The organism is Williamsia sp., assembly GCF_036566845.1.
In the GTDB taxonomy this organism is placed as follows: Bacteria; Actinomycetota; Actinomycetes; order Mycobacteriales; family Mycobacteriaceae; genus Williamsia.
The window spans coordinates 1-43,385 of the sequence record NZ_DATCVM010000159.1; the positions used below are offsets into that span (position 1 = coordinate 1).

Genomic DNA, 43,385 nt, shown 5'->3' on the forward strand with positions numbered 1-43,385 from the left:
GAATGACCCGGACTCACCGTCCGGCAACGCCGATACAGCCGACAAAGACACACTGCGGGCCGCTGCCCAGCGCGACACCCGCAGTCCGGGGCAGCGCAACCATGATGCGTTCACACGGTTGATGGAGATGGCGGTGGGGCAAGGCACACTCGGCCGTCATCGCGGGTTGCCGGCCCAGGTGATCGTGACGATGACGCTCGCTGAACTCGAGGCCGAAGCCGGGTTGGCGACCACGGCGTCGGGTGGGGTGGTCTCGGTCCAGGATGCGTTGAAGCTCGCGGGTGTGAGCCGCAAGTTTTTGGCGTTACTCGACGACAAGCATCGCCCACTGCATCTGGGGCGGGAAGAACGGTTGGCGACCGCCGATCAGCGACTGGCGTTGATCGCTGCCGAACGCGGTTGTTCACGGCCGGGCTGTGATGCACCGGCCACCGAATGCGCGGTGCACCACATACGGGAGTATTCCAAGGGCGGTCGCACCGACATCACGGTGCTGACATTGGTGTGCGATCCCGATCACGCGCAGATTCATGATGGTGAGACCGGGTGGATCACCGAGATCATCAACGCCGGCACCGGTCCACCGGGCTGGCATGGCCGGGTCGGGTGGCGTCAACGCGGGACGTTGGATCCGCTGCTGCCCAACAACGCTCATTTCCCGGAGAAATACTTCACCGATCCGGACATGTGGAACCCCGACAGCAGGGCCGATGCCGAGTGGTTCCAGGCACGTGCCCGAGAAGTGTTCGACAACAAGCACGAAACATCGCTCGCACCGGTCTATGCAGTCGACTTCGGCTGGAAGAAAGCCACCTACAACGCCGCCTGACTCCCCGGGTCGCTTGTCTACGGATGTGCCTCGTCTACGGATGTGGCAGTAGGCCGGCGGTGATGGCCGCAGTGAGCGCCGCCCGTTCCGCCGCAGTTGATGTGTCGCCGATCAACTGGTGGACTTGGCCGTCGACCGATGCGATCAGCAACCGCGCCCGCAACGGTGCATCCGAGGGTGGTGTGCCGGTTCGGATCAGGTGCGGGATGATCCGGTGGACAACAACTTCGGTGAATGCGGTGTACTCCGCAGTCAGCTCCTTGGTGCGCGGTGCGTGCTCACGCATCGCAGCATGTGCTCGGGGATGGTGCCCGTTGAGTTCCACAACGGTCTCGACGATCTCCGCGGCCATCGCCTCGCGGCTCGGACACCCGGCGTCGAAACGATCGAGCAGCTCGATCAGCGCAGCCTCCGATGTCCGGAGGTGTTGCAGGGCAAGCTGCGCCAGGATCGACTCCTTGTTCGGGAAGTACTGGTACAGCGAACCGATGGAGATCCCGGCCAGTTCGGCGATGCGGTTGGTGGTGCCGGTGATGCCCTCGTCGTCGAAAACGCGAGTAGCCGATTCCAGGATCGTGTCGACCATGAACCGGGACCGGTCTTGAACTGGCTTCTTCCGGGCCCTGCTCCCGCTGCTCATGAGGACCAAAAGCGAGTTGTCACGACTGCCCCCGTCGTCGAGGCTCGAGTGTATGAACGAGATCGAATATACCGAGGTCGAACGGTACGCGAGTTTCCTGCCCTCCGAACGTCGTCTGTCGATGCGCCCGCCGACGCCAACCTGGTGGGCGTGGCGCGATCATCGCGTTCATGTGGCCCGTGCGATCGCTCCCGAGGCATCGGTCCGGGCTCTGATCGTCCATGGAGCCGGAGGGCACGCGGGAGCACTCTGGCCGCTGGCCGGCGTTGCCGCCGCCGAGGATGTGGAGGTGATGGTGCCGGACCTGCCTCTGTACGGCAGAACCCTATGCCCAGACCGGTCGGCGGTTCGCTACCGCGATTGGGTGGACCTGCTGTGTGATCTGGTGATCGCGGAAAAGGCCGCGGACCCGCGCCCGCTGATCCTGTTCGGCGCCAGTATGGGTGGGCTCCTGGCCTATGAGACCGCCACCCGGACAGGGGTTGTCGATGCCGTGATGGCCACCTGTCTGCTCGATCCCGGTGACCGGTCGGCGCGTGAGAACGCCGCCCGCTGGTCGGTTCTGGGACGCTTCGCACCCCGGACCCTGCCGGCGCTGTCCCGCATCGCCGGAGATGTGCGGGTGCCCATTCGCTGGTTGACGCCGATGTCTGCGATGAGCAACAACTCCGGGTTGGCGAAGTTGTGTGCCACCGATCCGCTGGGTGGCGGAGGCCGGGTGCCACTGGGATTCCTGGCCGACTGGTTCACGTTCGAGCACACGCCGCCCGATCACTACCGCGGTCCGGCGTTGACGCTGGTACATCCCGGTGCCGACCGGTGGACCCCACCTGAGGTCAGCGAGAGATTCTCCGCACGCATCGCCGGACCGACCCGGGTGGTGAGGCTGGAGAACTGCGGGCACTACCCGGTGGAGGAACCCGGTCTGGCACAACTCGAGACGACTGCCCGGTCTGTCTTTGATGCACTGGTGGGGTAGACCAGATCTCCGCAGGTAGGCGGCCGACATGCGTCGATACAACCTGGCTATCGAACGTGGCGATATTTGACTTGGACAGGAATCAATAGCCGTCCTACGGTCGCTGTATGACCCGGGTCACGCCTTGACGAAGCCCCAGGTGTGACCCGGGTTGTCCACGTCCCCCGCAGCGACGGGCGCGAACGAACCCCACGAGGCAAGGAATCGACATGACAGCAACGGTTGACCGGATCGACGCGCTGACCGGCCAGATGATCATCGCGGGTCGATTCGTGACCGGCGCCGGCACGGTTGTGCGCGGTCTGGACCCGTCGACCGACACCGCGCTCGAGCCCGGGTACGCGCATGGCAGCGAAGACGACGTCGAGGCCGCCTGCGCCGCGGCCGCAGCAGCGTTCGACGCGTACCGCTCCACGTCGTCGGAGGTGCGGGCCGCATTCCTCGAATTGATCGCGGAGAACATCGAAGGACTCGGCGAAACGCTGATCAACCGGGCCTGCGCGGAATCGGGCCTGCCGCAGGGCCGGATCACCGGAGAGGTCGGCCGTACCGCCGGCCAGCTGCGCCTCTTTGCCGGAGTGCTCCGCGACGGCGGCTGGAACGGTGCGCGCATCGATCCGGCGCAACCCGACCGCACCCCACTGCCCCGCGCCGACATCCGGCAGCGCAAGGTGCCCCTCGGCCCCGTTGCGGTGTTCGGCGCCAGCAACTTTCCGCTCGCGTTCTCGGTGGCCGGCGGCGACACCGCCTCGGCTCTGGCGGCGGGCTGCCCGGTGGTGGTGAAGGCGCACGACGCCCACCCCGGAACCTCTGAACTGGTCGGACGTGCGATCACCGATGCGATCAGTCGCTCCGGGATGCCGGCCGGCACCTTCTCGCTGTTGTACGGATCCGGCCCCGGATTGGGAACCCGGCTTGTCACCGATCCCCGGATCAAGGCGGTCGGATTCACCGGATCACGCTCGGGCGGAACCGCTCTTGTTGCCGCGGCCGCGTCCCGGCCCGAGCCCATCCCGGTTTACGCCGAGATGAGCTCGATCAATCCCGTCTTCATCCTCGGCGAGGCATTGTCCACCCGTGGTGCTGAGCTGGGCAAGGCCTTTGTCGGTTCGCTGACCCTGGGATCGGGCCAGTTCTGCACCAATCCGGGTCTGGTCATCGCCGTCGACGGCCCTGGTCTCGACGCGTTCGTCGAGGCGGCCGGAGCCGCGGTCGCCGCGAGCAGCCCGACCCCGATGCTCACCCCCAACATCGCCAACTCGTACTCCGAAGGTGTCCAGGCGCTGGCGAATGCATCGACGGTCGAGGCCCGGGCCGCGGCCACCGATGCACCCAACACCTGCGGCGCCGCGGTGTTCAGCACCGACGCCGAGACGTTCCTCGCGTCGGATGTGTTGCAGCAAGAGGTATTCGGCTCGGCGAGTCTGATCGTGCGGTGCGCCGATGCGCAGCAGGTCCGCCACGTCGCCTCCGCACTCGAAGGTCAGCTGACCGCCACCGTCCACGCCGATGATGCCGATCTCGACGACGCGGGCCGACTGCTCGGTGTCCTCGAACTCAAGGTCGGCCGAATCCTGTTCGACGGCTGGCCAACCGGGGTCGAGGTCGGTCACGCGATGGTCCACGGCGGACCGTATCCGTCGACGTCCGACGCCCGCAGTACATCGGTCGGATCACTCGCCATCGAACGGTTCCTGCGTCCCGTGGCCTATCAGGATGTCCCGGCCGCACTCCTGCCCCCGGCCATCGCCGACGGCAACCCCGACAACCTCTGGCGCCGCATCGACGGCCGACTCATCCAAGACTGACACCCATTCCCACACAAGGAGACAATCCCATGCTCGACGGAGTCCTGTTCTTTCCCGTCACCCCGTTCACCGAGTCCGATGAGGTGGACTATGCGAACCTCGCCGAACACCTCGAAAAGGGTGTCGCGGCCGGACCGGGTGGCGTGTTCATCGCCTGTGGCACAGGGGAATTCCATGCCCTCGGCCTCGAGGAGTTCGGCCGGATCGTCGCGACCGCAGTCGACGTCGTCGCCGGTCGGGTTCCCGTTTTCGCGGGCGCCGGTGGCTCCCTGGTTCAGGCCAAGGAGTTCGCCGCGAGCGCCAAGGCCGCCGGCGCCGACGGCATCCTGCTCCTGCCGCCGTACCTCGTCACGATGCCGCCGGCCGGTCTTGTCGAGTACACCCGTGCGGTGGCGGCCACCACCGACCTCCCGCTCATCGTCTACAACCGCGGCACCGCGGTCTACGACGAGGCCAGCGCAGTGGCGGTGGCCCAACTGCCCACCGTCATCGGATTCAAAGACGGCACCGGTGATCTCGACAACGTGGCCCGCATCGTCATCGCGGTCAAGGACGCTCTCGCGCCGTCGGGGAAGGACTTCCTGTTCTTCAACGGGCTGCCGACCGCGGAGATCACCCAGCAGGCGTACCGCGCCATCGGCGTCACCCTGTACTCGTCGGCAACGTTCGCGTTCGCGCCCGAGATCGCTCTGGCGTTCTACAACGCGCTCGAGTCCGGCAACGATGAACTCGCGGAAGCCTTGTTGCGCAACTTCTTCCACCCACTGGTCCGTCTGCGCAACCTGGTTCCCGGTTACGCGGTCTCCCTGGTCAAGTTCGGCGTCACCATGGAAGGGATCAACGCCGGACCGGTGCGCGCGCCGCTCGTCGCGCTGACCCCCGAGCACGGGCAGGAACTGATCGCCATCACCGCGGCCGGGCGCGCGGTTCTGGCGGATGCCCTGCAACCGTCGGCGGCGATCTGATGTCAGCCGGCCCCATCCTGATCACCGGTGCGCGGATCACCCCGGTGGCCTTCGCCGATCCGCCGCTGCTCAACACCGTTGGTGTACACCAGCCCTACGCGCTGCGGGCGATCATCCAGCTCGACACCGACGCCGGGTGGGTCGGACTGGGCGAGACCTACGCCGACACCGCGCACCTGGCCCGCCTCGAGGCGGCGGCAGAAGCGATCGTCGGGATCGACGTGTTCGCGCTGGGCTCCCTGCGCGACGCCATCGACACCGTGCTCGGCACGTTGTCGATCACCGGCGGGGACGGTGTGGCCGGCATGATCACCACCGCCAGCACCACCGACCGGGTGCTGTCGCCGTTCGAGGTCGCCTGCCTCGACGTGCAGGGCAAAGCGCTCGGCCGGCCGGTGTCCGATCTGCTCGGTGGTGCGGTCCGCTCCGAGGTGCCGTTCAGCGCCTACCTCTTCTACAAATGGGCCGGTCATCCCGGCGCCGAACCGGATTCGTGGGGTGAGGCGCTCGATCCCGACGGCCTGGTCCGCCAGGCGCGGCGGATGATCGACGAATACGGATTCAAGGCGATCAAGCTCAAGGGCGGCGTGCTGCCGCCCGAACAGGAGATCGCCGCGATCAAGGCACTGCGGACGGCCTTCGGTGACCTGCCGTTGCGGCTCGACCCGAACGCGGCGTGGACCGTCGACACCTCGGTGAAGGTGGCGTCCGAACTCGCGGGCATCGTCGAATATCTCGAGGATCCGACACCCGGACTCGAGGGCATGGCCGAGGTCGCCGCCGAGGCGAAGATGCCGCTGGCCACCAACATGTGCGTGGTCGCGTTCGATCACCTCGAACCCGCGGTCCGCCAGAACTCGGTCGCGGTGGTCCTCTCCGACCACCATTACTGGGGCGGACTGCAGCGGTCCCGTTTGCTCGCCGGGATCTGCGACACGTTCGGCCTGGGGTTGTCGATGCACTCCAACTCGCATCTCGGGATCAGTCTGGCCGCGATGGTCCACCTGGCCGCGGCAACGCCGAACCTCACCTACGCGTGCGACACCCACTGGCCGTGGAAGACCGAGGACGTCATCGCACCCGGTGCACTCTCCATCGTCGACGGAGCAGTGCCCGTGCCGACCGCACCCGGACTCGGGGTCGAGATCGACGACGACGCCCTGGCCGCCCTCCATCAGCAGTACCTCGACTGCGGGATCCGCGACCGGGACGACACCGGCTACATGAAATCCATCGATCCGTCCTTCGAAAACACCTGCCCGCGCTGGTGAAATCGGGCAGGTCTGAGCCAGGCCGAGCACACGACACAGTACATTGATCCACCAGGGTGCAGTTGCGCCCGCTTCTCGATACCGGGAGTGGATCAATGTTCTCGCTGGCTCGACTCACCTGCTTCATCGCTGTCGCAGAGGAACTGCATTTCGGACGGGCGGCCGAGCGTCTGCACATGACACAGCCGCCGCTGAGCCGGCAGATCCAGCAACTCGAAAACGAACTCGGTGTCCAGCTCGTCGACCGGACGAGTCGCTCGGTGACGCTCACGGCGGCCGGCGCTGCGTTCCTGCCTGACGCCCGACGTATCGTCCGGCTGTCCGAGAGTGCGGTGCTGACCGTGCGGCGTGTCCCGGCCGGCGACCTCGGTACCGTCATCGTCGGATTCACCGGGGCGTCGGCGCATGCCGTGCTGCCCCGCCTGTTGTCCGCGGCACGGGAGATTCTTCCGGACGTGAAACTGGTTCTGCGTGAGATGGTTTCGTCCGCCCAGATCGAGTCGCTCTCGGGTGGGGAGCTCGACCTCGGGCTGGTCCGGCCCATCATGACCCGGCCCGGCATCTCCAGTCGGCCCATCCACCACGAACGGCTGATCGCAGCCCTGCCCGTCGACCACGAACTCGTCGATGCCGAGCATCTGACGATCGAGGACTTCGATGACCGGCCCGTCGTGATGTACTCACCGGTCGACGCCCGCTACTTCCACGAACTGTTGATCAGCACCTTCACGATCGTCGGCGCCACACCGAGATACGTCCAGTATGTGACGCAGGTGCACACGATGCTGGTGCTGGTGCGCTCCGGCCTGGGCATGGCGCTGGTACCGGAGTCGGCCGCCACGATGCATCCCGAAGGCGTGGTTTTCAAAGAGGTGAGGTCGGTGCGTGACCGTCCGGTCCAGATGAACGCGGCCTGGCGCCCGGACAATCCCAATCCGGCACTCGCCCGACTCATGGAAGACGTACTGCCCCAAAGGGAATGGCGCTAGCACGAATCCGAAAGTGGTGGGTCTTGGTGAGGCCGACCTGGGGAAATGCTCGCCAAGACCCACCACTTTCGGGTTGGAGACTAGACGGCGGCGCGGACCGGGGGCTTGACGGCTGTGACGGGGCACTGGGCGTCGAGCAGCACACGCTGCATCGCACTGCCGGTCAACAGCTTTCCGACCGGCGAACGGCGGCGGAGCCCGATCACGATCAGCTCGACATCGTCGCGATAGGACGCGTCGATGAGGTTGTCGGAGTGGGAGAGGCCGGGCTCATTGGGGTCGACCTTCACCACGACGTCGGCGGCGTCGGCCGCATGCCGGGCAGCGGCCAGATCGAGTTCGAACTCGGGAGCCGAGGCGCTGTTGTCCTCGGCGACGACAAGCAGATCGGTTCCGCGCATCCGTGCTTCGGCGAAACCGAAGGACAGTGCGCCGCGACCCTCGTTGGTCGGTACGTAACTGAGCACAACGCTCATGACCGCACCGCCTTCGGCTGCACCACGGCGGTGGTGAGCGTTCCGGTGGCGATGAACTCGTCGAGGTTCTGCAAGGTGAGCGCCTCCATCGCATCGCGGGTCGCGGTGGTGCCGCTGCCGACGTGGGGGAGCAGGACAACGTTGTCGAGGTCGAGCAATTCCGCGGGCACGTTCGGTTCGTCGGCGAAGACGTCGAGTCCGGCGCCGGCGAGGCCGCCCGAGCCGAGCAGTTCGACCAGTGCCGTCTCGTCGACGACGCTGCCGCGCGCGACATTGATCAGGAACCCTTCGGGCCCAAGTGCTTTCAGGACGGATCGGTCGACGAGTTGCTGGGTCCCCTTGCCGCCCGACGCCGCGATGACGAGGATGTCGACGGACGCCGCGAGGTCGGCCGGCGACGTCGCATAGCGGTACCTCGAGCCGGGGATCTCACGGCGATTGTGATAGGCGATGTCGCAACCGAAGCCGGCGAGCCGGTCGGCGATGGCGGTGCCGATCCGCCCGAGCCCGATGATGCCGACGCGGGATCCGCTGACTTTGCGGGTCAACGGGACATTGCCCTCGCGGGGCCAGCGGCCGGCCCGCACGAAGCGGTCGGCGGCAGAGAAGCCGCGCAACGTGTCGATGAGGAGCCCGATCGCGGTGTCGGCAACGCAGTCGGTGAGGACATCGGGTGTGTTGCTGACGCCGACACCCTTCTGTGTGGCGACCTCGACGTCGGTGGTGTCGTAGCCGACCCCGAAGTGGACGATGGCACCGAGATTGGGCAGGTCGGCCATCAGCGCGGCGTCGACGCCGGTGCGGCCCGAGGTGACCACCGCGTTGACGCTGTCCCCGTGCGTGGCCAGGAAGGCTGGGCGGGATTCGTCGACGGGGAGCAGCAGGGCGTCGTAGTCGGTGGACAGCGTGCGGGCGAGCGACGGCTTGAGTGGCCCCACCTGCAACACCTTGCCGTTCGTCGAGGAACGTGTGATCGGCTGCGGCGCAGCTGGTTCGGCTTCGGCAGTGGCAGCTTGTGCGTTGACCATCGCATCTCCTGACGGCAGGTGAGAACCGGCGTGGTCCTCTACTGGGCTCATCACACGGTAGGCCCGGCCAGGAATACCTGTCCAACTCGTAAATAACATGGACTGATACCGAAACGGCATGATTGTCCGGCGGCTGATCCGTGGCCGTTGTGGCCACCCGCGGAAACTGGCAGGTCAGACGGTATATTTGTGATGATTCACGTCACCGGTTTGGCAAAGCAGTGATGCCCATCACGGGTGAAAAGTGCGCTCTACAGGCGTTTTGGCCTGTTGACGCGCTTTCAGGGCCCTCCTACGTTGTGGCTACCGTCACAAACGGTCAGCGTCTGACGATCGACGCGATTCATCTTCACTACGGAGGAACCATGCACGCCGCAGCCCCGACGCCGCCGGCTTCCCGCCGCCAGAGCAGGTGTGCGGTGCTCGCCCTGAGCGCCCTCACCGTTGTCGCCACCGCGTTGGCCACCGGCTGCTCCGTCGCGAACACCACGCAGACCGACGCCGCCAACCCCGACACCTTGCGCATCGTGCTCCCACAGGAGCCGCCGACACTCGAACCGTGCGACGCGTCGTTGACCGCCACCGGCCCGGTTGTCCGGTCCAACATCACCGAACCTCTCATGGAGCGCAATCCCGACAGTGGAGATCTGGAGCCGAAGCTGGCCGACTCCTGGGAGCAGACTTCTCCGAACATGTGGACGTTCAACATCCACGAGGGCGTCAAGTTCAGTGACGGCACCATGTTCGACGCCGAGGACGCTGCGTTTTCCATCAATCGCACCATCAATTCGACAATCGGGTGCGAGGTCGACGGGTATGTGTTCGGTGACGACGATCTGATCGTCGAGGCGATCGACCCGGCCACCGTGACCGTAACCACCCCGACGTCAGATCCGATTCTGCCACTGCGGATCTCGTTCATCGAGATGGTCCCGACCAGCACCGACGCCACCGACAAGGTCCGCATCCCGATCGGAACCGGCCCCTACCTGGTTGACTACTGGGACCCGGGCCAAAAATTGGCGCTCGCGCTGAACCCCGAATATGCCGGTCCGACACCGGAATACACCCGGGCGGTCTACCAGTGGCGAACCGAGGGGAGTGTCCGGGCCGCCATGGTGGCCAACGACGAAGCGGAAATCGCCACCTACCTCGGCCCTGAGGACGGCGCCGGCGATCTGGGTGTCTCCTACCCGAACAACGAGACCACTGCGCTGCGGATGCAAGCCGACGAACCACCGCTCGACGACTACCGTGTCCGCGAGGCCATCGACCTTTCGATCAATCGCGGCGGCATCATCAAAGCCCTGTTCCGTGGCCTCGGGGATCCGGCGGCACAACTCGTCGGGCCGAGCATCGTCGGTTTCAATGACCAGATCTCGCCCACCCAGTTCGATCTCGATCGAGCCAAAGGACTTGTTGCCGAGGCCAAGGCCGACGGCGTTCCGGTGGACAAGCAGATCAAGCTGATCGGGCGGACCGGGATGTTCCCGAAGATCAACGAGACGATCGAGGTCATCCAGAACTCTCTCGACCAGGCCGGCCTGAACGTGAAGATCGAGATGATGGACACCTCGGGCCAGATGGCCTACCAGATTCGGCCCTTCCCCGACGAGGGCCCGATACTGCTGATGATCCAGCACGGCAACCAGGCCGGTGACGCCCAGTTCACCGCCGAGCAGTACCTGCTGAGCGATGGGTACCAGAGTACTTACGGCACAGCGGAATACGACGCCGAGATCGCGGCCGCGGAAGAACAGATCGGCGAAGCCCGTCAGGTCGCGTTCTCCGGTGTCCTGGCCGACGAGCCCCGGCTCATCCGGCAATACGCCTACATCGCCCACATGAACGCGGTGCTGGCCAAGGACGCATCGGTTGCCTACCAACCGAACTCGGCAACCGGTGACGAGATGCGCCTGGCCGAGATGACACACGCCGAATCGTCCGGCAATGACTGACACCCGTTTTGTCCAGCCCACCCACGCTCTTTCAGCTCTTTTGGGAGTACCCGTCATGATCCATCCGCCCCATCCGAGAAAGCGGTGAGAGATGTTCGCATTCCTGAGGCGCCGCATGTACACCAGCCTCATCCCGCTGCTGGTGGTGCTCTTCGGAGTCTTCCTGCTCGCCCGACTCACCGGTGACCCGACCAACCTCTACCTGCCCGTGTCGGCAACACCTGACCAGCGCGCCGAGTTCGCCGCCGAGAATGGGCTGGACAAGCCGGTCTGGGGCCAGATGGGCGACTACCTCTCCGGGGTGGCGCACCTGGACTTCGGTGAGTCGCTGCGGACCGGCGAGTCCGCTGCCTCCATGGCGCTCCGGGCGTTCCCGGCGACCTTGCAGCTCGCGTTCTTCACGATGTTGCTGGCCATCGTTGGTTCCGTGATCCTCGGCTGCTGGGCGGCACTGCGGCCCAACTCCCTCGCCGACCGCTTCTCGTCCCTGGTGTCGATGACCGCAGCCAGCGTCCCCGACTTCTGGTTCGCCATCACCGGCATCTGGATCTTCGCCGTGGTGTTCGGCTGGTTGCCCACATCGGGTACCGGAAGCAGCCTGTCGTGGATCCTGCCGATCGCAACGTTGCTGATCCGCCCACTGGGGGTCTTGACCCAGGTGGTCCGCGGCGCGATGGTGCAGGCCCTCTCGGCGCCGTATGTACGACTCGCACGCAGCAAGGGCGCCGGTGACTTCCGGGTCGTCACACATCACGCCCTGCGAAACGCCGCCGCCCCGGCCCTGACCGTCGCCGGCGACCTGGCTGTCGCGCTGGTCAACGGTGCGGTGGTTGTCGAGGTCATCTTCGGCTGGCCGGGTATCGGCAAGCTGATGATCGATTCGATCCTGCAACGTGACTTCGCTGTCCTGCAGGCCGCGGTCCTGCTCACCGCCGTCAGCATCTTCATCCTCAACGTCGTCATCGACGTCGGATACGCGCTGCTCGATGCGCGGGTCCGCGAAAAGGTCAAGGTCTAGGAGAACACCATGTCGATTGCCACCGGACCACTCAGTTCCACCGACGTCACCGACCCGACCGGTTCGCAGGTCGCGCCCACCGACCTGACGGGCGATTCCGTTGCCAAGGGCAAAGCGCCTTCGGGGAAGATGCCGCTCTGGCGTCTGCTCCTGCGGGACCCGATGGCCACCGTCGCGGCCGCGATCCTCGTGTTCGTATTACTCGTCGCCGCGTTCGGGCCCTGGCTGGTCGGCGGCGCGGCCACCGATCAGAACCTGGACGAGTCGAACCTGGCACCGTTCAATCTCGACACCGGGTGGATGAACGTCCTCGGGACCGACCCGCTCGGCCGCAGCATGCTGGCCAGACTGATCGTCGCCTGCCGCACCACGATGATGGTGGCCCTACCCGCCGTCCTGATCTCCTGTGTGATCGGTTCGGTCGTCGGGATGTGGGCCGGGTATCACCGCGGCTGGCGTGAGACCACTGCGATGCGGATCGCCGATGTGATGATGAGCTTCCCGTCACTGCTGCTCGCCGTCGTGGTGCTCTACGTCTTCTCGCCGAGTGCCGCCAACATCGTGCTCGTGCTGGCCTTCACCCGCATCCCGATCTACCTGCGTACCGCCCGCGCCGAATCCGCCGAGTTGCAGAGCCGGATCTTCGTCGATGCGGCAAGGACATTCGGCGCCAGCAGCGGATCGATCATCCGCCGGCACGTCCTGCCGATCCTGCTGCCGACGTTGCTGACGGTCGCCACGCTCGACTTCTGCTTCGTGATGCTCGCCGAATCGTCATTGAGCTTCCTGGGCATCGGCATCCAGCCGCCCGACATCAGCTGGGGCCTGATGGTCTCGCAAGGCCGCACGTACCTGCAGACCGCGTGGTGGCTGTCGTTTTTCCCCGGTCTGGCCATCGTGGTGACCACGGTGTCGGCAACCGTCCTGGCCGCGTGGGCCCGGATCGCCACCGATCCCGGGCAGCGCTGGCGTCTGACCGTGCCGCGCAAACGCCGCCGGATGTTCTCCTCACGAAAGGCAGTCGCATGAGTGCTCCAGCCCTCGCCGATTCCGATTCCGACACCGCAGGCGATCGCATCGCCCTCGACGTCACCGACCTCACCGTCGACCTGCGCACACCCACCGGTGTGGTGCGCGCAGTGGATCACGTGTCGTTTGCCGCCCGCCGCGGCGAAACCCTGGCGCTGCTGGGCGAATCCGGATGTGGCAAGTCGATGACCGCCCAGGCGCTGGTGGGCCTGCTCGATCCGATCGCCGACATCACCGACGGTTCGGTTGTCCTCGGCGACACGGACCTGATCACCGCGAGCAAGCGCAAGCGCCGTCAGATCGCAGGCACCGAGCTCGCCATCGTGTTCCAGGACGCCCTCACCGCACTCAATCCCGTGTACACCGTGGGAACCCAACTGGCCGAACCGTTCCGTATCCATCGCAAGATGTCGTCGAGAGATGCCAGGCGCGAAGCCATTCGGCTGATGGAGCACGTGGGCATCCCCGAACCGGAGTCGCGCGTCGACTCCTATCCGCACCAGTTCTCCGGTGGTATGCGCCAGCGCCTGCTGATCGCGATGGCGGTCGCTTTGAGCCCGAAAGTGCTGCTCGCCGACGAGCCGACCACCGCGCTCGACGTCACCGTCCAAGCCCAGATCATGTCGTTGCTGAACGATCTGCGGACCGAGTTCGACATGGCCGTCATCCTCATCACCCACGACCTGGCGCTCGTGGCCGAACAGGCCGACCGGGTGGCGATCATGTACGCGGGCAACGTCGTCGAGACGGGCCGTGTTGCGGATGTCTTCGCAAACCCCAAGCATCCCTACACCAAGGGGCTGCTCGAATCCGTGCCGGTCAATGTCAAACGGGGCGAGGACCTCAAGTCCATCGGCGGCACCCCGCCCGACCTGCATTCGGTTCCGTCCGGCTGCGTCTACCAAGCGCGATGCCCACTTGCCCAGGACATCTGCGTCAGCACCCGGCCCGCATTGCTCTCGGTCGACACAGACCGCGCGGCCGCGTGCCACTTCACCGAGGAGGTCGGCAATGCCTGAACTCACCAAGTCTGATTCCACCAAGTCTGATTCCACCAAGTCTGATTCCACCGGGTCTGATTCCACCGGGTCTGAATCGACCAAGTCCGAATCCACGAGTCCCGCAGTCCTGGAGGTCCGGAACCTCACGAAGACGTTCAAGGTCCCGGCGGGGAAGGACGGAAAGACACAGCTGCGAGCCCTCGATGGAATCGATCTCGATCTCGCGCGCGGGGAGACGCTGGGGCTGGTCGGTGAATCCGGTTGTGGCAAGTCCACTCTCGCGCGAACCCTGATGATGCTCGAGCGTCCCGACGACGGCACGATCAGCTGGGACGGCACCGACCCCTACGCCCTCAAGAGCAAGGATATGCTCGCACTGCGCCGACGGGTGCAGATGGTGTTCCAGGATCCCTACGCCTCCCTCAACGCGCGGATGAGTGCCGGCGAGATCATCTCCGAGCCCTGGCGCACCCACAAGGGGCTGTACAAGTCGAAGCGTGATCGCGCCGCCCGCGTCCGCGAACTGCTGCAGCTGGTGGGACTGCGTCCGAGCGACGAGCACCGGTCCCCGCAAGAGTTCTCCGGCGGTCAGCGTCAGCGACTCGGTATCGCCCGCGCGCTGGCCCTGCGCCCGTCGGTGCTGATCTGCGACGAGCCCGTGTCGGCGCTGGACCTGTCGGTGCAGGCGCAGGTGCTCAACCTGCTCAACGAGCTGCAGCAGGAGCTGGGCATCTCGTACATCTTCATCTCCCATGACCTGTCGGTCGTGCGGCATGTCGCCGACCGGGTCGCCGTGATGTATCTGGGCCGGATCGTCGAAACAGGCCCGACGGAACGGGTTTTCGACACCCCGATGCATCCGTACACCGAGGCGCTCATGTCGGCGGCGCCGACACTCGATCCCAGCACGCGCCGGACCCGCATCATCCTCGAAGGCGAAGTGCCGTCGCCGCTGAACCCGCCGTCTGGTTGCCGGTTCCGGACCCGGTGCGTGCACGCGACCGACGAGTGCGCGCAGTCGTCGCCTCCCGTCGCCGTCGGGGTACCGCCGGGCACATCGATCCGCGCCGCGCTCGGCGAATCGGCGCAGTCGTCGACCCATGTCGCGGAGTGCTTCCATCCGCGCACCGCGGTCTCCCTCGGCATGCCCGCCGCCCACGTCTGACGAATGTCCCGACGTCTGAAAGTTGCTGCCGGGTGAGCGCCGGCGCGTTTGCGCTGGTTGCCGTCGCGGTCTTCGCCGCGGCCTGCATGCAGGCCTCGATCGGCTTCGGCATGGGCATGCTCGCCGCCCCGGTCGTCGCGCTGGTGGATCCGACGCTGATCCCGGGAACGCTCATCATGTCGGCGGTGGTGGTCACGCTCCTCGTCGTGGTGCGTGAACGCCAGAGTCTCGATCTGGGTGGGACCGGGTGGGCGCTGGTCGGCCGGGTGCCGGGGACCCTCGCGGGCGCGGCGCTGCTGTTGCTGCTGCCCGAACGTGGCCTCTCGCTGCTCCTTGCCGGGGTGGTGCTGGCCGGTGTTGTGATGGCGACGATGGGATGGTCGCCGCCGCCATTGCGCCGCAATCTGGCGACCGCGGGCGCTGCGTCCGGCCTTCTCGGCACCGCCACCTCGATCGGCGGACCGCCGATGGCGCTGGTCCTGCAGAGCTCAACCGGCGCCCGCCTTCGCGGGAACATGAGTGCGTTCTTCCTGGTGGGATCGCTGATGTCGATCGCGGTCCTCGCGGCGGCCGGTGCCATCGAGCGGGAGAACACGGAGATGTTCGTGGTCCTGATCCCGGTGACCGTGCTCGGCTACGTGGCGTCCCGCTTCGTCAATCGCCTCCTCGATCCGGCTCGACTGCGGTGGCTCTCGATCGGTATCTCGTCGGTGGGTGCGGTGCTGCTGATCGGACAGCAGATCCTCTGATACCCATAGCGCATCGTTCTATCCATCAAGAGTGTTGGACGCGCATCAATTACCACACCTATTCTCGACTGTGAGCGTGGTCACGCAAGCGAAAGGCTCGAACCAATGACGTCAGACACCAGCCGCGGAGCCCCGGTGGTCACCGACATGCGGGTGATCCCGATCGCCGGCCGGGACAGCATGTTGCTGAACCTGTCGGGGGCCCATGCGCCGTTCTTCACCCGAAACCTGTTGGTGCTCACAGACTCCGACGGGAACACCGGGGTCGGTGAAGTGCCGGGCGGAGAACCCATCCGGCAGACCCTGTCCGATGCCCGCGACCTTGTCGTCGGACGCGGTATCGGTGACCACAACGCTGTACTGGCCGCGATCCGTGGCGCGTTCGCCGACCGCGACGCCGGCGGCCGCGGAAGCCAGACCTTTGATCTGCGCGTGACCATCCACGCGGTGACGGCCGTGGAATCGGCGTTCCTGGACCTTCTCGGCCGGCACCTGGATGTGCCGGTGGCGGCGCTGCTCGGCGACGGACAGCAGCGCGACCGCGTGCAGGCACTGGGTTATCTGTTCTTCGTCGGAGATCGAAACAAGACAGCGCTCGACTACACCGACGGCGCCGGTGAGACCGACGACTGGCTGCGACTGCGGCATCAGGAAGCGCTGACCCCCGACTCGATCGTTGCACTCGCGTCGGCCGCGCAGGCCCGCTACGGTTTCGCCGACTTCAAACTCAAGGGCGGCGTACTGGCGCCCCGCGAGGAGGCGGCCGCGGTCACCGCACTCGCCGAGCAGTTCCCCGACGCCCGGATCACCCTGGATCCCAACGGTGGATGGCTGCTGTCCGAGGCGATCGAGACCTGCCGCGGGCTGCGCGACGTGCTCGCCTACGCCGAAGACCCGGTCGGCCCCGAAGGCGGCTTCTCCGGCCGCGAGGTGATGACCGAGTTCAAACGGGCGACCGGACTCCCGACCGCCACCAACATGATTGCCACGGACTGGCGCGAACTGGGCCACACCATCCGGTCCGGTGCGGTCGACATCCCACTCGCGGATCCACATTTCTGGACGATGGCGGGGTCGGTCCGTGTCGCCCAGCTCTGCGATGCCTGGGGGCTGACGTGGGGTTCGCACTCCAACAATCACTTCGACGTCTCCCTGGCGATGTTCACCCATGTCGCGGCCGCCGCACCCGGCGCCATCACCGCGATCGACACCCACTGGATCTGGCAGGACGGACAGCGAATCACCAAGGAGCCCTACGACATCGTCGACGGCTACCTCACGCTGCCCGCGGCCCCGGGCCTCGGTGTCGACCTCGACATGGACGAGGTGGAGGCCGCCCACGAGTTGTACCTCCGCGAAGGGCTCGGATCTCGTGACGACTCGGTGGGCATGCAGTATCTGGTACCTAACTGGACCTTTGACAGCAAACGCCCCGCCCTGGTGCGGGCGTGACCGACGAGGTGCCCGCCATGCGCATCGTCGTCGGTGACCGAAATCTGTTGCCCCACCGCGATCTGTTCGAGAGCCTGCTCCCGCCGGACGTCGAGGTGATCTGGCATGCGCGCTTCGACGAGGCCGTGATCATCGATGACCTCCCCACGGCCGACGTCTACGTCGGCGGCAGGTTCACCGCGGCGATGGCCTCGGCGGCGCAGCGCCTGCAGTTGGTGCACGTCGCGGGCGCCGGCACCGACAACGTGGCGTTCGCATCCCTGGATCCACGGACCAAGGTGGCCAACACCTTTCATCACGAGGACTCGATCGCGGAGTACGTCCTGTCCACCGCGATCATGCTGCGGCGCGGATTCCTCACCCAGGATCGGGCACTGCGCCGTGGGGTGTGGGCATCGTCGGTCTACGACGATTTACTGGCCCAGCCGCTCTCGATGAACAACGCGCACATCGGTTTTGTCGGGTTCGGGCACATCGGATCCAAGAGTTGGAACCTGCTGCGGACTCTGGGATGCACCGGATCGGCGGTGACCGGACGCGGCAGCGTCGACGCCGCTGCGGCAGGTCTGTCGTGGGCCGGGGACGGTTCCGACCTTCACCGGCTGATGGCCGAGTCGGACGTCGTCGTGATGTCGGCGCCGCTGACCGACCATACCCGCGGCATGATCGGTCCGGATGAGCTCGCCGCGCTCGGACCCGATGGGGTCCTGATCAATGTCGGGCGCGGGCGGCTGGTCCAGCAGCAGGCGCTCTATGAAGCCCTGAGCCGCAACACCATTCGCGCCGCGGCCATCGACGTCTGGTATGCCTATCCGGGGCCCGACGGACACGGCGAACCCGGCGAGCTCCCGTTCGCGGACCTGCCGAATCTGCTGATGACACCGCACTCGTCGGGCGTCACCCGGGACACTTTTGTCGGCCGTGTCCGTGACATCGCCGACAACATCCGCAGGCTCGAGCGGGGTCAGGGTCTCGCGCGCACTGTTCGCTGATCAGATCCACCTCGTTCAGTCATAACCACCTGTTGCAACAGCTGGTTATGACTGAACGAGGTGGATCTGTGGTGGTGTTCGGCTCGCGGGACCCCGCGTAGCGGGGCTACTCCTGCGAGTTGTTGTTGTCGTTGCCGCGCCGCAACAGGTCACGAACGCTGATCTGACCATCGCCACGTTCCCGGGCCCGCCGACGTCCGCTGGACGACGAATCCTCGGGTTCAGGTGTTTCCGGCTGCGGTTGCTGCGGCGCCGGTGGTTGCGTTCTGGGCTGCTGCCGAGGCGGCTGCGGCGGCTGCTGCCGAGACTGCTCCGGGTTCAGCGAGGCGATCAACGGTTGTCCGCCTTCGGAACCCAGCTCGGGCCGGCGGCGCAACGGACTGCTCTGCTCACCGTCGTCCGGACCGGTTGTGGTGGGGCCGCGACCCGAAGGATCTTGACGACCGGCCGGGACCGGGCGAGGTCCGGTGCTCCGAGGCTCTGTGCTCCGAGGCTCTGTGCTCCGAGGCTCCGTGCTCCGGGTTTCTGTGCTCCGGGACGCAGGGGGCCGGTTGTGCGGTGCGATCGAGCCCTGCCCGGACTGGATCGGCTGAGGTCGCGGCGGACGGCCCGGCTGACGTGTGGGTTCGGATCCGCCGGCCGGTGGAACCGGGGCGCCGGTCCCGTTTGCGACCGGGGTATCGGTGCCGCCCAGGCGAATTCCGCCGGCGCCCAGACTCCACCCACCGGTGTCGGGCCGGTTCCGGCGAGCGTTCTCACGACTGGGCATCCGGGGTGCCACCGGATCGGATTCCGGCGCCGGACGACTCGGTGACCGTCGGATCGGACCGCTGACCGGAGGAACCGGCGGACGGTCGGGCCGTCGCACGGGACCGGAATCGGCCGTCGGCGCCGGCATCCGCCCCGTCGGTACCGACGCCGGAACAGAGCCGTTCCGGGGTGCGGTGGAACCGGGAGCCTTCTGAAGTCGGGGATTGGACGGCTGGGCCGGATCTGCCTGCCTGCCACCATGCCCGGTGTGGGGCGCCGGTGGGCGCGGGGGCTGTGGTGGCCGGTTGATGGGACCGGAGGGCCGGGTGGGGCCGGCTGCGGCGCCCACCGCGACCGGGCGACGGCCGTCTGCGGGCGCCGTGCGGAAGGCGGAGGTCGGAGCCTCGGCGACAACGGTTCCCGCGCTGCGGTCACCGCGTGAGGCCTGCGCCGAACGACCGGCGCCGATCTCGTCGTCGAGGATCGTCTCGCCGAGTCCGATCTTCTCCTGCAACTTCTTCATCCACTTCGGAGCCCACCAGCAGTCGTCGCCCAGCAATTTCATCAGCGCCGGGACGAGCAACATGCGAATGATGGTGGCGTCCAAGATCAACGCCGCGATCATGCCGAACGCGATGTACTTCATCATCACGATCTCCGACAGACCGAAGGCTCCCGTGACCACCACCAGGATCGCGGCGGCAGCGGTGATGATGCGGCCGGTGTGTGCGGTACCGCGTCTGATCGCCTCGGTGGTACTGGCACCTTTCTGTCTCTCCTCGACCATGCGGGAGAGCAGGAACACCTCGTAGTCGGTGGACAAGCCATAGATGATGGCGATGATCAGCACCAGGACAGCCGACATCAGCGGCCCCGGCGTGAAGTTGGCGATGGACGAGCCGTGCCCGTCGATGAAGATCCACGTCAGGATGCCGAGCGTGGCACCGAGACCGAGCGCCGAGACCAAAGCGGCCTTGATCGGCAGGACCACGGAACCGAACGCCAGGAACATCAGCAGGCTCGTCACAAGGATCAGCAACACCACCATGAGCGGCAGATCAGACAGCAACGCGTTGATCGAATCCTGCGTCAGGGCAGGCGTTCCGGCGACGTACACCTGCAGCCCCTGGGTGTCGATCGCCCGGAGTTCGTCGACGGCCTCACCCGCGGTGTCCATGTCGATCAGACCGGCCGACATCTCCACCAGGTTGCCCTCGGCCGGAGCACCGTCGAGCGTGAACTCCTTGGTGAAGCCGGGAATCTGATTGGCCTGATCCGCGATCTGCTGGAGCTTGGCCGCGTCGTCGTTGCTCTCGGGGTCGTAGAGGATGACGAGTTTGATCTCTTCGGTGCGCTCGGTGGGGAAGTACTCGTCGAAGTGCTGCTGCGCGACGCGGTTGTCGTTGTCCGGCGGCAGGTACTTCTCCGTGATGCCACCGAACTGGATGTTGGCGAACGGGATGATGAGTGCGAGCAGCAGCAGGACCACCGGGATGGCGATCTGGAGCGGATGCCGCATGACCCACGCCGCGAGCTTGCCCCAGAAGCCGTCCTCGACCTCTTTCTTGGTCTTCGTCCGGCGCAGGAACGAGAAGCCCCACATGTCGATGCGGGGACCGAGGATCGACAGGATCGCCGGCAGCACCGTGATGGACAGGATCGCCGCGAGGGTGACGGACGCGATCGCGCCGTAGGCGACGGACTTCAAGAAGCCCTGCGGGAACAGCAGCAGACAGGCCAGCGCCGCCACGATGATCGTTGCCGAGAACACCACGGTCTGCCCGGAGGTCATCACCGTCCGGCGGATCGCGTTGCGGGTGTCGTAGCCTTCCGCGAGTTCCTCCCGGAATCGGCTGACGATGAACAATCCGTAGTCGATGGCGATGCCGAGCCCGATCAGCGTCACCACCGATTGGGCAAAGATGTTGAGTTCGGTCACCTGGGCCAGGATCTTCATCACGCCCAGCGACCCGGCGATCGTCAGACCACCGATCAGCACGGGCAGACAGGCGGCGATCACACCGCCGAAGATGAAGAACAGCATGATCGCCACCAGCGGCAGCGCGATGATCTCGGCCCGGTGGATGTCCTCGTCCATACCGGCGGCCATCGCGCCCGCGACCGGTTGCAGACCGGCCAGTTCGAACGTCGTGCCGGGCAGGTCGTACTTGACCGCGAGATCGTCGAAGAACGGTGCGACCGTCTTGTAATTCTCCAAGATCGTGGTGTCGTCGTCGCCGCGGATGCCGATGCTGATGAAGGCGTGTTCGAGGGAATCGTCGAACAATCGGTCCTGGATCTGTTGCTGAGCTCCCTTTTGGAACTCGTTGGTCGCTGCGGCGAACGGGTCGACGATGCCGGGATCGTTGCGGTCGACGATGGTCGGGTATTGCGCCACCAGGTCCTGGACGATCTGCTCGACCTTGGCGCCGAAGGCCGGGTCGTCGACCTTGGTACCGGCCGGTGGCGTCACCAGCAGGATCACGTCCGACTTGTGGTCGCGGCCGAGGACCTCGTCGCGCAACTGCGAGCCCGCGACGGACTCCGAACCGGGATCAAACCAGCCGGACTGGCTCAGATGCTTGTTGAGGTCGAGTCCGTAGAGACCGAAACCCGCCATCAACGCGACCATCACAGCGATGACCGCAAAACGCATCCGGTACACGAAGTTGCCTATGGCACCAAACACCGCAGCGTCCTTTCTGTACTCAGGCAGTCATTGTTGTGGCGCCGACGGTCATCGGCGCAGGGTTGGTCACATCGTGAACCGGGCTTGCACACCACTGCTTGACAATGCTTTCAGTTCTGGCGGCCGGACAGCAGAGCTGTGAGCGGCCGGAACGGCGCCAACCAGGCGCCTTCTTCGGGAAGCGAATCCAGGTTGATCCGCGGCAACGGCTCGCGGAACACCCCCGGGATGTCTTCTAGGTCTACAAACTCCAAACTCTCCGACGTCAGTGCCCACGCGGCGTGCTCCCGGAAACCGAGCACCTGGACAGGCACACCGCCTGCGGCAACATCGAGCAGCAGCTCCCGGAAGGCCTGTCCGTCCGCCGACGCGACGATCAGACCGGCCAGCCCCACAGTGTGCCTGCGAAGCTCGATGTGGTCGAGCATGTCCGAGTCCACGTCGCTGTCTTCATCGACCTTGGGCTTGGCAAAAACAGCAAAGCCAACATTACGCAACGCCTCGACCCACGGGCGTACCACTTCGGCGGTACCAGGGGCGATGTTGGTGAACACGGTCGCCTCGGGGATCGGAGAGAGCCCGGCCTTCGGTCGGTCGTCGCCCTCGGCGGCGATGCGGGGTGCGGACGCGGAGATGTCTGCGGTCCGGGCCAGCAACCACCGGCCCAGCGCGTCGAAGCGGGGGCGATGAGCTGCGGTGGGACGGCCACCGAGGATCGATCCGAGTCCCATGTCGAGGTTCGGCGCATCCCAGATCAGCAGGACACGCTGCTCCTGGCTGGCTCCTGAGATGGTGTGGGCGACCGAATTGTCGGCTCCGCGGGCGGCGTCATCGCCATACGACGCAGGGCTCATCGGGGCACCCGTGTGAGAACGAACTCAGTGACCGGCCGGCCTTCGACCGCGGCCCGTCCCTCGAACTTGGTGACCGGACGCTCCGTCGAGAACGGCACGGACTTGTCGGTGGGGACGAGCAGTGTCTGTGCGGCGAGGACCTCGGCGATCGATTCCGCGTACTCGGCGTGGTCGGTGGCGATGTGCAGAGCGCCCCCATCCATCAGGACCCCGGCGATCAACTCGATCGTGCTCGGCTGGAGGAGTCGTCGTTTGTGGTGTCTGGCCTTGGGCCAGGGATCGGGGAAGAACACCCGGACGCCGGTCAGGGACGCCGGGGTGAGCATGTTCTTCAGGACGATGACGGCGTCGCCGCGGACGACACGGATGTTCTCGAGATCGCCGCGGCCGATCGCACCGAGCAGCTGGGCGATGCCCGGGCGGTAGACCTCCACGGCGATGACGTCGTGGTCGGGTTCGACGGCGGCCATCGCCGCGGTCGAGGTGCCGGTCCCGCTGCCGATCTCCAGGATCAGCGGCGCGGTACGTCCGAACCAGGCGGCCGGATCGATGACCTCTGAGTCGCTGACGTCGCGGCCCATGAGGGGCCACAACCGCTCCCAATTTGCCTGCTGGGCCGCGGTCAGGGCGCCTCGCCGGGACCGGAAACTGGTCACCCGGGGATACAGCCGGGCGCGTTCTCGTCGCTGGGCGTCGTCATCGAGGGCCGATTCGACCACCGCAGGGGCGTCGGATTCGGTATCGACGCCCTCATCGGTGTCCGGGTTCGGGTTCGAGCGTGGGCTGGTCACCCGGCCATAGTCCCGCATTCGGCACGGATGTGACAGCAGGGGTTTGCCAATCACCTGCCGATTGTTACCCGCAAGTGATCGGAACCATGGCGGCGCGGGCTGCGTCTGACCTGTTGGCGGTGGGTTTTAGTCGGGGAGGGTGAATTGGATCAAATCGATCTGCGAGTCGGGGATCCGGCCTATGCCGATCTGACGGTTCGGCTGGAGTCGTTGTGCGCGCGGCTCCCGGGGGCCGGCGAGCTGAACCGGGCGGTGGGCCAACTGCGCGGTCCGCTGCGGGTGGCGGTGACGGGACGGTTCGGCACCGGCCGCGACACCGTGGCGGCGGCTCTGCGCCGCAGATTCGATGTCAGCCCCATCGGCCCCGGAGACGACGCCGAGGACGCCGACGCCTGGCTGCACGTGCTGGCGGGCTGGCCCCGGGAAGACGATGTGGTGGCGCTGGCGGCTCTGGACCCCCGACGCAGCCTGGTGTTGCTGGGTAAGTCGGACAGCCTGGGGTCGTGGCCCGCGGCACGGGTCCGGGCGGGTGAGTGCGCCGGAGAACTGGGCAGGCCGGTCATCCCGCTGATGGCAATCCTGGCGATCGCCGATCTCGGCGACGAAGAGATCGAGATGCTCGCGGCGATGGCCGCGGCCGGTGAACAGGTCCCGCCGATGCAGGCCACGTTCATCGACGCGGGCGGTCCGGGGCAGCGCCTGGGGCGGATGGCATTGCTGCGGCGCCTCGATGCATATGGCATCGCCGTCACGATCGCGGTGCTCGGCAGCGGTCGGTGCGAGGCTGCCGAACTCGCCGAGCTGCTCATGCAGCGCAGCGGGCTCGATGCGCTGGCCGACCCGCTGCGCGGATTCGCGGCCGCGGCTCCCGTGGTGCGCTTGCGACGGGTCGCGGCTGAGCTCGAAATCATTGCGGCACAGGGTGTTCTGCGCGACGGGATCGAAGACCTGCTGTCGGGTTCGATGCTTGCCGCCGCGGCCGAGGAGGCGTTTGTATGGATGTGATGCAGATGAGGTCGGTCATCGCCGAGGTCGCCGGGCTGACCGGAACCGGCCTGGCCGGAATCGACGCGAGCGAAGTGGTGGTCGGCGGTACCGGCAAGGTCGGCGTCACATCGGTGACCCGAGTGCTTGTCGACCGCGGCGTCCGGGCGCGGGAGTGGTCGGAGTCGGGACGACGGGCTGCCGTGGCGTTGTTGATCGTCGACCCGTCGTCAGGGGTGTCGGACGTCGAGGTCGCCGCGGTCCGCAGGCTTCGTGATCGTGCGTCGTTGGTGGCCGTGGTGTGCAACAAGATCGATGCGTACTGGGATTGGCCGACGCTGTTGAAGGTCAATCGGGGCATCGTCGATCCCGATGGCCGGATGCCGATCTTTGCCGTGTCGGCGGCCGCGGCGCTGGCGGGATATCGCACGGAATCGGGATTCGACGAGCTGATCGAGTGGTTGCAGGACCAGGTGGACGGCCCGGCGCGGCCCGAACGACTCGAATCGCTCGAAGCCGAACGTCACCTCGACACCTTGATCTCCGGGCTCGCGGCCGAACGCGGCGATCCGGCCGCGGACCTGCTGACGGAACGCGCAGACGCGGTCGCATCCCGTGATCGCGGCCGATCCGACCGGCTGGCTGCGGTGCGAGGTGGTGCGAACCAGATCCGCGCCGCCGGGGTCACCGAACTGGAGGTGGCAGCGCGCGACCTGTCGACGGATGCCGCCGCGAGGGCATCGGCGCTGTGCCGATCGGACACGCAAGACTTCGAGCAGTGGCTCGCCGCACGTCTGACGGACCTGCGGGATCGGGCCCAAGAGCGCTTCGACGACGCCCGCGGCGCGCTGGCGGCCCGGGCATTGCTCGGACTCGAAGCAGTCGGCCCGGCGCCCGCCCACACACCGTTGCCCATCTCGATGCCGCCGGTGCCACCTCGGCGCCGAGGTGTGGAGGAGGCCTTGCTGGTGGCCTTCGGTGCGTCGGCCGGGCTCGGGCTGGGACGACTGCTGGTAATGCCGCTGTCGGCCGTCGACACACTGCAATGGGTCGCGATGCCGCTGACCCTGCTGCTCGGTGCCGCCATCGCGGCCGGATTGGTGCGGCTGCGACGGCTGTCCGCGCTACGGACGTCGATGGCCGGCTGGGCGGGTGAGGCGATCGTCACCATGCGAGGGCGGATCGAACAGGACGTGTCGCGGCAGGTGCTCGCCGCCGAATCCGTGATCGGTGGACGACTGGCCCGGTTCTACGAGCACCGGGCGCAAATCGTCTCCGACCGCGTCACCGAGCTCGATGCGCAGATCCGGGCACTTCGGCGGGTCGCACCGCAAGAACGCGAGCGCGACCTACGCCGACTCGCCGCGGCCCTGGAGGCCAGGGATCGTCTCGACGAGGTGCTGGTCGCCATCGGTCACTGATCGCTTCGGCGCGGAACCGCCTGCCGCATCGATGCGTCCAAGACACCGGACCTGCGACCACGATGACTGAGGGATGAGGACGGGGCGGACGAGATGGACGGCGACTTTGGATCCGAGTTCGGTGACGATCCGGCCGATCGGGGACCGTTGTATCACCTGGCCGGTGCGGTCACGCCTGATCCGGGTGTGGTCGGCGAGACGTACGACAATCTCTGGATCGTCGAGAACGACCGGGTGTGGGACCTCGGGCCAGCCGATCTGGACACCGATGCCGACGGCGTGGCCGACTCTTTGACGCGGACCGGGCCGGCAGGGATGACGGTGTACACCGATACCGATCGGGACGGTCAAGTGGATCTGATCACAGAGGTCAACCGCGACGGCGGATACCGGACGTCCCGACTGGATCCGGGCAGTGGCCGATGGACGGCCACCGACAGCGGCCGGCTCGAGTGAACAACGCCGCCGAGTTGCAAATCTGACCGTCACGATCATTTGGGTCGACTGGCGGGAATGCCGAGGTCAACCGCGATGGCGACCCCTGAACCCGGGGAATCGATCCGCGGAGTCGAGGGTGGAACGTCACCGGTAGCGGTAGGCTCGAATAGCCGATTTCGCGATAATTGTCACACCAAAAGTTTCGACATCGAGTAAGTGTTTGCTCACCTCGCGTGATGAGATGTGCGGTAACGCACGTACCCGATGCACCAGATCGGATGCGGTCGAAGTAACCTGACAATGCACCCCCATGGAGGGGCTGACCGGCGCAGACGCATACCTTGGCGTTACTCGGCACCGGGCGGTCACCAGCAGGAGAGATAACAATGACTTCAGCGACAATTCCTGGTTTGGATCCCGACAGCGCTCCCACGTCGCATTCAGAGCTTCTGGCCTGGGTTCGGGAGATCGCCGAATTGACCCAGCCGGACCGGGTCGTCTGGTCCGACGGCTCCGACGCCGAGTGGGACCGCCTCACCGCAGAGCTCGTCGAGGCGGGCACCCTGACCAAGCTGAACGAGGAGCGCAAGCCCAACTCGTTCTTGGCCAACTCAGACCCCGCCGACGTCGCGCGCGTCGAGTCGCGGACTTACATCTGTTCGAAGAAAGAGGTCGACGCGGGGCCGACGAACAACTGGGTTGACCCGACCGAGATGCGCGCCACGATGACCGACCTGTACCGCGGCAGCATGCGCGGTCGCACCATGTACGTCATCCCGTTCTGCATGGGTCCGCTCGGTTCGGACGACCCGAAACTCGGTGTCGAGATCACGGACTCCGCCTACGTCGTGCTCTCGATGCGGATCATGACCCGTGTCGGCCCCGACGTGGTCGCCGCCCTCGGTGAGGACCGCTTCTTCGTCAAGGCCCTGCATTCGCTGGGCGCGCCGCTCGAGGCCGGCCAGGCAGACGTGCCGTGGCCCTGCAACACCGAGAAGTACATCACCCACTTCCCCGAGGATCGCGAGATCTGGTCCTACGGATCGGGATACGGCGGCAACGCCCTGCTGGGCAAGAAGTGCTACTCGCTGCGTATCGCCTCGGCGATGGCACACGATGAGGGCTGGCTCGCCGAGCACATGCTGATCCTCAAGCTGATCAGCCCCGAGGACAAGGCCTACTACATTGCGGCCGCGTTCCCGAGCGCCTGTGGCAAGACCAACCTCGCGATGATCCAGCCCACGATCCCGGGCTGGCGTGCAGAGACCCTGGGCGACGACATCGCCTGGATGCGTTTCGGCAAGGACGGCCAGCTGTACGCCGTGAACCCCGAGTTCGGCTTTTTCGGCGTTGCACCCGGCACCAACTACAGCTCGAACCCGAACGCGATGAAGACCATCGAGGCCGGCAACACGCTGTACACCAACGTGGCGCTGACCGACGACGGCGACATCTGGTGGGAGGGCCTCGAGGGCGACCACAAGCACCTCATCGACTGGCGCGGTAACGACTGGACGCCGGATTCCGACACCCCGGCAGCGCACCCGAACTCGCGGTACTGCACGCCGATGGCGCAGTGCCCGATCATGGCTCCCGAGTGGGACGACCCGCAGGGTGTGCCGATCTCGGCGATCCTCTTCGGTGGACGTCGCAAGACCACGGTTCCGCTGGTCACCGAGGCCCGCAACTGGCAGCACGGTGTGTTCATGGGTGCCACGGTCGGCTCCGAGCAGACCGCTGCCGCCGAGGGCACCGTCGGTGCCATTCGTCGCGATCCGATGGCCATGCTCCCGTTCCTCGGCTACAACGTCGGTGACTACCTGAATCACTGGATCAACCTCGGCAAGAACGCCGACGAGTCCAAGCTGCCGAAGGTCTTCTACGTGAACTGGTTCCGTCGCGGCGACGACAAGCGCTTCCTGTGGCCAGGATTCGGCGAGAACAGCCGCGTGCTGAAGTGGATCGTCGAACGCATCGAGGGCAAGGCCGGCGGTGTCGAGACCCCGATCGGCATCGTGGCGACTCCCGAAGCGCTCGATCTCGACGGACTCGATGTCTCCGAGGCCGACGTCGCGGAAGCCCTCGCGGTCAACCACGACGAATGGCTCGGTGAGATCCCGTCGATCGAGGAGTGGTTCAACTTCGTCGGTGAGAAGCTTCCCACCGGACTCCAGGACGAGTTCGACGCGCTCAAACAGCGGTTGGGCGCCCAGTAGTCCGAGGATTTCTCAGACGCTGTTGCTTTCACACAAGCACCCACAGGCACTGCCTGTGGGTGCTTGTGTGTTCAGAGGGGCGAGCGAAATCGGTTGCGCGTGATGGCCGAATCGTCTTTAACTTGAAGGGACGCGGCCTTGTGGAGGATCTGGGGGGAAAGATCAGGGTGGTCCCCGATGATTCGGGGGCGCCCGGGCAGTCACTATTTGTACTGCACGAACGCTGCCGAAGACCGCCCCGCTTTATCCGGGAGTTCACCGGCGGCAATCGAGAGTGCCGGCGACGCCACCAGAAGTTTGTGCATCACTGCATCACTGCATCACTGCATCACTGCATCACTGACCCGACATCTAGAAAGGCCAGAACATGACTGCCCCACCGCTTGAAGTTGCAGCCCGCGCGACCGAGTTGAGGAAGGTGTACGGCACCGGAGACACCCAGGTGATCGCGCTCGCCGGCGTCTCCGCGGACTTCGCCCGCGGAGAGTTCACCGCGATCATGGGCCCGTCGGGTTCGGGCAAGTCGACACTCATGCATTGCCTGGCCGGCCTGGACACCGCCAGCAGCGGTTCGGTGACCATCGGTGACACGGCACTGTCCGGACTCTCGGACAAGCAGATGACCTTGTTGCGCCGTGATCGGATCGGGTTCGTGTTCCAGTCGTTCAACCTGGTGCCCACGCTCACCGCCCGCGAGAACATCACCCTCCCGCTCGACATCGCCGGTCGCAAGGCCGACCCGGAGTGGTTCGACACCGTGATCGGACGTCTGGGAATCGGCGATCGCCTCGATCACCGGCCCAGTGAACTCTCCGGTGGTCAGCAGCAGCGTGTTGCCTGTGCTCGTGCGCTCGTCGGCAGGCCGGAGATCATCTTCGGCGACGAGCCGACCGGTAACCTCGACTCCCGGTCGTCGGGAGAAGTTCTCAGCATCTTGCGGGCCGCGGTCAGTGAGTTCGGTCAGACCGTGGTGATCGTGACCCATGATCCGCGTGCCGCGAGCTATGCCGATCGCGTCGTATTCCTGGCGGACGGCCAGATCGTCCAAGAGTTGCGTAACCCTGACGCCGACGAGATCTTCGAGTACATGAAGAACCTCGACGAGACGCCGGCGAGTGGAGGCTTCTCGCAAGCTCCCAAGGAGCTGTGATGGCTTCGAACACCATGCGTAAGGTGTCGCTGAGAAACCTTGCGGCACATAAACTCCGGCTTGTCCTGACGGTTCTTTCGGTTGTTCTCGGTACAGCTTTTGTGGCCGGGTCGATGATCTTCACGGCGACCATCTCCAGCGCCTTCGATGGCATCTTCGACAAAGTGGCGCTCGGGGTCGACACCCAGGTTTCGCCGGAGGATTCCAACTCGTCCGGCGTCCCGGATTCGGTGTTGACGCAGCTGCAGGACAACAAGACCGAACTCGGCATCGCCAAGATCCTGCCGACGTACTCGGGCCCGACAACCATCGCCAAGGAAAACGGCAAGGCACTACAGACGGGAGGTGCACCGAGCATCGGTTCCGCCTTCCAGTCCCCGGATCAGCGGTTGTCGGACACGGAGAGCAACCTCATCGAAGGCCGCGCGCCGCAGGCGCCCGATGAGGTCGCGCTCAACGAGTCGTCCGCCGACGAGGCGGGGCTCGCGATCGGGTCGACGACGAAGGTGGCCACCACCCGGGGTAGTGGCGGCACGATGGAGGTCACGGTAGTCGGTATCCTCGATGTCCCCGGCGCCACCAGTGGTTTCACGAATGTGCAATTCCTCGAATCGACCGCGCAGGATCTGTTCACCGACGGTTCGCACTCGCAGGCCATCGATCTGCAGGCGGTGCCAGGTGTCAGTCCCGAGGAGCTCAAGTCGCGGGTTGCCGGTCTCATCGGCGACGACTACAAGCTGCGAACCGGCGACGAGGTCCGCCAGGACGAAAAGGACAGCGTCAACCAGTTTCTCGACGTCTTCAACTACATCCTGCTGGCGTTCGCGGCCATCGGCCTGATCGTCGGAACGTTCATCATCTACAACACTTTTTCGATGATCGTGGCACAGCGTGTCCGAGAGTTGGCTCTGCTGAGGGCAATTGGTGCCAGTCGTAAACAGGTCACCCGTTCGGTGCTGCTCGAGGCGTTTGTTGTCGGCTTGTTCGGCGCGCTGGTCGGATTGGCCGCCGGCGTCGGAATCGCGGCGGTACTGCGGGCACTGACCGCGTCCACCGGTCTCCCGAGTACGTCGCTGCAGGTCGGACCGTCATCGATCATCGCCTGCCTGCTGGTGGGTATCGGTGTGACGATGGTGAGCGCCTATGCACCGGCCCGGCGGGCCTCCAAGGTATCGCCGGTGGAGGCGATGCGGGAGAGCGCCACCGACGGCCAGGCGTCGCTGAAGGTGCGTACCATCGTCGGAATCGTGTTGGGCGTCATCGCAATTGTGCTGTTGGCGATCGGTACCTCAGGTGAGGGCGGCAATGCTGCCGCCACGGTTGGTCTCGGCGCCCTGGTGATGATCTTCGCGGTGGTCTTCGCGTCCCCGGCGTTGTCGAGGCCGGTCGTCGGTGCGCTCGGTGCAGCGCTGGCGCGCCCATTCGGAAAGATCGGTCAACTGGCCCGCACCAACGCGGTCCGTAACCCGAGGCGCACTGCGGCAACGGCTTTCGCGCTGACGTTGGGCCTGATGCTGGTGGCCGTCATCGGCACACTCGGGTCGAGCTTCAAGGGCACCATCGATGATGCGATCGATACCGGTCTGACCGCGAATCTGATCGTTGCCGGGTCGCAGGGAAGTGGCTTCTCGCCGTTGGTGAGTGAGGCCATCGGGGACATCGAGGGGGTCGAATCGGTGGTGTCGTTCGGTGCGGTCCAGGCTGAGGTCGACGGAAAATCGGTATGGGGATACTCGCCGATCGGCGACATGTATTCCGTGACGCCCTACGAGATGGTGGAGGGATCGAGGACGATCGAGCCGGACGGCATCATCTACAGCGAGCGTGTTGCCACGGAGAACGGATACAACGTCGGTGACGTTGTCGAGTTCACCAACTTCGACGGGACCGTGGTCCCGGTGAACGTGACCGGAATCTTCGTCGACAACGTTCTGGTCGATCCGTGGGCCATGGGCAGCGACGCGTATCAGAAGCTGATCCCGGAATCTCTGCGTCAGGACGTGTTCGCGGCGATCAAGACGGTTCCGGGTGCCGACGTCGACGCGGTCAGTGATCGTGTCGAGGACGTGACCGCCGATTACCTGACGGTCAAAGTGCAGACCCCGTCCGAGTTCAAGGGCGAGCAGTCCTCTCAAATCGATCAGATGCTGAGCGTGCTGTACGCGATGCTCGGACTCGCTCTGGTGATCGCCGTGCTCGGCATCGTCAACACGCTTGCGCTGTCGGTGATCGAACGCAAGCGCGAGATCGGGATGTTGCGGGCGATCGGTATGGCCCGCGCTCAGGTGCGCCGCACGATCTACATCGAATCTCTGCTCATCGCGATCTTCGGTGCGATCCTCGGTGTGGTGCTCGGTGTCGCGTTCGGCTGGGCGCTGGTCCGGACCCTGCGGTATTGGGGCCTCGGAGATCCGGTGCTGCCGGTGGGTCTGATCATCATCACGCTGGTCGGTGCCGCGCTGGTGGGTGTGATGGCCGCGCTGTGGCCTGCCTCCCGTGCTGCCAAGACCAAACCGTTGGAGGCGATCGCGGAATAGCCACCCCTGGCAGCGGTCGTCCGCTGCGCTCGAGCCCTTGCGCCGTCACTCGGTGCAGGGGCTCGGTGCGTTGTCGGGGTGTATCGGTCAGTCCTTGCCGGTCAGTTCTTGCCGGTCAGTTCTTGCCGGTCAGTTCTTGCGCAGCATCAGAACGAGGTTGCTGCCCAGCAGTTCTCGCAGCAGTGGTACCCGCATGATCCACCACAGCCGGCCGGGCAGGTATCGCGGAAACGCGGCGAGCAGTGTGGCCTGGCCGGCGGGGACGGAACGTGCCCAGCGGAGTCCGTCCGCCGCGGTGACCTTGAACAACGATGTGCCATAAAGGTTCTTGGGTGGATGGCCGTGTTTGCGGGTGTACCAGCGGGCCGCCCGGGCGCCCCCGAAGTAGTGGGTCAGGCCCATCTCGTGACCCCCGAACGGGCCGTACCAGAGTGTGTAGCTGAGGAGCATCAGCCCGCCGGGTTTGGTGACCCGCAACATCTCCTGGGCCATCGACCACGGATCGCGGACGTGTTCGGCGACGTTCGAGGAATAGCAGATGTCGACGCTGCCGGTGAAGATCGGCAACGCCATGCCCGAGCCCCGGACACTGGCCCGCTGGGGCAGTCCGGCCGCGTGCATCTCGGTGGGATCTGGTTCGACCGAGATGTAGTCGGCGCCGCGCGACCGGAAGACCTCGGCGAAATAGCCGGGACCACCACCGACATCGAGGACGGTCAGGCCGTCGAGGCCGGTGTTGTTCACGTCCTGGTGGAGAGCCTCGATGAGTTCGACGGAGTCGTCGGCGAGCGCGCCGTAGAACCGGTCCGGATCGGGCTGCTCGTAGCGGAAGTGGTTCAGCAGAGCAGCTGACCGCGGCAACGTTGCCCGCCGTTGCGCTCGGGAAGTGGCAGCGTTCACCGGCCAAAGGATACGGGTGGTGACATCCGGTCCCCGGCCGCTACCCTGTCTTGCAGTGAAAACCATCGATGACAGCGCCCCCGGCGAAGACTCCGGGCCAACAGCACCTCTGCGTGAGGTGCTGTTGCTGTGCTGGCGCGACAGCGATCACCCGCAGGGCGGCGGCAGCGAGCGTTACCTCGAGCGGGTCGGTGCCGAGCTGGCCCGCAGCGGCGTGAAGGTGACCTTCCGGACCGCGGGCTATCCCGGGGCTCCGGCCGCCGAGTCGCGGGCGGGGATGCGGGTGTCGCGGGGCGGCGGGCGTCTGGGTGTGTACCCCCGGGCGATGACGGCGATCCTGGCCGCACGATTCGGCCGTGGCCCGCTGGCCGGGATCAACCCCGACGTCGTGATCGACACCCAGAACGGGATCCCGTTCTTTGCGCGATGGGTCAGCCCCGCCCCGGTGGTGGTGCTGGTGCATCACTGCCACAAGCGGCAGTGGCCGGTGGCCGGTGTGCTGATGGGCAAGGTCGGCTGGTTCATCGAATCCTGGTTGTCGCCGCGGGTCCACCGTGACGCCCAGTACCTGACGGTGTCGTTGCCGTCGGCGGAAGACCTGGTGTCGCTGGGGGTGGACGCCGCGCGGGTGGCCGTGGTGCGGGCGGGTACCGATCCGTCGCCGGTCGCCCTCCCCGACGACCACACCGCCCCCGATGCGCGGCGCCTGTGTGTGTTGTCGCGGTTGGTGCCGCACAAGCAGATCGAACATGCCCTCGAGGTGATGGCGCAGATCTCCGGGACCCATCCCGATGTGATGCTGGATGTGATCGGCGACGGCTGGTGGTCGGAAGAACTGCGGGCCAAGGCATCTGAACTCGGGATCGACGATCGGGTGGTCTTCCATGGTCACGTCACCGAGGAACGCAAGCATCAACTCCTCGCCGGTGCCGCGGTCCACCTGATGCCGTCTCGCACAGAAGGCTGGGGCCTCGCGGTGATCGAAGCCGCCGGTTACGGTGTCCCGACCATCGGTTACCGGTCGTCACGTGGACTGACTGACTCGGTGGTCGACGGTGTGACCGGCGTACTGGTCGACAACATCGACGAACTCGCGGTGGTGACAGCGCAATTGCTCGATGAGCAGGCCTGGCGCCGCGACCTCGGCGACAAGGCGCGGGAGCGTGCCCGTGGATACTCCTGGGCCGCGGCCGCGGCCGGCGTCAATCAGGTGCTCGCGGCAGCCGTCGCCGGTCAGCCGATCTCCGGGCTCGTCAAAGATTGAGTGCGGCTCCGGGTTTGCACTGAAAACTCGGGATGTCGTCGAGTGACAACGTCGCCTCGTAGGTGCGTTTGTATCCGGTCGCGCAGATCTTCCAGCCGTCAGCGGTCCGACGGTACCGATCGCTGTAGAACGCCGCTCCGAACAGCATGAACCTGAACTCGGTCACGATCACCCGGTCTTGCAGGTACCACTCTCCGGTTGCCTCGTCCCCGTTCACCGTGATCTCCGGATGATCGGCGCGATGCTCGGTGATCACGGCCGGACCGACCGTCGAACGCATGAAGTCGACCAGTGCGGTGCGGTCGGCGAAGGACAGGTTTTCGCCGTACTCGCCGGTGACATCGGTGGTGAGGGTGTTCTCGAAGTCGTCCCACGCCTTGGTGTCGAGGGCCCGCAGGTAGCGGTACTTGACCTGCTTGATGGCTTCGATGTCGTCCACTATCTGACCTTCTTCCGGTGCGCCGATCGGTGCGCCCATTGCAGCACAATAGCCACAAATCCATTGGCGATCAGCACAATCCACAACAGGTGGGCGATCCAGACCAGCGTCCGGTCGACGGCCGACGCGGATACCGTCGTCGGGTTCTCGATCCGGTACACCCGCAGGTCCGCACCGTCGAAGACCTCGGTGGCCGCGGCCAGTGTCTGCTGGGCCGGTGCATCGGCGGGAAGACGGCCCTCGACCACCACCCAACCGACACCGAACTCTGCCAGGTCAGCGGGCGAGGCACCCGCCAGCACTGCGGATTCGGCTGCGGTGGCACGGGACTCGGTGCGGTCGACCGTCGTGTCACCGACCGTCGTGTCACCGACCGTGAGCTCGCCGGTCTGCAACACGTCGGCGCGTAGCAGGCGGGGTGCGGGATCGAGCGAGACATGGCCGGTGAACTCGTACAGCCGGTTCATGCCGGTCGGGAGCAGTAAGACGTCGCCCTCGTCTGCGGGGATGAGGTCGGCGACCTGCTCCCAGTCGGACGGATAGGTACTCACCGTGACCTTGCTGCCGACGCCCCACGCGAGGTCGGGCAGGGGTGCGATGATCAGCACCGCGATCACGCCGGCCGCGAAAGCCCGTGGGACCCATCGCCGGCACGCCGCTGCCGCTGCCGCCGCCGCGAGCGCGTAGAGCGGCACGGCCAGGGCAACCCACTTCTGGGTATCGCGGAGCAGACCTGCGCCGGGAACGGTGTCGACCGCCCACTCGAGGATCGCGATGCCCAGATCGGTGGAGGCCAGGGCGACCAAGACAATCGATGTCGCGGCGAGGCCGGCGGCCCCGGACACCAGTGGATTGCGCCGGCGGCGGTAGAGCGTGGGCAGGCCCGCGGCGACAACCAGCAGGAGCAGGATCGTGGCCACAGCCGCCCAGGCAGAGGTGCGGCTGGCGGGGACGGCGTCGGCATTCCAGATGCCGCCGAGTCCGAGCAGTGAACCGACAGTTCCCAGTCCGGGTTCGGCGCGCGCGGCGAAGACCGCAACGGAATCGGGATCGGCCGAAGCGGAGCCGGAGCCGAGCACTGCCGCCATGATCCAGGGCAGCGCCGAAACCACCCAGATCGCCAGTGCGACAACGCCGGTCTTGACCGCAACTCGCCACGGTCGGGTGATGGACACCGGGATCACCAGCGCGGCCAGCACGGTGAACAGGGCGAGCATCGACCCCGTGGGTGTCAACCCGGCAACGGCGAGCCAGGCGGCGAGGACCGAGAGGCGGATGTAGTCGGGGTGGCGCCGGACGTCGTTGGCGCACAGAAAGATCCACGGGACCGCGGCGTACCCGAACAGCAGGCTCCAGTGGCCCTGCAGAAGACGCTCTGCGACATAGGGATTCCACACCGCGACCGTGGCACCGACCAGCATGCCGGCCGAACCCGCGCAGGGGAGGACACGTCGCACCAACCGGCCGTGGCCGACGCCGGCAAGGACGAGCGCCAGCGTGGTCAGGACCTTCACGATGATCCCGCCGTCGAACACCTGCGAGGTCAGCGCGATGAACCAGTCCTGGGGTACCGCCCGGGGTGCCCCGACCCCGAGCCCGAGGGCCGAATCGGTGAGATGAGACCGCGGGGTGCTCACCGCGTCCGCGAACAACAGGTAGCCGGAGCGGAAAAAGGGTGCGGTGATGACCAGCGAGAGGGTGGCACTGGTCAGCCACAGCGTGATCCAGTGCCGGCGGGTCATGAACGGACCCTAACGGAAATGCCGATGACCACCGACGTGGCCTTCGACTGCGCAGCGTCTGCGCGTCGGATCAGCCGGGTGGCAGGACCCGCGCCAGCCGGGTCACCGCCTCGGTGATCATCGGCGCCGGCGTCTCGCCGAAGGTGAGGCGCAGGTGGGAGTGGTCGAACCCGGCCGGGAACCACGGAGTGCCCTCGCCGACCAGGACGCCCTCGGCGTAGGCCGCGGCCGCCACGTCGCGGTCGTCGACACCGGTGGGTAGCGCGACCCACAGATGCAGACCACCGTGGGGCACCTGGGGGATGTCCACGTGCGGGAGCAGGCGGGTCATGGCGGCGAGCAGGGCATCGCGTCGCTCGCCGAGGGTCCGGCGGACCATCTGGTTGTGGCGGGGCCAGGCGGGAGAGTTCAGGAATTCGACGGCGGTCTCCTGGATCGGGCCCGATACGTAGAAGTCGTCGAGGGTTTTCGCCGCCCGTAGTCGGGCCAGCGCGGGACCCCGGGCGCACAGCGCTGCGACCCGTAGCCCCGGTCCGACCGGCTTGGACAGCGAACGGACGTGCACCACATGGCCGCTGCGGTCCTGGCTGATCAGCGGCGGTGGCGGTTCGTGGTCGATGCCGAGGTAGCGGGCATAGTCGTCCTCGAGAACGAACAGCGAATGCTGTTGTGCCAGAGCGAGTACCTCGTCGCGGCGGGCACGAGACAGGGTGACACCGCTCGGGTTGGCGAAGGCCGTCTGGAGCACCACGAGACGGCTGCCGGTGCGGTCGATGGCGTCGGCGAGCAGGTCGGTTCGGATGCCGTCGGAGTCGGTCGGTACCGGGATCACATCGGCGCCGTGGCTTCGGGCGATGGCGATTGTGCCGGTGTACGTGGGGCTTTCGACGATCACCGGCTCGCCGGGCCGGACCAGCGCCCGGATGGCGACGGACAGCGCGCTCTGCCCGCCGGCGGTCACGATCACCTCGGATGCGTGCACGCCGTCGATCTCGGCGGCAAACCAGCGCCGGAGGTCTTCGCTGCCCTCGATCGGATATCGGCCCCAACTCGGTGTCCGCTTGATTGCACGGGTCATCGCGGCGTCGAGGGCGGCGCGGGGGAGGAGTTCGTTGTCGAGGTAGCCGCCCTTGAGCCGGATGACATCGGATCCCGGGATGCGCCACAGGTCCAGTGTCCGGGTGAGTTCCGGTGGGATGCGGCTGCCGAGAACCGACTCCTGCCATGAGGTGTCGGCGGGTGCTCGCGGCGGTGCGGCGGTCGCCACGAACGAACCGGCACCGGGACGGACGTCGACCAATCCTTCGACCGCCAGTTCTCGCAGGACCCGCTGGACGGAGTTGGGCGAGACCCGGTGGTCCTGCTGCAGCGACCGGACCGAGGGGAGTCGGGTCCCAGGTTTGCTGCCGGCGATCAGCGTGCGCAGACTATCGCGAAGCACTGATACTCCGCTATCGTTGAACATGAGAGTCAAGGATAACAGTCCATCGAAAACGTGGATATCGGATAACGCCGATGGTTCGCGTGTTCTTCCGGCGGGGCTCCTGCTCGGTGGGCTGGGTGTCCTGGCCTTCAGTTTCTCCCTGCCGGCCAACAAACTCGCGGTCGCGGGGATCGATGCCTTCACCGTGACCGCATTGCGCGCCGCACTGGCCGGGCTGCTGGCGCTCGCCTACCTGTTCGCCGTCCGGGCGTCGCTGCCCGGCCGTGGTGACCTGGCCGCACTGGTGTGCTCGGGCCTGGGTGTGGTCGTCGGGTTCCCGCTTTTCTCGTCACTTGCCCTGGAACGCATCGACTCGGCCACCGGAGCGGTGATCCTCGGTCTGCTGCCTGCACTGACGGCAACATTTGCCGCACTCCTGGCCGGCGAACGACTGCCGGGGCTGTTCTGGGCGGCGACCGGCGCCGGGGTCCTGGTGCTGATCGCCTACCTGCTCTCGACCAGTCCGTCGGGCCTGTCAGGGTTCACTCTGGGGTGGGGTCATCTCTGGATGTTCCTGGCCACCGTCAGCGCCGGGTTCGGCTATGCGGTCGGCGGATCGGTGGCCAAGCGGATCGGCGGTGCGCAGAGCATCTCGTGGTCGTTGGTTCTGCTGCTCCCACTGTCGATACCGGTCGCGATCGCGGCTCTGATCGGGGGCACGGTCTCGCTGACGGTGTCGGTGGTCGCGGGGATGGTGTACATCACGGTGATCTCGCAGTTCCTCGGATTCTTCGCCTGGTACGGCGGTCTGGCCCGCGGCGGCATCGCGCGGATCGGGCAGCTCCAGCAGATCCAGCCTCTCCTGACCATCGTGTGGTCGGCGCTGTTGCTCGGCGAACGTCCCGATGCCTGGATCTACGTCGTCGGCATCGTCTTGGGCCTGCTCGTCTGGATCGCACAGAAGGCGAGGACGCACACCCCCACCACACCGAATTCGCTCCGCGTACCGGCATACGCACCCGTTGCAACAGGATCGAACGTCGGGAGGCGGAGCGAATTCAGGGGGGAGCGGGGGCCCTGAGACACTGAACGCCATGGCGAACCGGATGGCGGGTGTGGGAGGTGTTGCGGTCGGGACGATGGTCGCCAACATCTGTGGCTACCTCATCCATGTGCCCGCCGCCCGCTGGTTGACCGAGAGTGCCTACGGCGAGTTCGCCGTCCTGCTCCAGGCGATGCTGATCCTCGGCGTGCCCGCGCTCGCCCTGCAGGTGGTGATCGCCCGGGAAGTGGTGCGGGGCCGGGCAACCGCCGATCTGATCTCGATCACCCTGCGGACGACCGCTGCGGTGCTGGTCGCCGCCGCGATCGCGGTGCCGGTGATGATGGCGATCGCCGACACCGGCCCGGCCGGCACCATCGCGGCGTTCGCCACCGCGCCGTTGCTGGTCCTGATCGCTGCCGGCCAGGGAATTCTTCAAGGACGGCAATACTTTTCGATTCTCTCGTGGGTGCTGGCGGGCGTGGGCATCCTGCGCACCGTCCCCGGTATCGTCCTCCTGGCGGCCGGTGGTGGTGCCGCCGGCGCGTTGACCGCCACCGCGTGCGGTGCCGCACTTGCCGCAGTCGGGGTGTGGGTCGCGGTGACACGGACCGGAGCCTCCCCGTCGGTGCACGGGGTGTCGACGCACGCGTTGGCATTGACCATGGTGTTGCGCGCATCGCAGGTGCAACTGGTCCTCATCGCGCTGTCGTCGGTGGATCTGCTGCTGTCGCGTCCGTTGCTCGGCGAAGACGACGCGGGGGTCTACGCCTTCGGGACCATCGCGACCAAAGCCGCCTTCTGGTTGCCGCAGGCCATCGGGGTGGTGCTGTTCCCGCAGTTCGCCGATGCCACCCAGTCCCGCGACGCGTTGAGAACGGCGGTCGTGTGGCTCGCCGGGATCGGTGCGGTGGTGGTGGCAGGGGCGGCGATCTGCGCACCGCTGATCCCGGTTCTCGTCGGCGATGAATACCGCCCGGTGGTGCCGATTCTCTGGGTGTTCGCGCTCACCGGAAGTGCCCTGTCGATCCTGCAGGTGGGCCTTCTCGCCGCGATCGCCGCCGACCGCACCCTCGTCGCTGCGTTGAGCTGGGTGGTGCTGGTGGTCGAGATCGTGGTGATCGTGGTGTGGGCGCACAGCATCACGACGCTGGCGGTGACCGCCGCCGGCTGCGCGGTGGTCGGGACCGCACTCACGTTCGCCGCACTCGGAACCCATCGCCGGATCGGCGAGAGTCGTACTGTTGACGCATGAGCATTCGACTCGGTTATCAAATCCCCAACTTCTCCTACCCCGGTGGCGTGTCCGAACTCTTCCCGACGGTCATAGCGCAGGCCCAGGAAGCCGAAAGTGCCGGATTCGACACGGTTTTGATGATGGACCATTTTTACCAATTGCCCGGTATCGGCGATCCTGACGAACCGATGCTCGAGGCGTACACCACCCTGGGTGCGCTGGCCACCGCGACGTCGGACATCAAACTCTCGACCCTGGTCACCGGCAACACCTACCGAAACCCGGCGCTGTTGGCCAAGACCATCACCACCCTCGATGTGATCAGCGGAGGCCGCGCGATCCTCGGACTCGGTGCCGGCTGGTTCGAACTCGAACACCAGGAGATGGGTTACGAGTTCGGCACCTTCACCGAACGCTTCGAGCGTCTCGAGGAAGCGTTGCAGATCATCGAGCCGATGCTGCGCGGCGACAAGCCCGAGCTCGACGGCAAGTGGTACCAGGCGCACGGCACCCGGAATCATCCGCAACTCCGCACCGACATCCCGATCATGCTCGGCGGAGGCGGCGAGAAGAAGACCTTCGGCATGGCGGCCCGCTACGCTCAGCACCTCAACATCATCGCGCCGGCCACCGAACTCCCGCGCAAGCTCGAGGCGCTCGCGCAGCGGTGCGACGAGGTCGAGCGTGACCGCAGCACGCTCAAGACGAGCTTCCTGGCGACCGTGCTCCTCGACCCGGACGGCGACAAGGCCCGCGCCAACCTCGTCGAGATGATGAAGGCCCGCGGACTCGACAGCGAAGAGGTCGGTGCCGAGAAGTGGGCGGAGGCCACCGATCGGTTCTTCGTCGGATCGCCCGACGAGGTCGCGGTTCAGATCAAGAACCGGGTGCTCGACGTCGGCATCGACGGCATCACCATCAACATGATCTCCAACGGGCACGTGCCGGGGATGATCACGCTCGCGGCAAATGCGTTGTCCCCGTTGGTGAACTGATACTCACCGCAAACCACCCGTTCCGGTCGAACCCAGCTGTTGCACAACAGGTGGTTCTGACCGGAACGGGTGGTTTTGTCTCAGGAACCTCTGGGCGGGGACCAATCGGTGAAACCGTCGCCGTCATCCTTGACGACCGGGATCTGCCTGGTCTGATCCGGATCATACGGCTGCTCGTACTGCTGTGGTTCGTTGTACTGCTGCGGCACGTACTGCCGTCCCGAATACTGCGGTTCTTCGGGTTCTTCGGGTTCGGAGGGGCCATCGGCCGCGGCGGCCGGCTTCGGCTGACCGCCGCCTCGGAACAAGAGCCAGATACCCACCGCGAGCAGGAAGACGCCGACGATGCCGATGACGATCGGGATCCAGCGGCCCCACAGGGTGATCGGATCGCTCAGATTCTTCGCGTCCGACGCCAATGCCTCTTGGGTGTCCTGGTCGTATGAGAACACCACGTCCAGCGCGGTGAGCCGGTAGTCGAGCATCTCCTGCGGAGAATCCTCGCTGACGTTCAGCTTGTACGACTGCCGAATGTGTTGCTGCTCATTGAGAATCGTGCCGCTGACGGGGTCGACGTAGAGATCGCGGGTGCTGGACTGCACCAGCGAGGCCGGCAACCGGTCGCTGTTGCGGGAGCCGGGGAATCCGCCGTACCAGCCCGCGGTCTGATCGAGGGACGTGCCCGCCAACTGCTGATCGTTGGCATCGACGAGGGTGCTCAGGTCGACTTCCGGAACCTCCTGGGTGAAGTGGAGGGTCTTGACTCCGTGGATCTCGGTCGAATCATCGACGTACGTCAGCGGATTGGTGGTTCGCGTCGTCAGATCGAAGTACTGGTACTTGTCACTCTTCTCGACACCGAACGGGAACCGGTACTGCAGGCCGGTGCGATCGGGAAGGCTGACACTGTTGTCGCTGGCGTCGACCTTGACCTCGGATTGGCCGCCCCCGGAGATCTGCGGCTCGGCGGTCTCCCGATTGGTGGTGACGAGGTCGCGCGTCGCGGTGAGCAGCGACGTCATGCACCCGTCCTCGCCGCCGATCGTCGACGGCGTGACCGTCTCGTCGCCGTTGGTGTAGGAATCGATGCGGATGGAGTTGCCGGCCTGGAACGTTGCGATGTCGGCGTCGGCCGGGTCGACCACGATCACGCGCTGCTGCTGCGTCAGGCGGGCATCGGAGACCTCGGCACGGGGTTCGCTGACCGAACAACTGTTGAAGATCTTCGCCGGCTGGCCATCACTCCCGGACACCCCCTGCTGGGGCTGGCTCGCAGCCACACTCGTCAGGTCGAGGTCCATCGGCGTCTTCTTGAGCGTGTCCGTGTAATAGAGCGGCAGGGCAATGGCTGAAACCAGCAGCAATGTCCCAAAGAAGATCGCGACCGGACCGATGAGGTCCTTTGCTGAGATTCGTGGCGCAGGTGCCATCCGGCAATTCTCCTTCAGGTCTGAGCGGCAACGCTTACGGGCACAGCGAGACTAACAGCCACGGCATGTGCGTTCGCTGCCTCGACGCCGCTTTCTGAGGGCGTGCCAGGTACGTTTGGGCTCATCATGAGCTCTCCGCCACCGGCCGCCGGTTTCAATCGGGCACTCGAAGGCATGCGGGCACTCGCCGCCATCGGTGTGATGGTCACCCACGTCGCGTTCCAGACCGGATCGGTGGACGGCAGCTGGCTCGGAGCGGTGTGGGGCCGCTTCGACATGGCCGTGGCAGTGTTCTTCGCGCTCTCGGGCTATCTGCTCTGGCGCCCGCACGCCGAAGCCGCCCGGAACCTGCGCCGTAAGGTGCCCACCACCTGGCGGTACCTGCGTCACCGGGTGGTCCGGATCTGGCCCGCCTACGTGGTGGTCGTGGTGGTGGTCCTCTGCCTTCTGCCCGATGCGCGGCCTGCCAGTTTCACCGTCTGGATCGCCAACCTCACGCTCACCCAGGTGTACGTGCCATTGACCCTGACCGCCGGACTCACCCAGATGTGGAGCCTGTCGGTGGAGGTCAGCTTCTATCTGGCGTTGCCGGTGATCGCCTGGCTGATGCTGCGCCTGCGTGGCCCGGCGGCGCGGTGGCGGATCCCGGTGCTGGTGACCACGGGTGTGATCAGCCTGGGCTGGGCCTGGGTTGCCGATGCACTGCCACTGGCCGCCGGCGTCGAGGCGAAGAA

Annotated in this window: 36 protein-coding genes; 25 read left to right on the forward strand and 11 right to left on the reverse strand. The window is 66.2% G+C overall.

Features of this window, described 5'->3' with window-relative positions; translation table 11 throughout:
• The coding region (locus VIQ49_RS15340; protein ID WP_331886084.1) for an HNH endonuclease signature motif containing protein at positions 1-829 on the forward strand (829 nt) is incomplete at its 5' end.
• 34 nt (positions 830-863) lie between these two features.
• Here the strand turns inward: VIQ49_RS15340 and VIQ49_RS15345 are convergent.
• Complete coding sequence (locus VIQ49_RS15345; RefSeq protein WP_331886086.1) at positions 864-1,415, reverse strand: TetR/AcrR family transcriptional regulator; 552 nt, start codon at positions 1,413-1,415, stop codon at positions 864-866.
• A gap of 106 nt (positions 1,416-1,521) precedes the next feature.
• Between VIQ49_RS15345 and VIQ49_RS15350 the strand changes: the two genes are divergently transcribed.
• From VIQ49_RS15350 to VIQ49_RS15370, 5 genes are all read left to right on the forward strand, one after another.
• Entirely contained in the window at positions 1,522-2,448 is a 927-nt protein-coding gene (locus VIQ49_RS15350) for an alpha/beta hydrolase (RefSeq protein ID WP_331886088.1), read from the forward strand.
• 209 nt (positions 2,449-2,657) lie between these two features.
• A complete protein-coding gene (locus VIQ49_RS15355; protein WP_331886090.1) occupies positions 2,658-4,256 on the forward strand; it encodes an aldehyde dehydrogenase (NADP(+)) in 1,599 nt (532 codons plus the stop codon).
• Positions 4,257-4,285: 29 nt separating this feature from the next.
• Entirely contained in the window at positions 4,286-5,221 is a 936-nt protein-coding gene (locus tag VIQ49_RS15360; RefSeq protein WP_331886092.1) for a 5-dehydro-4-deoxyglucarate dehydratase, read from the forward strand.
• The gene (locus VIQ49_RS15365) at positions 5,221-6,492 is read left to right on the forward strand and encodes a glucarate dehydratase family protein (RefSeq protein WP_331886094.1); all 1,272 of its coding nucleotides are present in this window, start codon (positions 5,221-5,223) and stop codon (positions 6,490-6,492) included. The genes VIQ49_RS15360 and VIQ49_RS15365 overlap by 1 nt, the downstream gene beginning before the upstream one ends.
• A gap of 95 nt (positions 6,493-6,587) precedes the next feature.
• Positions 6,588-7,481 carry a LysR substrate-binding domain-containing protein gene (locus VIQ49_RS15370; RefSeq protein ID WP_331886096.1) on the forward strand — a complete coding sequence of 298 codons (894 nt, stop codon included), beginning with the start codon at positions 6,588-6,590 and terminating at the stop codon, positions 7,479-7,481.
• A gap of 80 nt (positions 7,482-7,561) precedes the next feature.
• Here the strand turns inward: VIQ49_RS15370 and VIQ49_RS15375 are convergent, their stop codons facing one another.
• Positions 7,562-7,957 carry a universal stress protein gene (locus VIQ49_RS15375; protein ID WP_331886098.1) on the reverse strand — a complete coding sequence of 132 codons (396 nt, stop codon included), beginning with the start codon at positions 7,955-7,957 and terminating at the stop codon, positions 7,562-7,564.
• Positions 7,954-8,985: a 2-hydroxyacid dehydrogenase gene (locus VIQ49_RS15380; RefSeq protein WP_331886148.1), complete on the reverse strand. Its 1,032-nt coding sequence runs from the start codon at positions 8,983-8,985 to the stop codon at positions 7,954-7,956. Before VIQ49_RS15380 ends, VIQ49_RS15375 begins: the two co-directional genes overlap by 4 nt.
• Positions 8,986-9,350: 365 nt before the next feature.
• Between VIQ49_RS15380 and VIQ49_RS15385 the strand changes: the two genes are divergently transcribed.
• The 8 genes from VIQ49_RS15385 to VIQ49_RS15420 all read left to right on the forward strand — a co-directional run bounded on the left by VIQ49_RS15385 (position 9,351) and on the right by VIQ49_RS15420 (position 18,349).
• Positions 9,351-10,943 carry an ABC transporter substrate-binding protein gene (locus tag VIQ49_RS15385; protein ID WP_331886100.1) on the forward strand — a complete coding sequence of 531 codons (1,593 nt, stop codon included), beginning with the start codon at positions 9,351-9,353 and terminating at the stop codon, positions 10,941-10,943.
• Between the two features lie 91 nt (positions 10,944-11,034).
• Positions 11,035-11,961, forward strand: a complete 927-nt coding sequence (locus tag VIQ49_RS15390) for an ABC transporter permease (RefSeq protein WP_110259048.1) — start codon at positions 11,035-11,037, stop codon at positions 11,959-11,961.
• A 9-nt stretch (positions 11,962-11,970) separates the two neighbouring features.
• A complete protein-coding gene (locus tag VIQ49_RS15395; RefSeq protein WP_331886104.1) occupies positions 11,971-12,990 on the forward strand; it encodes an ABC transporter permease in 1,020 nt (339 codons plus the stop codon).
• The gene (locus VIQ49_RS15400) at positions 12,987-14,009 is read left to right on the forward strand and encodes an ABC transporter ATP-binding protein (RefSeq protein WP_331886106.1); all 1,023 of its coding nucleotides are present in this window, start codon (positions 12,987-12,989) and stop codon (positions 14,007-14,009) included. The genes VIQ49_RS15395 and VIQ49_RS15400 overlap by 4 nt, the downstream gene beginning before the upstream one ends.
• Positions 14,002-15,156, forward strand: coding sequence for a dipeptide ABC transporter ATP-binding protein (locus VIQ49_RS15405; protein ID WP_331886108.1), 1,155 nt, complete (start codon positions 14,002-14,004; stop codon positions 15,154-15,156). Before VIQ49_RS15400 ends, VIQ49_RS15405 begins: the two co-directional genes overlap by 8 nt.
• Before the next feature lie 32 nt (positions 15,157-15,188).
• Complete coding sequence (locus VIQ49_RS15410; RefSeq protein ID WP_331886110.1) at positions 15,189-15,905, forward strand: sulfite exporter TauE/SafE family protein; 717 nt, start codon at positions 15,189-15,191, stop codon at positions 15,903-15,905.
• 105 nt (positions 15,906-16,010) lie between these two features.
• Positions 16,011-17,357 (forward strand): enolase C-terminal domain-like protein, encoded by a 1,347-nt coding sequence (locus VIQ49_RS15415; RefSeq protein WP_331886112.1) that lies wholly within the window; start codon positions 16,011-16,013, stop codon positions 17,355-17,357.
• A gap of 17 nt (positions 17,358-17,374) precedes the next feature.
• Positions 17,375-18,349 carry a 2-hydroxyacid dehydrogenase gene (locus tag VIQ49_RS15420; RefSeq protein ID WP_331886150.1) on the forward strand — a complete coding sequence of 325 codons (975 nt, stop codon included), beginning with the start codon at positions 17,375-17,377 and terminating at the stop codon, positions 18,347-18,349.
• A gap of 106 nt (positions 18,350-18,455) precedes the next feature.
• Here the strand turns inward: VIQ49_RS15420 and VIQ49_RS15425 are convergent, their stop codons facing one another.
• The 3 genes from VIQ49_RS15425 to trmB all read right to left on the reverse strand — a co-directional run bounded on the left by VIQ49_RS15425 (position 18,456) and on the right by trmB (position 23,451).
• The gene (locus tag VIQ49_RS15425; protein WP_331886114.1) at positions 18,456-21,788 is read right to left on the reverse strand and encodes an MMPL family transporter; all 3,333 of its coding nucleotides are present in this window, start codon (positions 21,786-21,788) and stop codon (positions 18,456-18,458) included.
• A 110-nt stretch (positions 21,789-21,898) separates the two neighbouring features.
• Positions 21,899-22,642 (reverse strand): NYN domain-containing protein, encoded by a 744-nt coding sequence (locus VIQ49_RS15430; protein ID WP_331886116.1) that lies wholly within the window; start codon positions 22,640-22,642, stop codon positions 21,899-21,901.
• Positions 22,639-23,451 (reverse strand): tRNA (guanosine(46)-N7)-methyltransferase TrmB, encoded by an 813-nt coding sequence (trmB, locus tag VIQ49_RS15435; protein WP_331886152.1) that lies wholly within the window; start codon positions 23,449-23,451, stop codon positions 22,639-22,641. Before trmB ends, VIQ49_RS15430 begins: the two co-directional genes overlap by 4 nt.
• 126 nt (positions 23,452-23,577) lie before the next feature.
• Here trmB and VIQ49_RS15440 point away from each other — a divergent pair, with 126 nt between their 5' ends.
• The 6 genes from VIQ49_RS15440 (at position 23,578) to VIQ49_RS15465 (ending at position 32,179) form a co-directional block, all read left to right on the forward strand.
• A complete protein-coding gene (locus VIQ49_RS15440) occupies positions 23,578-24,438 on the forward strand; it encodes a hypothetical protein (RefSeq protein ID WP_331886118.1) in 861 nt (286 codons plus the stop codon).
• Positions 24,429-25,838, forward strand: a complete 1,410-nt coding sequence (locus VIQ49_RS15445; RefSeq protein ID WP_331886120.1) for a hypothetical protein — start codon at positions 24,429-24,431, stop codon at positions 25,836-25,838. The genes VIQ49_RS15440 and VIQ49_RS15445 overlap by 10 nt, the downstream gene beginning before the upstream one ends.
• Positions 25,839-25,931: 93 nt before the next feature.
• A complete protein-coding gene (locus VIQ49_RS15450) occupies positions 25,932-26,294 on the forward strand; it encodes a DUF6802 family protein (RefSeq protein WP_331886122.1) in 363 nt (120 codons plus the stop codon).
• Positions 26,295-26,662: 368 nt separating this feature from the next.
• On the forward strand, positions 26,663-28,492 hold the full coding sequence (locus VIQ49_RS15455; protein WP_331886124.1) for a phosphoenolpyruvate carboxykinase (GTP): 1,830 nt from the start codon (positions 26,663-26,665) through the stop codon (positions 28,490-28,492).
• Positions 28,493-28,859: 367 nt separating this feature from the next.
• Positions 28,860-29,642, forward strand: coding sequence for an ABC transporter ATP-binding protein (locus VIQ49_RS15460; protein ID WP_331886126.1), 783 nt, complete (start codon positions 28,860-28,862; stop codon positions 29,640-29,642).
• Complete coding sequence (locus tag VIQ49_RS15465) at positions 29,642-32,179, forward strand: ABC transporter permease (RefSeq protein WP_331886128.1); 2,538 nt, start codon at positions 29,642-29,644, stop codon at positions 32,177-32,179. The genes VIQ49_RS15460 and VIQ49_RS15465 overlap by 1 nt, the downstream gene beginning before the upstream one ends.
• Positions 32,180-32,308: 129 nt before the next feature.
• Here the strand turns inward: VIQ49_RS15465 and VIQ49_RS15470 are convergent, their stop codons facing one another.
• Entirely contained in the window at positions 32,309-33,079 is a 771-nt protein-coding gene (locus tag VIQ49_RS15470; RefSeq protein ID WP_331886130.1) for a class I SAM-dependent methyltransferase, read from the reverse strand.
• Positions 33,080-33,188: 109 nt separating this feature from the next.
• Here VIQ49_RS15470 and VIQ49_RS15475 point away from each other — a divergent pair, with 109 nt between their 5' ends.
• Positions 33,189-34,343: a glycosyltransferase family 4 protein gene (locus tag VIQ49_RS15475; RefSeq protein WP_331886154.1), complete on the forward strand. Its 1,155-nt coding sequence runs from the start codon at positions 33,189-33,191 to the stop codon at positions 34,341-34,343.
• On the opposite strand, the gene VIQ49_RS15480 is transcribed toward VIQ49_RS15475, so the two are convergent.
• The 3 genes from VIQ49_RS15480 to VIQ49_RS15490 all read right to left on the reverse strand — a co-directional run bounded on the left by VIQ49_RS15480 (position 34,333) and on the right by VIQ49_RS15490 (position 37,965).
• Entirely contained in the window at positions 34,333-34,821 is a 489-nt protein-coding gene (locus tag VIQ49_RS15480; protein WP_331886132.1) for a nuclear transport factor 2 family protein, read from the reverse strand. The two genes, VIQ49_RS15475 and VIQ49_RS15480, sit on opposite strands and share 11 nt — an antisense overlap.
• On the reverse strand, positions 34,782-36,524 hold the full coding sequence (locus VIQ49_RS15485; protein WP_331886134.1) for a hypothetical protein: 1,743 nt from the start codon (positions 36,522-36,524) through the stop codon (positions 34,782-34,784). The genes VIQ49_RS15480 and VIQ49_RS15485 overlap by 40 nt, the downstream gene beginning before the upstream one ends.
• A gap of 70 nt (positions 36,525-36,594) precedes the next feature.
• Positions 36,595-37,965, reverse strand: coding sequence for a PLP-dependent aminotransferase family protein (locus VIQ49_RS15490; protein WP_331886136.1), 1,371 nt, complete (start codon positions 37,963-37,965; stop codon positions 36,595-36,597).
• Positions 37,966-37,987: 22 nt separating this feature from the next.
• Here VIQ49_RS15490 and VIQ49_RS15495 point away from each other — a divergent pair, with 22 nt between their 5' ends.
• The 3 genes from VIQ49_RS15495 to VIQ49_RS15505 are packed head-to-tail and all read left to right on the forward strand — an operon-like array spanning position 37,988 to position 41,221.
• On the forward strand, positions 37,988-39,028 hold the full coding sequence (locus VIQ49_RS15495) for a DMT family transporter (RefSeq protein ID WP_331886138.1): 1,041 nt from the start codon (positions 37,988-37,990) through the stop codon (positions 39,026-39,028).
• 13 nt (positions 39,029-39,041) lie between these two features.
• The gene (locus tag VIQ49_RS15500; RefSeq protein ID WP_331886140.1) at positions 39,042-40,244 is read left to right on the forward strand and encodes a polysaccharide biosynthesis protein; all 1,203 of its coding nucleotides are present in this window, start codon (positions 39,042-39,044) and stop codon (positions 40,242-40,244) included.
• On the forward strand, positions 40,241-41,221 hold the full coding sequence (locus VIQ49_RS15505; RefSeq protein ID WP_331886142.1) for an LLM class F420-dependent oxidoreductase: 981 nt from the start codon (positions 40,241-40,243) through the stop codon (positions 41,219-41,221). Before VIQ49_RS15500 ends, VIQ49_RS15505 begins: the two co-directional genes overlap by 4 nt.
• Before the next feature lie 80 nt (positions 41,222-41,301).
• Here VIQ49_RS15505 and VIQ49_RS15510 read toward each other — a convergent pair whose 3' ends face one another.
• Positions 41,302-42,651: a DUF3068 domain-containing protein gene (locus tag VIQ49_RS15510; RefSeq protein ID WP_331886144.1), complete on the reverse strand. Its 1,350-nt coding sequence runs from the start codon at positions 42,649-42,651 to the stop codon at positions 41,302-41,304.
• 126 nt (positions 42,652-42,777) lie between these two features.
• Here VIQ49_RS15510 and VIQ49_RS15515 point away from each other — a divergent pair.
• Positions 42,778-43,385: acyltransferase (locus VIQ49_RS15515; RefSeq protein WP_331886146.1), on the forward strand; the 608-nt coding region annotated here is incomplete at its 3' end.

Coding starts and splice junctions, on each gene's coding strand:
- VIQ49_RS15345 (WP_331886086.1), bottom strand. CDS start 1,415: ATGGTCGACACGATCCTGGAATCGGCTACTCGCGTTTTCGACGACGAG.
- VIQ49_RS15350 (WP_331886088.1), top strand. CDS start 1,522: ATGAACGAGATCGAATATACCGAGGTCGAACGGTACGCGAGTTTCCTG.
- VIQ49_RS15355 (WP_331886090.1), top strand. CDS start 2,658: ATGACAGCAACGGTTGACCGGATCGACGCGCTGACCGGCCAGATGATC.
- VIQ49_RS15360 (WP_331886092.1), top strand. CDS start 4,286: ATGCTCGACGGAGTCCTGTTCTTTCCCGTCACCCCGTTCACCGAGTCC.
- VIQ49_RS15365 (WP_331886094.1), top strand. CDS start 5,221: ATGTCAGCCGGCCCCATCCTGATCACCGGTGCGCGGATCACCCCGGTG.
- VIQ49_RS15370 (WP_331886096.1), top strand. CDS start 6,588: ATGTTCTCGCTGGCTCGACTCACCTGCTTCATCGCTGTCGCAGAGGAA.
- VIQ49_RS15375 (WP_331886098.1), bottom strand. CDS start 7,957: ATGAGCGTTGTGCTCAGTTACGTACCGACCAACGAGGGTCGCGGCGCA.
- VIQ49_RS15380 (WP_331886148.1), bottom strand. CDS start 8,985: ATGGTCAACGCACAAGCTGCCACTGCCGAAGCCGAACCAGCTGCGCCG.
- VIQ49_RS15385 (WP_331886100.1), top strand. CDS start 9,351: ATGCACGCCGCAGCCCCGACGCCGCCGGCTTCCCGCCGCCAGAGCAGG.
- VIQ49_RS15390 (WP_110259048.1), top strand. CDS start 11,035: ATGTTCGCATTCCTGAGGCGCCGCATGTACACCAGCCTCATCCCGCTG.
- VIQ49_RS15395 (WP_331886104.1), top strand. CDS start 11,971: ATGTCGATTGCCACCGGACCACTCAGTTCCACCGACGTCACCGACCCG.
- VIQ49_RS15400 (WP_331886106.1), top strand. CDS start 12,987: ATGAGTGCTCCAGCCCTCGCCGATTCCGATTCCGACACCGCAGGCGAT.
- VIQ49_RS15405 (WP_331886108.1), top strand. CDS start 14,002: ATGCCTGAACTCACCAAGTCTGATTCCACCAAGTCTGATTCCACCAAG.
- VIQ49_RS15415 (WP_331886112.1), top strand. CDS start 16,011: ATGACGTCAGACACCAGCCGCGGAGCCCCGGTGGTCACCGACATGCGG.
- VIQ49_RS15420 (WP_331886150.1), top strand. CDS start 17,375: ATGCGCATCGTCGTCGGTGACCGAAATCTGTTGCCCCACCGCGATCTG.
- VIQ49_RS15430 (WP_331886116.1), bottom strand. CDS start 22,642: ATGAGCCCTGCGTCGTATGGCGATGACGCCGCCCGCGGAGCCGACAAT.
- trmB (WP_331886152.1), bottom strand. CDS start 23,451: ATGCGGGACTATGGCCGGGTGACCAGCCCACGCTCGAACCCGAACCCG.
- VIQ49_RS15445 (WP_331886120.1), top strand. CDS start 24,429: ATGGATGTGATGCAGATGAGGTCGGTCATCGCCGAGGTCGCCGGGCTG.
- VIQ49_RS15450 (WP_331886122.1), top strand. CDS start 25,932: ATGGACGGCGACTTTGGATCCGAGTTCGGTGACGATCCGGCCGATCGG.
- VIQ49_RS15455 (WP_331886124.1), top strand. CDS start 26,663: ATGACTTCAGCGACAATTCCTGGTTTGGATCCCGACAGCGCTCCCACG.
- VIQ49_RS15460 (WP_331886126.1), top strand. CDS start 28,860: ATGACTGCCCCACCGCTTGAAGTTGCAGCCCGCGCGACCGAGTTGAGG.
- VIQ49_RS15465 (WP_331886128.1), top strand. CDS start 29,642: ATGGCTTCGAACACCATGCGTAAGGTGTCGCTGAGAAACCTTGCGGCA.
- VIQ49_RS15480 (WP_331886132.1), bottom strand. CDS start 34,821: ATGGGCGCACCGATCGGCGCACCGGAAGAAGGTCAGATAGTGGACGAC.
- VIQ49_RS15485 (WP_331886134.1), bottom strand. CDS start 36,524: ATGACCCGCCGGCACTGGATCACGCTGTGGCTGACCAGTGCCACCCTC.
- VIQ49_RS15495 (WP_331886138.1), top strand. CDS start 37,988: ATGAGAGTCAAGGATAACAGTCCATCGAAAACGTGGATATCGGATAAC.
- VIQ49_RS15500 (WP_331886140.1), top strand. CDS start 39,042: ATGGCGAACCGGATGGCGGGTGTGGGAGGTGTTGCGGTCGGGACGATG.
- VIQ49_RS15505 (WP_331886142.1), top strand. CDS start 40,241: ATGAGCATTCGACTCGGTTATCAAATCCCCAACTTCTCCTACCCCGGT.
- VIQ49_RS15510 (WP_331886144.1), bottom strand. CDS start 42,651: ATGGCACCTGCGCCACGAATCTCAGCAAAGGACCTCATCGGTCCGGTC.